The organism is Pseudomonas sp. GV105 (assembly GCF_003058185.1).
Classification (GTDB): Bacteria; Pseudomonadota; Gammaproteobacteria; order Pseudomonadales; family Pseudomonadaceae; genus Aquipseudomonas; species Aquipseudomonas veronii.
Window position 1 is genome coordinate 1 of the sequence record NZ_QBUF01000010.1, and the last position, 55,714, is coordinate 55,714.

Annotated in this window: 55 protein-coding genes (1 of these 55 cut by a window edge); 33 read left to right on the top strand and 22 right to left on the bottom strand. The window is 61.7% G+C overall.

Annotation, left to right across the window (positions count from 1 at the left end; genetic code table 11):
* Positions 1-197: 197 nt before the first annotated feature.
* Both C8K66_RS19770 and C8K66_RS19775 read right to left on the bottom strand, forming a co-directional pair.
* On the bottom strand, positions 198-1,418 hold the full coding sequence (locus C8K66_RS19770) for a CaiB/BaiF CoA-transferase family protein (protein WP_046381519.1): 1,221 nt from the start codon (positions 1,416-1,418) through the stop codon (positions 198-200).
* A gap of 13 nt (positions 1,419-1,431) precedes the next feature.
* Positions 1,432-2,613: an acyl-CoA dehydrogenase gene (locus C8K66_RS19775; RefSeq protein ID WP_017849059.1), complete on the bottom strand. Its 1,182-nt coding sequence runs from the start codon at positions 2,611-2,613 to the stop codon at positions 1,432-1,434.
* 156 nt (positions 2,614-2,769) lie between these two features.
* On the opposite strand from C8K66_RS19775, the gene C8K66_RS19780 reads away from it, so the two are divergent.
* From C8K66_RS19780 to C8K66_RS19875, 20 genes are all read left to right on the top strand, one after another.
* Positions 2,770-3,669, top strand: a complete 900-nt coding sequence (locus tag C8K66_RS19780; protein ID WP_057004954.1) for a LysR family transcriptional regulator — start codon at positions 2,770-2,772, stop codon at positions 3,667-3,669.
* A 452-nt stretch (positions 3,670-4,121) separates the two neighbouring features.
* Entirely contained in the window at positions 4,122-5,243 is a 1,122-nt protein-coding gene (locus C8K66_RS19785; RefSeq protein WP_046381520.1) for a Re/Si-specific NAD(P)(+) transhydrogenase subunit alpha, read from the top strand.
* A 15-nt stretch (positions 5,244-5,258) separates the two neighbouring features.
* Positions 5,259-5,579, top strand: a complete 321-nt coding sequence (locus C8K66_RS19790; protein WP_003187417.1) for an NAD(P) transhydrogenase subunit alpha — start codon at positions 5,259-5,261, stop codon at positions 5,577-5,579.
* A complete protein-coding gene (locus C8K66_RS19795; protein WP_017849056.1) occupies positions 5,579-7,015 on the top strand; it encodes an NAD(P)(+) transhydrogenase (Re/Si-specific) subunit beta in 1,437 nt (478 codons plus the stop codon). The genes C8K66_RS19790 and C8K66_RS19795 overlap by 1 nt, the downstream gene beginning before the upstream one ends.
* A 179-nt stretch (positions 7,016-7,194) precedes the next feature.
* Entirely contained in the window at positions 7,195-8,688 is a 1,494-nt protein-coding gene (locus C8K66_RS19800) for an acetyl-CoA hydrolase/transferase family protein (RefSeq protein ID WP_017849055.1), read from the top strand.
* Positions 8,689-9,004: 316 nt separating this feature from the next.
* Positions 9,005-9,220, top strand: coding sequence for a DUF1127 domain-containing protein (locus tag C8K66_RS19805; protein ID WP_017849054.1), 216 nt, complete (start codon positions 9,005-9,007; stop codon positions 9,218-9,220).
* Positions 9,221-9,485: 265 nt separating this feature from the next.
* Positions 9,486-9,668, top strand: a complete 183-nt coding sequence (locus C8K66_RS19810) for a DUF1127 domain-containing protein (protein ID WP_046381521.1) — start codon at positions 9,486-9,488, stop codon at positions 9,666-9,668.
* 159 nt (positions 9,669-9,827) lie between these two features.
* Positions 9,828-10,148, top strand: coding sequence for a DUF2388 domain-containing protein (locus C8K66_RS19815; RefSeq protein WP_017849052.1), 321 nt, complete (start codon positions 9,828-9,830; stop codon positions 10,146-10,148).
* Positions 10,149-10,254: 106 nt separating this feature from the next.
* A complete protein-coding gene (locus C8K66_RS19820) occupies positions 10,255-10,563 on the top strand; it encodes a DUF2388 domain-containing protein (protein WP_046381522.1) in 309 nt (102 codons plus the stop codon).
* Between the two features lie 26 nt (positions 10,564-10,589).
* On the top strand, positions 10,590-10,910 hold the full coding sequence (locus C8K66_RS19825) for a DUF2388 domain-containing protein (RefSeq protein WP_017849050.1): 321 nt from the start codon (positions 10,590-10,592) through the stop codon (positions 10,908-10,910).
* Positions 10,907-12,868, top strand: coding sequence for a DUF4105 domain-containing protein (locus C8K66_RS19830; protein ID WP_108525744.1), 1,962 nt, complete (start codon positions 10,907-10,909; stop codon positions 12,866-12,868). Before C8K66_RS19825 ends, C8K66_RS19830 begins: the two co-directional genes overlap by 4 nt.
* A 311-nt stretch (positions 12,869-13,179) precedes the next feature.
* Positions 13,180-14,487 (top strand): CitMHS family transporter, encoded by a 1,308-nt coding sequence (locus C8K66_RS19835; RefSeq protein ID WP_017849048.1) that lies wholly within the window; start codon positions 13,180-13,182, stop codon positions 14,485-14,487.
* A gap of 64 nt (positions 14,488-14,551) precedes the next feature.
* The gene (locus C8K66_RS19840; protein ID WP_017849047.1) at positions 14,552-15,319 is read left to right on the top strand and encodes a TerC family protein; all 768 of its coding nucleotides are present in this window, start codon (positions 14,552-14,554) and stop codon (positions 15,317-15,319) included.
* Between the two features lie 211 nt (positions 15,320-15,530).
* On the top strand, positions 15,531-17,189 hold the full coding sequence (locus C8K66_RS19845; RefSeq protein ID WP_046381524.1) for a Na/Pi cotransporter family protein: 1,659 nt from the start codon (positions 15,531-15,533) through the stop codon (positions 17,187-17,189).
* Positions 17,190-17,246: 57 nt separating this feature from the next.
* Complete coding sequence (locus C8K66_RS19850; protein WP_108525746.1) at positions 17,247-18,629, top strand: pitrilysin family protein; 1,383 nt, start codon at positions 17,247-17,249, stop codon at positions 18,627-18,629.
* 70 nt (positions 18,630-18,699) lie between these two features.
* Positions 18,700-19,731 carry a DUF5924 family protein gene (locus tag C8K66_RS19855; RefSeq protein ID WP_017849044.1) on the top strand — a complete coding sequence of 344 codons (1,032 nt, stop codon included), beginning with the start codon at positions 18,700-18,702 and terminating at the stop codon, positions 19,729-19,731.
* 54 nt (positions 19,732-19,785) lie between these two features.
* Positions 19,786-20,934 (top strand): ABC transporter permease, encoded by a 1,149-nt coding sequence (locus C8K66_RS19860; protein ID WP_046381527.1) that lies wholly within the window; start codon positions 19,786-19,788, stop codon positions 20,932-20,934.
* Complete coding sequence (locus C8K66_RS19865) at positions 20,931-21,734, top strand: ABC transporter ATP-binding protein (RefSeq protein ID WP_017849042.1); 804 nt, start codon at positions 20,931-20,933, stop codon at positions 21,732-21,734. The genes C8K66_RS19860 and C8K66_RS19865 overlap by 4 nt, the downstream gene beginning before the upstream one ends.
* A 1-nt stretch (position 21,735) precedes the next feature.
* Positions 21,736-22,674 carry an MlaD family protein gene (locus C8K66_RS19870; protein WP_046381529.1) on the top strand — a complete coding sequence of 313 codons (939 nt, stop codon included), beginning with the start codon at positions 21,736-21,738 and terminating at the stop codon, positions 22,672-22,674.
* On the top strand, positions 22,671-23,282 hold the full coding sequence (locus tag C8K66_RS19875; protein ID WP_057004949.1) for an ABC-type transport auxiliary lipoprotein family protein: 612 nt from the start codon (positions 22,671-22,673) through the stop codon (positions 23,280-23,282). Before C8K66_RS19870 ends, C8K66_RS19875 begins: the two co-directional genes overlap by 4 nt.
* A 103-nt stretch (positions 23,283-23,385) precedes the next feature.
* Here C8K66_RS19875 and C8K66_RS19880 read toward each other — a convergent pair whose 3' ends face one another.
* The 5 genes from C8K66_RS19880 to C8K66_RS19900 form a co-directional block, all read right to left on the bottom strand.
* Positions 23,386-24,615: a nucleoside recognition domain-containing protein gene (locus C8K66_RS19880; RefSeq protein ID WP_017849039.1), complete on the bottom strand. Its 1,230-nt coding sequence runs from the start codon at positions 24,613-24,615 to the stop codon at positions 23,386-23,388.
* Between the two features lie 95 nt (positions 24,616-24,710).
* Entirely contained in the window at positions 24,711-26,042 is a 1,332-nt protein-coding gene (gltP, locus tag C8K66_RS19885) for a glutamate/aspartate:proton symporter GltP (protein ID WP_046381531.1), read from the bottom strand.
* 728 nt (positions 26,043-26,770) lie between these two features.
* Positions 26,771-27,238, bottom strand: a complete 468-nt coding sequence (locus tag C8K66_RS19890) for an inhibitor of vertebrate lysozyme family protein (RefSeq protein WP_046381532.1) — start codon at positions 27,236-27,238, stop codon at positions 26,771-26,773.
* A 2-nt stretch (positions 27,239-27,240) separates the two neighbouring features.
* Positions 27,241-27,405 carry a DUF1328 domain-containing protein gene (locus C8K66_RS19895; RefSeq protein WP_003170804.1) on the bottom strand — a complete coding sequence of 55 codons (165 nt, stop codon included), beginning with the start codon at positions 27,403-27,405 and terminating at the stop codon, positions 27,241-27,243.
* A gap of 79 nt (positions 27,406-27,484) precedes the next feature.
* Positions 27,485-27,784 (bottom strand): hypothetical protein, encoded by a 300-nt coding sequence (locus C8K66_RS19900; protein ID WP_017849036.1) that lies wholly within the window; start codon positions 27,782-27,784, stop codon positions 27,485-27,487.
* A 376-nt stretch (positions 27,785-28,160) separates the two neighbouring features.
* Here C8K66_RS19900 and algB point away from each other — a divergent pair, with 376 nt between their 5' ends.
* Together algB and C8K66_RS19910 are read left to right on the top strand one after the other, a co-directional pair.
* Positions 28,161-29,507 (top strand): sigma-54-dependent response regulator transcription factor AlgB, encoded by a 1,347-nt coding sequence (algB, locus tag C8K66_RS19905; protein WP_017849035.1) that lies wholly within the window; start codon positions 28,161-28,163, stop codon positions 29,505-29,507.
* A gap of 10 nt (positions 29,508-29,517) precedes the next feature.
* Complete coding sequence (locus C8K66_RS19910) at positions 29,518-31,305, top strand: KinB sensor domain-containing domain (RefSeq protein ID WP_057004948.1); 1,788 nt, start codon at positions 29,518-29,520, stop codon at positions 31,303-31,305.
* A 3-nt stretch (positions 31,306-31,308) separates the two neighbouring features.
* Here the strand turns inward: C8K66_RS19910 and C8K66_RS19915 are convergent, their stop codons facing one another.
* The 6 genes from C8K66_RS19915 to C8K66_RS19940 all read right to left on the bottom strand — a co-directional run bounded on the left by C8K66_RS19915 (position 31,309) and on the right by C8K66_RS19940 (position 36,889).
* A complete protein-coding gene (locus tag C8K66_RS19915; RefSeq protein ID WP_046381535.1) occupies positions 31,309-32,085 on the bottom strand; it encodes an N-acetylmuramoyl-L-alanine amidase in 777 nt (258 codons plus the stop codon).
* Positions 32,086-32,173: 88 nt separating this feature from the next.
* Positions 32,174-34,258: a GGDEF domain-containing protein gene (locus tag C8K66_RS19920; RefSeq protein ID WP_108525748.1), complete on the bottom strand. Its 2,085-nt coding sequence runs from the start codon at positions 34,256-34,258 to the stop codon at positions 32,174-32,176.
* Positions 34,255-35,133 (bottom strand): endonuclease/exonuclease/phosphatase family protein, encoded by an 879-nt coding sequence (locus tag C8K66_RS19925; protein ID WP_104904180.1) that lies wholly within the window; start codon positions 35,131-35,133, stop codon positions 34,255-34,257. Before C8K66_RS19925 ends, C8K66_RS19920 begins: the two co-directional genes overlap by 4 nt.
* A gap of 10 nt (positions 35,134-35,143) precedes the next feature.
* Positions 35,144-35,779, bottom strand: a complete 636-nt coding sequence (gene dsbA, locus C8K66_RS19930) for a thiol:disulfide interchange protein DsbA (RefSeq protein ID WP_017849030.1) — start codon at positions 35,777-35,779, stop codon at positions 35,144-35,146.
* A gap of 167 nt (positions 35,780-35,946) precedes the next feature.
* Entirely contained in the window at positions 35,947-36,552 is a 606-nt protein-coding gene (locus C8K66_RS19935; RefSeq protein ID WP_017849029.1) for a cytochrome c, read from the bottom strand.
* Positions 36,553-36,589: 37 nt separating this feature from the next.
* Positions 36,590-36,889, bottom strand: a complete 300-nt coding sequence (locus C8K66_RS19940) for a cytochrome c5 family protein (RefSeq protein WP_017849028.1) — start codon at positions 36,887-36,889, stop codon at positions 36,590-36,592.
* Between the two features lie 192 nt (positions 36,890-37,081).
* Here C8K66_RS19940 and yihA point away from each other — a divergent pair, with 192 nt between their 5' ends.
* Positions 37,082-37,723, top strand: a complete 642-nt coding sequence (yihA, locus tag C8K66_RS19945) for a ribosome biogenesis GTP-binding protein YihA/YsxC (RefSeq protein ID WP_017849027.1) — start codon at positions 37,082-37,084, stop codon at positions 37,721-37,723.
* A gap of 269 nt (positions 37,724-37,992) precedes the next feature.
* Here yihA and polA read toward each other — a convergent pair whose 3' ends face one another.
* Positions 37,993-40,767 carry a DNA polymerase I gene (gene polA / locus C8K66_RS19950; RefSeq protein WP_017849026.1) on the bottom strand — a complete coding sequence of 925 codons (2,775 nt, stop codon included), beginning with the start codon at positions 40,765-40,767 and terminating at the stop codon, positions 37,993-37,995.
* Positions 40,768-40,841: 74 nt separating this feature from the next.
* Between polA and C8K66_RS19955 the strand changes: the two genes are divergently transcribed.
* Together C8K66_RS19955 and C8K66_RS19960 are read left to right on the top strand one after the other, a co-directional pair.
* On the top strand, positions 40,842-41,132 hold the full coding sequence (locus C8K66_RS19955; RefSeq protein ID WP_017849025.1) for a DUF2782 domain-containing protein: 291 nt from the start codon (positions 40,842-40,844) through the stop codon (positions 41,130-41,132).
* 56 nt (positions 41,133-41,188) lie between these two features.
* Positions 41,189-42,142, top strand: a complete 954-nt coding sequence (locus C8K66_RS19960; protein ID WP_017849024.1) for a homoserine kinase — start codon at positions 41,189-41,191, stop codon at positions 42,140-42,142.
* A gap of 51 nt (positions 42,143-42,193) precedes the next feature.
* Here the strand turns inward: C8K66_RS19960 and C8K66_RS19965 are convergent, their stop codons facing one another.
* On the bottom strand, positions 42,194-43,123 hold the full coding sequence (locus C8K66_RS19965) for a zinc ABC transporter substrate-binding protein (RefSeq protein ID WP_017849023.1): 930 nt from the start codon (positions 43,121-43,123) through the stop codon (positions 42,194-42,196).
* Between the two features lie 58 nt (positions 43,124-43,181).
* Between C8K66_RS19965 and zur the strand changes: the two genes are divergently transcribed.
* Genes zur through C8K66_RS19985 form a run of 4 tightly spaced genes read left to right on the top strand, consistent with a single transcriptional unit; the run spans position 43,182 to position 45,987 of the window.
* Positions 43,182-43,664 (top strand): zinc uptake transcriptional repressor Zur, encoded by a 483-nt coding sequence (gene zur / locus C8K66_RS19970; RefSeq protein ID WP_026140288.1) that lies wholly within the window; start codon positions 43,182-43,184, stop codon positions 43,662-43,664.
* Positions 43,664-44,449, top strand: coding sequence for a zinc ABC transporter ATP-binding protein ZnuC (gene znuC, locus C8K66_RS19975; RefSeq protein WP_017849021.1), 786 nt, complete (start codon positions 43,664-43,666; stop codon positions 44,447-44,449). Before zur ends, znuC begins: the two co-directional genes overlap by 1 nt.
* On the top strand, positions 44,442-45,230 hold the full coding sequence (znuB, locus tag C8K66_RS19980) for a zinc ABC transporter permease subunit ZnuB (protein ID WP_017849020.1): 789 nt from the start codon (positions 44,442-44,444) through the stop codon (positions 45,228-45,230). Before znuC ends, znuB begins: the two co-directional genes overlap by 8 nt.
* Before the next feature lie 37 nt (positions 45,231-45,267).
* A complete protein-coding gene (locus C8K66_RS19985; RefSeq protein WP_017849019.1) occupies positions 45,268-45,987 on the top strand; it encodes a PA5502 family lipoprotein in 720 nt (239 codons plus the stop codon).
* 117 nt (positions 45,988-46,104) lie between these two features.
* Here C8K66_RS19985 and katE read toward each other — a convergent pair whose 3' ends face one another.
* Entirely contained in the window at positions 46,105-48,267 is a 2,163-nt protein-coding gene (katE, locus tag C8K66_RS19990; protein ID WP_256591009.1) for a catalase HPII, read from the bottom strand.
* 244 nt (positions 48,268-48,511) lie between these two features.
* On the opposite strand from katE, the gene C8K66_RS19995 reads away from it, so the two are divergent.
* Genes C8K66_RS19995 through C8K66_RS20005 form a run of 3 tightly spaced genes read left to right on the top strand, consistent with a single transcriptional unit; the run spans position 48,512 to position 51,015 of the window.
* The gene (locus C8K66_RS19995; RefSeq protein WP_017849017.1) at positions 48,512-49,519 is read left to right on the top strand and encodes a methionine ABC transporter ATP-binding protein; all 1,008 of its coding nucleotides are present in this window, start codon (positions 48,512-48,514) and stop codon (positions 49,517-49,519) included.
* Positions 49,519-50,193: a methionine ABC transporter permease gene (locus C8K66_RS20000; protein WP_017849016.1), complete on the top strand. Its 675-nt coding sequence runs from the start codon at positions 49,519-49,521 to the stop codon at positions 50,191-50,193. The genes C8K66_RS19995 and C8K66_RS20000 overlap by 1 nt, the downstream gene beginning before the upstream one ends.
* 51 nt (positions 50,194-50,244) lie before the next feature.
* The gene (locus C8K66_RS20005; protein ID WP_017849015.1) at positions 50,245-51,015 is read left to right on the top strand and encodes a MetQ/NlpA family ABC transporter substrate-binding protein; all 771 of its coding nucleotides are present in this window, start codon (positions 50,245-50,247) and stop codon (positions 51,013-51,015) included.
* Between the two features lie 144 nt (positions 51,016-51,159).
* Here the strand turns inward: C8K66_RS20005 and C8K66_RS20010 are convergent, their stop codons facing one another.
* Genes C8K66_RS20010 through C8K66_RS20030 form a run of 5 tightly spaced genes read right to left on the bottom strand, consistent with a single transcriptional unit; the run spans position 51,160 to position 55,092 of the window.
* Positions 51,160-51,795: an SCO family protein gene (locus tag C8K66_RS20010; RefSeq protein ID WP_046381539.1), complete on the bottom strand. Its 636-nt coding sequence runs from the start codon at positions 51,793-51,795 to the stop codon at positions 51,160-51,162.
* On the bottom strand, positions 51,792-52,691 hold the full coding sequence (gene cyoE, locus C8K66_RS20015) for a heme o synthase (protein WP_046381540.1): 900 nt from the start codon (positions 52,689-52,691) through the stop codon (positions 51,792-51,794). Before cyoE ends, C8K66_RS20010 begins: the two co-directional genes overlap by 4 nt.
* Complete coding sequence (locus C8K66_RS20020; protein WP_017849012.1) at positions 52,679-53,758, bottom strand: heme A synthase; 1,080 nt, start codon at positions 53,756-53,758, stop codon at positions 52,679-52,681. The genes cyoE and C8K66_RS20020 overlap by 13 nt, the downstream gene beginning before the upstream one ends.
* A 10-nt stretch (positions 53,759-53,768) precedes the next feature.
* Positions 53,769-54,362: a hypothetical protein gene (locus tag C8K66_RS20025; RefSeq protein ID WP_057004956.1), complete on the bottom strand. Its 594-nt coding sequence runs from the start codon at positions 54,360-54,362 to the stop codon at positions 53,769-53,771.
* Positions 54,328-55,092 carry an SURF1 family protein gene (locus C8K66_RS20030; protein WP_046381542.1) on the bottom strand — a complete coding sequence of 255 codons (765 nt, stop codon included), beginning with the start codon at positions 55,090-55,092 and terminating at the stop codon, positions 54,328-54,330. Before C8K66_RS20030 ends, C8K66_RS20025 begins: the two co-directional genes overlap by 35 nt.
* A 32-nt stretch (positions 55,093-55,124) precedes the next feature.
* Between C8K66_RS20030 and C8K66_RS20035 the strand changes: the two genes are divergently transcribed.
* Positions 55,125-55,328: a twin transmembrane helix small protein gene (locus C8K66_RS20035; RefSeq protein WP_017849009.1), complete on the top strand. Its 204-nt coding sequence runs from the start codon at positions 55,125-55,127 to the stop codon at positions 55,326-55,328.
* Positions 55,329-55,334: 6 nt separating this feature from the next.
* Here the strand turns inward: C8K66_RS20035 and C8K66_RS20040 are convergent, their stop codons facing one another.
* Positions 55,335-55,714, bottom strand: the 3' end of a protein-coding gene (locus C8K66_RS20040; protein ID WP_017849008.1) for a cytochrome c oxidase subunit 3. 508 nt of this gene lie beyond the right edge of the window; the window shows 380 of its 888 coding nt (coding positions 509-888); its start codon lies beyond the right edge, outside the window; its stop codon occupies positions 55,335-55,337.

Sequence of the window (55,714 nt, forward strand, 5' to 3'; positions counted from 1 at the left end):
TCGAATCTTGCGTAACTCTTTGTTTACCAAGGAGTTTTCCGTTTCGACTGCGCCGGAAGTGGGGCGAATTATAGACGTCCAGGATTTGCCGTCAACCTTTAATTTCGCTTATCTATCCAATAGTTAGGATTGGCTAAAAAACAACCAACTTTCTTCTATATAGAGCCCTTAATGACGCTCTATATAGAAGAGATGACTCAGATAACCCCAGCTTCTTTTAAAGCAGCCACATTCGCCGGCATCAACCCCAGCACTTCCTGCAACACCCTGACCGTATGCTCACCCAATAAAGGAGGCGCGCTGCGGTATTCCACAGGGGTCTTGGATAACCGTATAGGACTGGCAACCTGAGGCACCATCCCCGCCAGTGCGTGAGGCAACTCAATCGCCAGCCCGCGCGCCTTGACCTGGGCATCCGCGAATACCTGCGCCAGATCATTGATCGGCCCGCACGGCACGCCGACTCGCTCCAGTTGCGACACCCATTCAGCCGTCGTCTTGAACACCGTCGCCTGGCGAATCAAGGGAATCAGTTCCGCGCGATTGGCCACCCGCACCTTGTTGGTCGCGAAACGCGGATCATCCGCCCACTGCGGCTGACCTGCCACCTGCGCAAACTTACGGAACTGCCCGTCATTCCCCACCGTCAGGATGAAGTCGCCATCGGCCGTGGGAAAATCCTGATAAGGCACGATATTCGGATGTGCATTGCCCAAGCGCTTTGGCGGCACGCCTGTCGTCAGGTAGTTCATCGCCTGGTTGGCCAGACAAGCCACCTGCACGTCCAGCAGCGCCATATCAATATGTTGCCCGCCGCCGTCACGCTCGCGATGAGCCAGCGCCGCCAGGATCGCCACCGTCGAATAGAGCCCCGTAAGGATGTCAGTCAACGCCACCCCCACTTTCACCGGGCCCGCCCCCTCATCACCCTCAGGCCGCCCCGTCAGGCTCATGAGTCCGCCCAACCCCTGGATCATGAAGTCGTAGCCCGCACGCGCCGCATAAGGCCCCGTCTGGCCAAACCCCGTGATCGAGCAATAGATCAACGCCGGGTTGACCTCCTTCAGCGAGGCATAGTCCAGCCCATACGCCGCCAGGCCGCCCACCTTGAAGTTCTCGATCAGGATGTCGGACTTGGCCGCCAGGTCACGCACCAGCTTCTGCCCCTCCGGCTGCGTGAAGTCGATGGTCACCGACTCTTTGTTGCGGTTGGCCGACAAGTAATACGCCGCTTCACTGGTGTTCTCGCCATACGCGTCCTTGAGGAAGGGAGGGCCCCAGGCACGCGTGTCGTCACCATTGCCCGGCCGCTCGACCTTGATCACTTCGGCCCCAAGGTCCGCGAGGATCTGCCCGGCCCAAGGGCCCGCCAGTACTCGCGACAAATCCAGTACCCGCAGATGCGAAAGCGCGCCCATGCCCGTGCTCCTATTAATAGAACGCCTGAAGACCGGTTTGCGCGCGCCCCAGAATCAAGGCGTGTACATCGTGGGTACCTTCATAGGTGTTCACCACTTCCAGGTTGACCAGGTGACGCGCCACCCCGAACTCGTCGGAGATACCGTTGCCGCCCAGCATATCCCGCGCCATGCGTGCGATATCCAGCGACTTGCCGCAGGAATTGCGCTTCATGATCGACGTGATTTCCACCGCCGCAGTGCCTTCATCCTTCATCCGCCCCAGGCGCAGGCAGCCTTGTAGGGCCAGAGTGATCTCGGTCTGCATGTCCGCGAGCTTCTTCTGGATAAGCTGGGTCGCCGCCAATGGCCGACCGAACTGATGCCGATCAAGGGTGTATTGGCGAGCGGTATGCCAGCAGAACTCGGCAGCTCCCAGCGCGCCCCAGGAGATCCCGTAACGAGCGGAGTTAAGGCAGGTGAAGGGGCCTTTCAAGCCACGCACATCCGGGAAGATGTTCTCGTCGGGCACGAACACGTTGTCCATGACGATCTCGCCGGTAATGGAAGCCCGCAGGCCGACCTTGCCGTGAATCGCCGGAGCGCTCAGACCTTTCCAGCCTTTCTCCAGGACAAAACCGCGGATATCGCCGGCATCGTCCTTGGCCCACACCACGAACACATCGGCGATCGGGCTGTTGGTGATCCACATCTTGGCGCCGGTCAGGCTGTAGCCGCCATCCACCTTGCGTGCCCGGGTAATCATCGCGCCCGGGTCGGAACCGTGGTTAGGCTCGGTCAGACCGAAGCAACCGATCCATTCACCCGACGCCAGTTTCGGCAGGTATTTCTGTTTTTGCGCTTCGGTGCCGAACTCATTGATCGGCACCATGACCAGTGACGACTGCACACTCATCATCGAGCGATAGCCGGAGTCGACTCGCTCGACCTCACGCGCAATCAACCCGTAGCTGACGTAATTCAGGCCACTGCCGCCGTACTGCTCGGGAATCATCGCGCCCAACAGGCCGGTTTCGCCCATCTCACGGAAGATCGCCGGGTCGGTCTTTTCATGGCGGAAGGCTTCGAGCACCCTTGGCGCCAACTTGTCCTGGGCGAATTGCTCAGCACTGTCGCGCACCATGCGCTCTTCTTCGGTGAGCTGTTGATCCAGCAGCAGTGGATCGATCCAGTTGAAGCTTGCCTTGCCAGCCATGAATAAGTCCTCGCAAAGAAATCAGAAGTCGTGGATGCAGACTAGGCTCGGCAAGCGCAGAGGGCAAACGAGGTTTTTGCATAGGCTTGTGCTAATTTCTCACTCCGTAACGGCCGAGAAGGGCGCAAACGCGCCTTATAAGTGAGAACAAGGTACATGCGCAGAAAAATCCCCAGCACCACCGCCCTTGTCAGCTTTGAAGCTGCAGCCCGCCACGAGAGCTTTACCAAGGCAGCACAGGAGCTTTCCATCACTCAGGGCGCCATTTGCCGACAGATCGCCAGCCTCGAGGAGTTTTTGAGTGTCGAACTGTTTCGACGCTCGCGGCGTGGGGTCAAGCTGACAGAAGCGGGCCTGTCGTATAGCCGTCGTGTCGCCACGCAATTGGACGCGGTGGAGCGCGACACCTTGTCCGTCATGGGACAGCAGGGCGCGAATGTCATCGAGCTGGCGGTGGTGCCAACCTTTGGCACCCAATGGCTGATCCCTCGCCTCAAGGACTTTCAGCGCCAGCACCCGGAAGTCACGGTCAACCTCACCAACCGCACGCGCCCCTTCCTGTTTGCCGACACCGAATTCGACGCCGCGATCTATTTCGGTGATGCCGACTGGTCCGGTACCGAATCCCACCGGCTGATGGGAGAAAACCCGGTCCCGGTGTGCAGCCCGCGCTTACTCGGCAGCCGCGCACACTTCAGCCCCCAGGAAATCGCAGAACTGCCGCTGCTGCAGCAGACCACGCGGCCCTATGCCTGGCGCCAGTGGTTCAACGCGCAACAACTGAACATACCCCGCGACATGACAGGCCCCCGCTACGAGCTATTCTCGATGTTGTCCCAGGCGGCCATGCATGACATGGGCATTGCGCTGATTCCACCGTTCCTCATCCAGCGCGAACTGAACGAGCACCAACTGGTGATCGCGAGCCCTGAAGCACTGAGCAGTTCGAAGGCGTATTACTTGATGATTCCTGACAGGAAAGTCGAATCGGCCTCCCTGCACGCCTTCAGGGACTGGCTGATCGACCAGTCCCAGCGCTATAGCCCAGTAATCTAAGGGCGGAGCGGCATTTGTTGACTATGTAGTCAGCTAAAATAGAATCCTACAGATATATATAAATGTCGCATTCCAGCAAACTGTACCTGTTCGGCGAAAATGAGGCTAAAAGCCATGATTCTCATGGTTTGTAGCAACTATTACCGGCTAATGCCCGACTATTCACAACGGCGAGGGCGAAACTACCAAAAAACCGAAATACACCTTTAACCACTTGTATTTAAATAAGTTATCTCAAGGCATTGCGACAATCAGTCACAGGGTGACTTGTAGTTAATTTTTCGTCACCCGTCATAATCCCTTGAAGGCCGTAAAGTTCGCCTGCAAAATGCCGCGCCCCGCTGTCATTTCAGCGGGATCGTGCTGATCGGCCGCCCCAGATGCGCCACTCACGGTGCGCTGGCCTTTTTACAATAAGATCAAAAGCAAAAAGATCATGCAGGAGATTTCACGTGCACATTGGTGTTCCTCTCGAAACCCAGACCGGTGAAACGCGGGTGGCTGCCACCCCGGAAACCATCAAGAAGCTGATCGGCCAGGGCCATAAGGTCACTGTACAAAGCGGGGCGGGCATTAAAGCCAGCATCGTCGACAGTGCCTATGAAACGGCAGGTGCAACCATTGGCAGCGCCAGCGATGCATTTGGCGCGGAGCTGATCCTTAAAGTGGTTGCCCCCAGCGACAGCGAACTGACACTGATCAAAAGCGGCACCGTGCTGGTGGGCATGCTCAATCCGTTCAGCAATGAAACCATCGCCAAGCTGGCCGAGCAGGGCATCACGGCCTTCGCGCTCGAAGCCGCGCCGCGGACTTCGCGGGCCCAGAGCCTGGACGTGCTGTCGTCCCAGGCCAACATCGCCGGTTACAAGGCCGTGTTGCTCGCCGCCCATCATTACCCACGCTTCATGCCGATGCTGATGACTGCCGCCGGTACGGTAAAAGCCGCCCGTGTGTTGATCCTCGGCGCTGGCGTCGCGGGCCTGCAGGCCATCGCCACGGCGAAACGCCTGGGTGCAGTGATCGAAGCGTCTGACGTGCGCCCGGCCGTGAAAGAGCAGATCGAATCCCTCGGCGCCAAGTTCGTCGACGTGCCTTATGAGACCGACGAAGAGCGTGAATGCGCCGTCGGCGTCGGCGGTTACGCACGCCCGATGCCGACCAGCTGGATGCAACGCCAGGCCCTGGCGGTCCACGAACGCGCCAAGCAGGCCGACATCGTCATCACCACCGCCCTGATCCCGGGCCGCAAGGCTCCGACCCTGCTCAGCGCCGACACGGTTGCCCAGATGAAGCCAGGCTCAGTGGTGATCGACCTTGCCGCAGCCCAGGGCGGCAACTGCCCGCTGACCGTCGCCGACCAGGTGGTGGTGGAAAACGGCGTGATCATTTGCGGCCCGACCAACCTGGCGGGTGCCGTCGCCGCCGACGCATCGGCCCTGTATGCGCGCAACCTGCTGGACTTCCTGAAGCTGGTCTTCAACAAGGAAGGGCAGTTTGAAATCAACCTCGAAGACGACATCGTCGCCGCGTGCCTGATGTGCCGCGACGGCCAAGTCATCCGCAAAAACGCCTAAGCAGGGATTCAGACGATGGAAGAGCTTATCTCCCCCGGTATCTACAACCTGATCATCTTCGTGCTGGCGATTTATGTCGGTTACCACGTGGTCTGGAACGTTACCCCCGCACTGCACACGCCGTTGATGGCGGTGACCAACGCAATCTCGGCGATCGTGATCGTCGGCGCCATGCTGGCCGCTGCGCTGACCGTGACTCCGCTGGGCAAGACCATGGGCACGCTGGCCGTGGCCCTGGCGGCCGTCAACGTGTTCGGCGGCTTCCTGGTGACTCGCAGGATGCTTGAGATGTTCAAGAAGAAAGCCCCGAAAGTAAAAGAAGAGGCGCCGAAGTAATGAGCATGAATCTTGTCACGACGCTCTATCTGATCGCGTCGATCTGTTTCATCCAGGCCCTCAAAGGCCTGTCGCATCCGACCACTTCGCGGCGCGGCAACCTGTTCGGCATGCTCGGCATGGCGCTGGCGGTGCTCACCACCGTGGGCCTCATCTATAAGCTGGGCGCTGAGCTTGCCACTGCCGGCATCGGCTACGTGATCGTGGGCCTGCTGATCGGCGGCACCGCCGGCTCGATCATGGCCAAGCGCGTGGAAATGACCAAGATGCCGGAACTGGTCGCCTTCATGCACAGCATGATCGGCCTGGCCGCGGTGTTTATCGCCATTGCCGCCGTGGTCGAACCGCAATCCCTGGGCATCGTCAAACACCTGGGCGATGCGATCCCGGCCGGTAACCGCCTGGAACTGTTCCTCGGTGCCGCCATCGGCGCCATCACCTTCTCCGGTTCGGTGATCGCCTTCGGCAAGCTGTCGGGCAAGTACAAGTTCCGCCTGTTCCAAGGCGCACCGGTACAGTTCGGCGGCCAGCACAAACTGAACCTGGTGCTCGGCCTGACTACATTGGGGCTCGGCCTGACCTTCATGTTCACCGGCAACCTCTCTGCCTTCGCGCTGATGCTGGCCCTGGCGTTCGTGCTGGGCGTGCTGATCATCATCCCGATCGGCGGCGCCGACATGCCGGTAGTGGTGTCGATGCTCAACAGCTACTCCGGCTGGGCTGCGGCAGGGATCGGCTTCTCGCTGAACAACTCGATGCTGATCATCGCCGGCTCGCTGGTGGGCTCCAGCGGTGCGATCCTGTCCTACATCATGTGCAAGGCGATGAACCGCTCCTTCTTCAACGTGCTGCTCGGCGGTTTCGGCAATGCGCCGGATGCCGGTGCGGCGGCCGGCTCGAAAGAAGCGCGCCCGGTGAAGTCCGGCTCGGCCGACGACGCCACGTTCCTGCTGACCAACGCCGATACCGTGATCATCGTGCCGGGCTATGGCCTGGCAGTGGCACGGGCACAGCATGCGCTGAAGGAACTGACCGAGAAGCTGACCCACCGTGGCGTGACCGTGAAGTACGCGATCCACCCGGTGGCCGGCCGCATGCCCGGACACATGAACGTATTGCTGGCCGAGGCCGAAGTGCCTTACGACCAGGTGTTCGAGATGGAAGACATCAACTCCGAATTCGGCCAGGCTGACGTAGTACTGGTGCTCGGCGCGAACGACGTGGTCAACCCGGCCGCCAAGAACGATCCGAACTCGCCGATTGCCGGCATGCCGATCCTCGAAGCGTTCAAGGCCAAGACCATCATCGTCAACAAGCGCTCGATGGCCAGCGGCTATGCCGGCCTGGACAACGAACTGTTCTACCTGGACAAAACCATGATGGTCTTCGGCGACGCCAAGAAGGTTATCGAAGACATGGTCAAGGCTGTCGAGTAACACTGCGCCAGCGCAATACCCGAAACCCTGGCCTGCAGTAGGCTAGGGTTTTTTATTGCAGCATGAAAACCGACCAAAGGCCCTAAATCGCTGCCCGGCATTCGACCATGGTAGCGGGCCGAAAACTTTTGAAATCACTAAACTGCGCACCTTGCCTCCGTATCTCGAGATAACAATCCATGTACCGTGATCGTATCCGCTTGCCTTCGCTGTTGAACAAGGTCATGAGCGCGGCTGATGCCGCCGCACTGATCGAGGACGGCATGACCGTCGGGATGAGCGGCTTTACCCGTGCGGGTGAAGCCAAAGCCGTCCCTCAAGCTCTGGCCGAACGTGCCAAGACGTCGCCGCTGAAAATCACCCTGATGACCGGCGCCAGCCTGGGCAACGATCTCGACAAGCAACTGACCGAAGCCGGCGTACTGTCGCGACGCATGCCGTTCCAGGTCGACAGCACCCTGCGCAAGGCGATCAATGCCGGCGAGGTGATGTTCATCGACCAGCATTTGTCGGAAACCGTCGAACAACTGCGCAACAACCAGCTCAAGCTGCCTGACATTGCCGTGATCGAAGCCGTTGCGATCACCGAACAAGGCCATATCGTGCCGACCACTTCCGTGGGCAACTCGGCCAGTTTCGCGATTTTCGCCAAGCAAGTGATCGTCGAGATCAACATGGCGCACAACCCGAACCTGGAAGGCCTGCACGACATCTACATCCCGACCTATCGGCCGACACGCACGCCGATCCCGCTGGTAAAAGTCGACGACCGCATTGGCAGCACCGCGATCCCGATTCCGCCGGAGAAGATCGTCGCCATCGTGATCACCAACAAGGCTGACTCGCCTTCCACAGTGACGCCGCCGGACGCCGACACCCAAGGCATCGCCAGCCACCTGATCAACTTCCTCAAGCAGGAAGTGGACGCCGGCCGCATGACCAACAAGCTCGGCCCGCTGCAGGCCGGGATCGGCAACATCGCCAACGCCGTGATGTGTGGCTTGATCGATTCGCCGTTCGAAGACCTGACCATGTATTCGGAAGTGCTGCAGGACTCGACGTTCGACCTGATTGACGCCGGCAAGCTGAGCTTCGCCTCCGGCAGTTCGATCACCTTGTCGGAGCGGCGCAACAGCAACGTGTTCGGCAACCTGGAGCACTACAAGGACAAACTGGTGCTGCGCCCGCAAGAAATTTCCAACCACCCTGAAGTGGTTCGTCGCCTGGGCATCATCGCGATCAACACCGCGCTGGAGTTCGACATCTACGGCAACGTCAACTCCACGCACGTGTGCGGGACGCGGATGATGAACGGGATCGGCGGCTCGGGCGACTTCGCGCGTAACGCGCACCTGGCAATCTTCGTGACCAAGTCGATTGCCAAGGCCGGGGCGATTTCCAGCGTGGTGCCGATGGTCAGCCACGTCGACCACACCGAGCACGACGTCGACATCCTGGTGACCGAAGTGGGCCTCGCCGACTTGCGTGGCCTGGCGCCACGGGAGCGCGCACGGGTGATCATCGACAACTGCGTGCATCCGGACTACCGCGATGCGTTGAACAAATACTTCAACGCCGCTTGCGCGATTGGTGGCCACACCCCTCACGTCCTGCGCGAAGCCCTGAGCTGGCACATTAACCTGGAAGAAACCGGGCACATGCTCAAGGATTGATCGATACACAACCGAGCTGATGCACACAGTTTCATCAGCTCGGTTGCACCACCCTCCTTTCTGTAAAAAACTGTACTGCTGTACCGGTCTTTTCCTACCGAAATATCCCACACCCTTCTTCTAAAATGCCATTTTTGCACTGTTTCAGTGCGGACAGGTACAGTTGCCCCATTTCCGTACAGTACAGCCGCTATAAACAGTTAACTGGCCCCTCACAATACAGGTGAACTGTATCTAGAGAGTCTTGCGCGGGAGGAGGATCATTGGCATCAGTTAAACCACTACCTAATCCCGCCACAAGCGGAAGGATGTCATCATGGAACGTACACTCAGTTCCGATCTGTTCTTTGAAGAAAAAGCTGTAAGCACCCAGGCTTCCCTGCCTCTGCGCGTTATCGCCAACCTGATGCTGTGGCAGCGCCGCATCTCCAGCCGCCATCAACTGGCTCGTCTGGATTCGCGTCTGCTGGCTGACGCAGGTATCAGCGAAGCACAACGCTACGAAGAGCTGAGCAAGCCGTTCTGGCGCTAATGAGCGCTCGCTGGCCCTGACCCACCGGGTCCCCAGCCAGCAACCTGATTCGTTAAGCAAAGCCCGCCCCGGGTCACCGGAGGCGGGCTTTGTTGTGTCTGGGCCCGGGTGTTTTCGGCCCCGAACAGATCGCTTGCAAAGCAACCAGTACAGTTAAACTATTATAACAATTAGGCAGTACAATTTAGCGCCGGTGTATCTGTATCGGTCGAAACGATCCGCTCAACATGGTCTTCCAAAAAAAAGACCCTGTAAGGCGCTCCCCATGCACCCACAAACCCCGCGCACCACGTTGTTACGCCGCACCGTCGCCACGCTCGCCAGGTGGCGGCAACAGGCCCGAGAACGACACCAACTGGCCCAGCTCGACCCGCGAGAGCTGTCCGACGCGGGTATCAGCCCCGGCGAGCGCCAGGTCGAGCTGTCCAAGCCGTTCTGGCGTGACTAGACAGTCAAGACGCTTTTCGAATGGACAGGCCGCGGCTTAATATCCGGTCACCACGTGGCGAACCGTGTAGAACGGGCGTCTGATGCTCAATGGCATCCACATCCGTTTCACAGTGGCCGCTGCGCGTGACCTTATTTGTTCATCTACAGGAGTAACCCCATGTCCCGTCTTCGCCTGCTGAGTGCCGCCGCCCTGTTGGCCCTCGCCGCCAACGCCCATGCGTCCAGCCTCATCGTGACGACCGACTCGATCGTCGGCGCATTGAAAGCCACCTCCGATGCCAGTTCCGATGCCACCTCCTCCCTGCGTGACAACAAGGTCGTGCGCGCCGCCCGTGACGACGCCGCCAGCTTCGTCGCCAGCCAAGGCGCCATTCGTGGGGTCAAACTGGAAAGCGCTCTGGCACAGATCCGCCAGCAAGCGCCACAACTGAGCGCTGCGACAGACGCACAACTGGCCCAGGCCATTCTGGCCATCTGAAAACCCGTCGGAACAAGGGAGCGCCAGCCGCTCCCGGATGCCTCGACGCTGGCTCTCGCCCGGGCATTGCGCTAGCCTTGGCGCTCGCTTTCAGTTGTCGAGTCCCATGGCTTTTTCATACCGCCTAGTGCTGGTTCCCGTGATGTTTGCTGCCGGCTGGTCGCCATTGGCTTCGGCCTTTGATCTGTCCACCCAGAGCACTGTGGTGAGCGCTTATGCCACCAGCAAAGTGACCTCCGCGCCGTTTGACCGAAAGTGGGTGCTGGCCGCCCAGGATGACGCTGCCGCATTCATTGCCACTGACGGCCGATGGCGGGGGGCTCGGCTGGAATCAGCGCTGGATCGTCTGCGCCGCAGCCAACCAAAACTTAACGCCAGCGACCTTGAACTGGCGCAAGCAATTCTCGTCCAATAATCATCTTTGTATTTCGGAGTCATTCCATGCGTAGCCCGCTGATCGCCGCCGCTCTCGGCCTGCTGTTGTTGACCGATGTCGCCCACGCGCAGACCTTGAAGGCCACCAGTAATATCATCGTCCGCGCCTCCGCGCGCACCATTGATTTCACCTCGGACACCACCACCTCCATCCGCGACTCCAAAATCGTGCGCGAAGCCCACGATGACGCCGCCAGCTTCGTCGCCAGCAACGGCGAGATCCGTGGCGCACAACTCGAAGCCGCCTTCGACACCCTGCGCACCCGCGTGCCGGAAGCCCGTGATGCCAGCGACCAGACCCTCGCCGAAGCCATTCTCGCGCTGTGAGGCGTCTCATCGCCTGGCTCCTGGCCGGGGCTGTGCTGTTGTGTGCCGGCGCAGCCCAGGCCAGCCTGCAACTGCGGCTCATTACCGAAGGTTTGAGCCCAGCCGAACAGCAGGCCAGCCAGGCGTTGCTCGATGAAGCGCTGCGCTCACTGCCGCCGCGCTTCATCGAACAGTTGGACCGGCGCATCGATGTCGGCTGGACCGACAAGATGCCCGCCAACGCCTACGGCCAGGCCTCCCTGGTGTCCGAGCTGGACCTCAACCGCAACCTGCTCGCCAGCCTGACCGACGGCAGCGCCGCCACCCGCAAGACCAACCGCCCCCACGGCACCGTGCGCCGGGAAATGCTCGCCACCGTGCTGCATGAACTGACCCACATCTACGACCGTGCGCGCCTGTGGCCCAGCGACGAGCGCGCGCTGATCCGACGCTGCAGCCGCCAGAACAACATCACCGGCCTGGTCGGACTGCCCGATCAATGCCGTGGCCAGAACGACCGCCGCTTCACCCTCAGCGACGACCCGCGCCTGCTCGACCTCGCCGGCTGGCCGCAATACGTCGGCCGCCGCGGTGAGCGCGAGCAGCACAACCGCCAGGTCGCGCGCAGCCCGGACCTCTACGAAACCAGCAGCCCGCTGGAGTTCGTCGCGGTCAATATGGAATATTTCCTCCTCGACCCGAGCTACGCCTGCCGCCGCCCCGCGCTGTTCCGCTATTACAAGGAACACTTTGGCTGGGCGCCGCCCGCGCAAGACACCTGCGCCAAGACCTACGCCTTCCTCAACGCCGGCAACGATTTCGCCAAGACGCCCCTGGGCCATGTCGACCCGGAACGGGTCTACGAAATCGATTACCTGCTCGCCGAAGCCAACCAGAACCTGGTCAGTCGCTGGGGCCACAGCATGTTGCGCCTGGTGATCTGCGCGCCGGGGCGCCCTCGCGGCCCGGACTGTCGGCTGGATCTGGACCAGCATCTGGTGTTGTCCTACCGCGCCTTTGTCGGTGACGTACAACTGTCGAGCTGGGACGGCCTGGTGGGCAAGTACCCGTCACGGCTGTTCGTGTTGCCGCTGGCCCAGGTCATCGACGAGTACACCAAGACCGAGTTGCGCGGCCTCGCCTCGGTGCCGCTGAAGCTGACGCGCCGGGAGATCGAGGACACCGTCGAACACGCGGCCGAAATGCACTGGAGCTACGACGGCAACTACTTCTTCCTGTCCAACAACTGCGCGGTCGAAGGCCTGAAACTGTTACGCAGCGGCAGCGCCAACCCGCAACTGACCGGTCTGGACAACATCACGCCCAACGGGCTGCTGGAGGTCCTGCAGGCGCGCGGCCTGGCCGATACCAGCGTGTTGAACGACAAGCGCGAGGCGCTGCGTCTGGGCTATCACTTCGACTCGTTCCGCGAGCGCTACCAAGCGATGTTCGACGTGCTGCGCAAGCGCCTGCCGATCCAACAGACCCAGGTCGAAGACTGGCTGTCCCTGAGCGCGCAAGAGCGCCGCCACTGGTTCGAGCAGGCCGACCTGCGCACCAGCGCCGCATTACTGCTGCTGGAACAGGCAAGCTTTCGCAAGCAATTGATGCTGGCCCAGGACGAAGTCAAACAACGCTACCTCGGCGCCCGCGAGCTGAAAAATGGCGGCATGGAGAAAGCCAACGCCACGCTGCAGCAGATTCTCGCCAACAGCGGCTTCCTCAGCCGCCCGGCAGAACTGCTGGGCAGCGGTGGCTACGGCTTGCCGCAACCTTCGGAGTCCAAGCGGCTGGAATCGGAAAGTGCCGAGCGCCAGAAACAGCTGCAATCCCTGACCGGCGAACTGGATAAAGAGGTGAGGGCGCTGCTGGACCCGTCCCGCGCCGCCGAGATTGCCGCGTGCGAAGCCAACCTCAAGCAGGTTGGCGAACATCTGCGCAAACTGCACAAAGCAGCGGGCGGCCTCGAATTGCCCTGAAAATTTGCGCATACACCAGCTGAATGTGGGAGCAAGCCCCCTCCCACATGTTGATCTGCGCAGGCCTGGAGACCGTGTGTCATTTCCACCTCACCTGTTTGATCAACGAAAGCTGGCTGAAAGCTTACGCGTCTAGGATCGCCCCCACTGCCGGCAACAGACCGGCTGTTAACAACAACAATGGTGATTCCCGATGTCCGCTCGCTCCCGCCTGTTCGCCCCAACTCCTCCCGTAAGCCTCGTGCCTCTCGTTCTGCGCTGACCCCACCCGGTTCGCCATTCCTTAGCCGCGCTACGCCTGGAGTATTCCTATGCTGACTTTCCTTGGCTTTGCCATGGTCATCACGTTCATGTTCCTGATCATGACCAAGCGCCTGTCCGCGCTGATCGCCCTGATCATCGTGCCGATTCTGTTCGCGCTGTTCGGCGGTTTTGCGCCGAAGATCGGCCCGATGATGCTCGAAGGCATCACCAAGCTCGCGCCGACCGGCGTGATGCTGATGTTCGCCATCCTCTACTTTGCCCTGATGATCGACTCCGGCCTGTTCGACCCGGCCGTGCGCAAGATCCTCAAGATGGTCAAGGGCGACCCGCTGAAAGTCTCGGTCGGCACCGCCGTGCTGGCCTTGGTGGTGTCCCTCGACGGTGACGGCGCCACCACCTACATGATCTGCGTGGCCGCGATGCTGCCGCTGTACCAGCGCATCGGCATGAGCCCGCGGATCATGGCCGGCCTGATCATCCTCGCCGGTGGCGTGATGAACATGACGCCCTGGGGCGGCCCGACCGCTCGCGCCGCGAGTGCGCTGCATGTGGACCCGTCAGACATCTTCGTCCCGATGATCCCGGCCATGGCCGCCGGCGTGGTCGCGATCCTGGTGATCGCTTACATGTACGGCAAGCGCGAACGTGCGCGCCTGGGTGAACTGCACCTGCAGGGCGACGAGATCGATCACAGCGAAATCAGCGTGTCGCAATACCCGGATGCCCGCCGTCCGAAGCTGATCTGGTTCAACGGCGTGCTGACCCTGGCGCTGATGTGTACGTTGATCGCCGGCCTGTTGCCACTGCCGGTGCTGTTCATGGTGGCGTTCAGTATCGCGATGATCGTCAACTACCCGTGCCTGCAACAGCAGAAAGACCGCGTCGCCGCCCATGCCGGCAGCGTACTGGCCGTGGTGGGGTTGATCTTCGCTGCAGGGATTTTCACCGGCATCCTGTCGGGCACCGGCATGGTCGACGCCATGTCCAAGAGCCTGCTGGCGGTCATTCCAGAAGCCCTGGGCCCTTACCTGGCGGTGATTACCGCGCTGGTGAGCATGCCGTTCACCTTCTTCATGTCCAACGATGCGTTCTACTATGGCGTACTGCCGGTGCTGGCCGAAGCCGCCAGTCACTATGGCATCACCGCCGTGGAAATGGCCCGCGCCTCCATCGTCGGCCAACCCGTACACTTGCTCAGCCCGTTGGTGCCATCGACTTACCTGCTGGTGGCCCTGGCCGGTATCGAATTCGGCGATCACCAGCGCTTCACCCTGAAGTGGGCAGTGCTGGTGTGCCTGTGCATAATGTTCGCGGCGTTGCTGATGGGGATTTTTCCGCTGTTCAGCACTCTATAATCGTACCGACTCACCGCGCGGCGCTGCAGCTGGCGCGGTTTAACACTCGCTTAAAGGAATACACATGGAATGGCTGACCAATCCGGAAATCTGGATTGCCTTCTTCACCCTGACGGCCCTCGAGATCGTCCTGGGCATCGATAACATCATCATGATTTCGATCCTGGTCAGCCGCATGCCCAAGCACATGCAGGCGCGTACCCGGATCTTCGGCCTGGCCCTGGCCATGGTCACGCGAATCCTGTTGCTGCTGTCCATCACTTGGGTCATGCGCCTGACCGACGACCTGTTCGTGGTCTTCGGCCAGGGCATTTCCGGGCGCGACCTGATCCTGTTCTTCGGTGGTTTGTTCCTGCTGTGGAAAAGCTCCCAGGAGATGTACCACGCCCTGGAAGGTGAAGACGAAACCCACGAAGAGCCCAAAGGCGCCGGTGGCAAGTTCATCTACACCATCATCCAGATCGCGATCATCGACATCGTGTTCTCCCTGGACTCGGTGATCACTGCCGTCGGCATGGTGTCCCACGTGCCGGTGATGATCGCGGCGATCGTGGTCGCGGTGCTGGTGATGATGGCAGCGGCCGGCACCATCAGTGACTTCATCGACAAGCACCCGTCGCTGAAGATGCTGGCGCTGTCGTTCCTGGTAGTGGTGGGTACCGTGCTGATCGCCGAATCCTTCGACGTGCATGTGCCTAAAGGCTACGTCTACTTCGCCATGGCGTTCTCGCTGGCGGTGGAAGCGGTGAACATCAAGATGCGTACCGCCATCGCGAAAAAGAAGAAACAGCAGGACCCTGTGAAACTGCGCAAGGACATTCCGGGTCAATAATCTTGATCCGCTGCTGAAATGGGGCGTTCGCGCCCCATTTTTTCATCTGCACAAAACTGACTTCATGACAGTTTTGTTTCAAACCCGACTTTAGCTATGCGATGCTGGCGCACAGCCCTTTCGCCAACTACAGCTTAAGTACAAGACGTAGAACGGCACGCGGCAATTCTCATTGGCTCCTGTTGGAGCCCACCCACACGGGGGGCCGAGCATGCTGACCTTGCTCAATCTGCTTTCCGCCGTGACCCTGCTGATCTGGGGCACGCATATCGTCCGTACCGGCATCCTGCGGGTCTACGGTTCCAACCTGCGCCACGTCATCGGGCAAAACATGTCCAAGCGCTGGCTGGCGTTCGTCGCCGGTATCCTGGTAACGGCCATGGTGCAGAGCAGCAACGCCACCGCCATGCTGGTCACATCGTTTGTCGGCCAGGGCCTGATGGGGCTGATGCCTGCCCTGGCGACCATGCTCGGCGCCGACGTCGGGACGGCACTGATGGCCCGGGTGCTCACCCTGGACCTGTCCTGGCTGTCGCCGCTGCTGATCTTTCTCGGGGTGATCTTCTTCCTCTCGCGCAAGCAGACACGGGCCGGGCAATTGGGTCGGGTCGGAATCGGCCTCGGGCTGATCATCCTCGCCCTGCAATTGATCGTCGAAGCCGCCGGGCCGATTACCCACGCACAGGGCGTGAAGGTGCTGTTCGCCTCACTGACCGGCGACATCCTGCTCGATGCGCTGGTCGGCGCGTTGTTCGCGATGATTTCCTACTCCAGCCTCGCCGCCGTACTGCTGACCGCCACCCTGGCCGGCGCCGGAGTGATCGGCTTGCACGTGGCCATCGGCCTGGTGATCGGCGCCAACATCGGCAGCGGCGTGCTGGCCTTCCTCAGCACCAACATGCAGAACGCCGCCGGACGCCAGGTGGCCCTGGGCAGCCTGTTGTACAAATTGATCGGCCTGTTGCTGATCATCCCGGTGCTCGACCCGCTCGTGTTGTGGATGGACAGCCTGGATTACAGCGCCCAAGGCATGGTCATCAGCTTCCACCTGCTCTACAACGTCAGTCGCTGCCTGATCCTGCTACCGAGCATCGGCCCGATGGCCCGGGTCTGCGCGTGGTTGCTGCCCGAACGGGAAGAGACCAACGGCAAGGCCACGCCGCGCCACCTGGACCTCGCCGCCCTGGCCACGCCAAGCCTGGCGCTGGCCAACGCGGTGCGGGAAACCCTGCGCCTGGGCGACCTGATCGACAACATGCTCACCGCAATGCTCGAAGTGCTGCGCGGCAAACAGACGGCCATCACCCAGGAAATGCGCAGCCTCAGCGACGACGTCGAGGCGCTCTACAGCGCGATCAAACTCTACCTGGCGCAAATGCCCCGCGAAGACCTCAGCGAACAGGACAACCGCCGCTGGGCCGAGATCATCGAGCTGTCGATCAACCTGAAACTGGCCGGCGACCTGATCGAACGCATGCTGCGCAAAGTCCAGCAGCAGAAAACGTCCCAGCGTCGCCAGTTCTCCGAAGTGGGCCTGGAAGAACTCACCGGCCTGCACAGCCAACTGATTGCCAACCTGCGCCTGGGCCTGTCGGTATTCCTCAGTGCCGACCCGGAAAGCGCACGCCAATTGCTGCGCGAGAAACGCCGCTTCCGCGCCCAGGAGCGGCGCCTGGCCCATGCCCACGTCAGTCGCCTGCAACGCAAGATCGTACAGAGCCTGGAGACCAGTTCCCTGCATTTGGAACTGATTGCCGACATGAAACGCTTGAACTCATTGTTTTGCAGCAGTGCTTATGTAGTCTTGGAAACGTCCGACACCGGCGCGCTGTCCGCCGAAGATATTGCCGACATCACACATTCGCCCTGAACGTAAGACGGCCGCTGAAGTCAGTTAACACTGACCTCACTCGCCAGGAAGCCAGTTATGCGTCGCCTGTTACTCGCCTGCCTGCTCATGGGCTCTGCACACGCCTTTGCCTTTGACCGCCTGCACGTCGAGGGTTACACCTTGCCCAACGGCCTGCAACTGCTGCTCAAACCGGGCACCGAACGCGGGCATGTGGCGATTCGCCTGGTGGTCGGCGTGGGCCTGGATGACTTCCGCTGCGAAGACAAGGAACTGCCGCACCTGCTCGAACACTTGTTGTTCAGCGGTATCGACGGCGGCGGCGAAGGCGACCTCGAAGAACGCATGCAAGCCCTGGGCGGCGAGTGGAACGCCTACACCAGCAACGCCGACACCACCTTCGTGATCGAGGCGCCCGCGCAAAACCAGCGCAAGGTCCTGGACCTGCTGCGGGCGATCCTCACCCGCACCGAACTGACCGACGCCCATATCAATGCCGCCAAGCAGGTGGTCGAGCGCGAAGACGGCGGCCATTACTCGCACCTGCAACGCCTGCTGGACCGCCAGGACCTGGGCCACACCGCCAGCAACCAATTGGCGGTCGAACTGGGCCTCAAGTGCGCCGAACGCGCCGAGGCCGGCCAGTTGACCCGCGACCAGTTGGAGCAACTGCGCAAAAACTGGTACGCCCCCAACAACATGACGCTGATCATCGTCGGCGACCTCGACAAACTGCTGCCGGCCTATCTGGAACGCACTTATGGCCAACTTGTCCCGGTCGAGCCCACCGAGCATCTGGCCCTGCCGGAAATCCAGCACGCCGCCGCCAACCGCCGCGATCTGATCCATGGCTGGGTCGGCAACGGCGCCAAACTGCACTGGTTGTTCCCCGAGCCGGTACTCGACGACCTGCATGACGAAACCTACAACCTGCTCAAGGACTACCTCGACTGGGCGCTGTATCGCCAACTGCGCCTCAAGCACGGTTTGTCCTACGGCCCGTGGAGCGAACGCGAAGTGCTCGGCGGCGTCGGTTTCCTCAGCCTGAATGCCGACCTCGAACGGGAAAACCTCGCCGAAGCCGAACAGGTGTTGCAAGACCTCACGGCCCAACTGCTCAAGGACGGCCTCGACCCGGCGGCATTCGCCCGCCTGCAAAACGCCGCCATCGCACGCCAGGCCTGGGCCGTGCAGGGCAACAGCGCGCTGGCCGACTATTACTGGAGCGCCTCGGGCGACTACGACAACGGTCACTTCAGCGACCCGGTCAAACGCATCAAGGCCGTGAGCCTGACGCAGACCAACCAGGCCATGCGCCAACTCTTCAAGCAGCCGGGCTACTGGCGCATCGAGAAACCGCTGCTGAGCTACGACATGCTGAACTGGATCGGCGCCGGTGTGCTCGGGCTGATCGCGATTGGAGTGATCGGCGTGCGCAGTTATCGCAAACGGATCGCGTAATGAGGCACCGCACCCAGGGCTAAGACGTTATTCTGTCTGGGATTTTTCCTACAAAGACTGTGACCGCCGAATGCCGAACCTGAACCACTACATCCAGCGCATCCTCGAACTGATGAAGCGCTACCCAGGGGTGATTGCACTCGGCGGTTTCATCTCGGGGGTGAGCAGCTTCATTCTGGTGGACCGCCAGCAGGGCATGGCCAGCTGGATCGCGGTGATCATGCTGGTGAGCTGGCTGTGGCTGATGCTGGAAAACAGCTTTACCCAGCTGTTCACCAAACTCTTCAAGCGCGAAATCCCCGAACCGCTGCTGCGTTACGCCACCCAGATGATCCACCAGGAAAGTCTGTTTTTCGTGCTGCCGTTCTTTTTCATCACCACCACCTGGAACAGCGGCCAATCGATCTTCACCGGGCTGCTCGGCGCGGCGGCGCTGGTGTCGATCACCGACCCGCTGTATTACAAGTGGCTGGCGCCCAAACGCTCGCTGTTCCTCGCCTTGCACACCTTGACCCTGTTCGCCGCGCTGCTCACCGCGCTGCCGATCATCCTGCACCTGACCACCGCCGAGAGTTACAAGCTGGCCCTCGGCGTGGCCATGGTCCTGTCGATCCCGAGCCTGGCCGTAAGCCTGCCGCTGCGCAGCGTCAAAGGCTGGGCGATGCTGCTCGGGGTCACGGCCGCGATTGGCTGTGCCGGATGGTTCCTACGCAGTTGGGTTCCACCGGCCACCTTGTGGATGACCGAAGTGGCGATCAGCACCCAGTTGCAAGACCGCACACCCGGCGACGATCTCAAAGAGGTCAGCGCCGCCCAACTGCGCAGCGGCGGGCTGTATGCCTATACCGCGATCAATGCCCCGCGCGGGCTGGATGAGCGGATCTACCATGTGTGGAAATTCAACGGCCAGGAAGTCGACCGCATCGCCCTGGATATCCACGGCGGGCGCAAGGAAGGCTACCGCGCCTGGACCCACAAGCAGAACTTCCCGGCCGACTCCGTGGGGCGCTGGCAAGTCCGGGTGCTGACCGAGGACGGGCAGGTGATCGGTGTGCTGCGCTTCAAAGTGACTGACACAGCACAAACGGACAACCCAAAGTAAGCTGTATCGTGCTATTACGTAGGCATTGTGGATAGCCAGACAAGCTCGGAGCTTATGACCACTCGTACCTCGGCCGGCACAGCCCACCTCGATACGTCCACCGCCCCCCCGTTACTCAGGATTACGGGGGACTGGACGCTTGCCCACTACACAAATCTGAAGAAGCTGTCGGACAAACTCGACGGCCAATACGACGCCGGCGCCCGCATCGACCTCAATGGCCTCGGTGCCCTCGACACAGCCGGCGCCTCACTGCTGGTGGAGCTGCTGGGCCCGGACCGCATCGAGCAATCTGCCGAGCAGACCGATTGCAGCCTGTCCGCCGCCGACCGCGCGCTGCTCAAGACCGTCTACCGCTCCCTGAACGATTTCTGCGTACCGGAAAAAGCGCCGGAAGAAGCCGCCGGCATCCAGTTGCTGGCGCGCATCGGTGCTGCGGTGGACACAGTGTGGCTGGACAGCAAGCAACTGCTGGGCTTTATCGGCCTGATCCTGGAAACCTTCGCCCGCAGCATTTTCCGGCCCAAGCGCTGGCGCGTGACGCCGATGGTTGCGCATATCGAACAGACCGGCCTCGACGCCGCGCCCATCGTCGCCTTGCTGACGTTTCTGGTGGGCGCCGTGGTGGCATTCCTTGGCGCCACGGTACTCAAGAGCTTTGGCGCGACGATTTTCACCGTGGACCTGGTGGCGTTCTCCTTCCTACGGGAATTCGGCGTCTTGCTCACCGCGATCCTGATCGCCGGCCGCACCGCCAGTGCCTTTACCGCACAGATCGGCTCGATGAAGGCCAACGAAGAAATCGACGCAATCCGCACCCTGGGCCTGGACCCGATGGAGTTGCTGGTATTGCCCCGGGTACTGGCACTGCTGGTGTCGCTGCCGATGCTGACGTTCCTGGCGATGCTCTCGGGGATTGTCGGCGGCGGGGTGGTGTGTGCGCTGACCCTGGATATTTCACCGGCGATGTTCCTCTCGCTGCTGCAGTCGGACATTGGCGTGAAGCATTTCCTGGTGGGCATGGTGAAAGCGCCGTTCTTCGCCTTCCTGATCGCCGCCATCGGTTGCCTGGAAGGCTTCAAGGTCAGCGGCAGCGCCGAGTCGGTCGGCGCCCATACCACCTCCAGCGTGGTGCAATCGATTTTTGTGGTGATCGTGCTGGATGCGGTCGCCGCGCTGTTCTTCATGGAGATGAGCTGGTGAGTCGCCGACCCCGAGCGCCCAGCGAGGCGGTGATCGAAGTCCGTGGGCTGTGCAATCGCTTTGGCAGCCAGAGCGTGCATGAAAACCTCGACCTGGATCTGTACAAGGGCGAAATCCTCGCCGTGGTCGGCGGTTCCGGCAGCGGCAAGTCGGTGCTGTTGCGCAGCATCGTCGGCCTGCGCCGGCCCAGCGCAGGCGAGGTACGGGTATTCGGCAAGGACTTGTCGAACCTGCCGGAGCATGAGCGCTCCCTGGTGGAACGACGCTTTGGCGTACTGTTCCAGAAGGGCGCGCTGTTTTCCTCGCTGACGGTGACCGAGAACGTCGCGCTGCCGCTGATCGAGCACGCCGGCCTGAGCCGCGCCGACGCCGAGCACCTGGCCGCAGTCAAATTGGCTTTGGCCGGGTTGCCGCTGTCGGCGGCCGACAAATACCCGGCGTCGCTGTCCGGCGGCATGATCAAGCGTGCAGCCCTGGCCCGCGCCCTGGCGCTGGACCCGGACATCCTGTTCCTCGACGAACCCACCGCCGGGCTCGACCCGATCGGCGCCGCGCAATTCGACCAACTGATCCTGACCCTGCGCGATGCGCTGGGCTTGAGTGTGTTCCTGGTCACCCATGACCTGGACACGCTGTACACCATCACCGACCGCGTGGCGGTGCTGGCGCAGAAGAAAGTGCTGGTGGCCGATGCCATCGATGTCGTCTCGGAAACCGACGACGCCTGGATTCACGAATATTTCCACGGCCCCCGGGGCCGCGCGGCATTGGATGCCGCTCAACCGCTCAACGAGGTATGACATGGAAACCCGAGCCCATCATGTGATGATCGGTCTGTTCAGCGTGATTGTGGTGGTCGGCGCGATGCTGTTCGGCCTGTGGCTGGCCAAGTCCAGCGTCGACACCGCGTTCCAGGATTACGAAGTGATTTTCAACGAGGCGGTCAGCGGCCTGTCCCAGGGCAGCTCGGTGCAGTACAGCGGGATCAAGGTGGGCGATGTCATCAGCCTGCGCCTGGACCCCAAAGACCCGCGCCGCGTGCTCGCGCGCATCCGCCTCTCCGGGCAGACGCCGATCAAGGAAGACACCCAGGCCAAACTGGCGCTGACCGGCATCACTGGCACATCGATCATCCAGCTCAGCGGCGGCACACCGCAAAGCCCGAAACTCAAGGGCAAGGACGGCAACCTGCCGGAGATCATTGCCTCGCCATCGCCAATCGCGCGGTTGCTGACCAACAGCAACGACCTGATGACCAGCATCAACCTGCTGCTGCACAACGCCAACGAAATGTTCTCCGCGCAGAATGTCGAGCGCATCAGCAACACCCTGGACCACCTGGAACAAACCACCGGCGCGATTGCCGAACAGCGCGGTGATATCAAGGTGGTGATGCAGCAACTGATGCAGGTCAGCAAGCAGGCCGGTGCCGCCCTGGAGCAGACCACTGCGCTGATGCGCAATGCCAACGGCCTGCTCAACGATCAAGGCAAGCAGGTCTTCGGCAGCGCCGAACAAGCGATGAAATCCCTTGAGCAAAGCACCGCGACCATCAATACCTTGCTGACCGATAACAAGGACTCGGTGAACAGCGGCATGCAGGGCCTCAACGAACTGGCGCCGGCCGTGCGCGAACTGCGCGAAACCCTCGGTTCGCTGCGCGCCATCTCCCGCCGCCTGGAAGCCAACCCCAGCGGTTACCTGCTGGGCAGCGACAAGAACAAGGAGTTCACGCCATGAAGCGTGCTTACCAACTGATCGCCCCCGTGGCCCTGGCGCTGGTCAGCGCGTGCTCGATCCTGCCCAGCCCCAACCCGTCCGACGTCTATCGCCTGGCCTCGGCCCCGGCGACCACCCAAGCGGCGCCGGTAGCCTGGTCGCTGCGCGTGACCAAGCCGCAGACCAGCGAGTTCCTCGACAGCTCGCGCATTGCCGTGGTGCCCCAGGGTGATCTGATCAGCAGCTACGCCAACTCACGCTGGAGCGACCCGGCGCCGGTGCTGCTGCGTAACCGCTTCATGGATGGCTTCCAGCGCGATGGCCGGGTGACACTGCTGAGCAGCGACGAGACCAACCTGCAGGCCGACTACGAGTTGGGCGGGCAATTGCAGGCGTTCCAGAGCGAATACCGCGGCAACGCAGTGGAGGTGGTGATCCGCCTGGATGCGCGGCTGGTGCGCGGCAGCGATCAGCGGATCATTGCCAGCCGCCGGTTTGAAGTGCGCCAGCCAGTCGGCGACAACAAAGTACCGGCGGTGGTGGCCGGGTTTGGGCTGGCGGGGGATCAGTTGAACAAGCAGGTGGTGGATTGGGTGGTGGCGCAGGGCAACACTGCGCCGAAGCGCTGAGGGCCTTATCGGGAGCAAGCTCCCTCCCACAGTTGACCGCGTTTCGTCAGGATGAATACGGTTGAGTGTGGGAGGGAGCTTGCTCCCGATAGCTATCCAAGCCTTAACCGAAAAACCAGTAGCACACCGCAATCGCCGCCACCACACCAGCAAACTCCGCGAGCAATGCACAACCCACCGCATGCCTTGCCCGCTGAATGCCCACCGAGCCGAAATACACCGCCAACACATAGAAGGTGGTCTCAGTACTGCCCTGAACCGTCGCCGCCACCAACGCCGGGAAGCTGTCGACGCCCTGGGTCTGCATGGTCTCGATCAACATCGCCCGTGCGGCACTGCCGGAGAACGGCTTGACCATCGCGGTCGGCAGCGCGTCGACGAAGCGCGTGTCCAGGCCGGTCCAGGCCACCACATGACGAATGCCTTCCAGGCCAAAGTCCAGCGCGCCGGACGCACGCAACACGCCCACCGCGCAAAGCATCGCCACCAGGTATGGCAGCAGGTTCTTGGCGACGTCGAAGCCCTCTTTGGCCCCTTCGACAAACGCCTCGTACACCTTCACCTTGCGCAACGCGCCGACCAGCAGGAACAGCATGATCAGACCAAACAGCGTCAGGTTGCCGAGGATCGACGACAGCCCGGCCAGCGCCGTGGCGGACAAGGTCGCCAGCAATGCCATGAAGCCGCCCAGCAGCAGTGCGCCCGGGATCAAATAGGCCAGCACCACCGGGTCCCACAGCCGCAGGCGCTGCATCACCGCCACCGAGAGCAAGCCCGTCAGGGTCGACGCGCTGGTGGCCAGCAGGATCGGCAGGAACACCAGCGTCGGGTCGGCCGCGCCTTGCTGGGCGCGGTACATGAAGATGGTCACCGGCAACAGCGTCAACGAGGACGCGTTGAGCACAAGGAACAGAATCTGCGCGTTACTCGCGGTATTGGGGATCGGGTTGAGTTCCTGCAACGCCTTCATGGCTTTCAGGCCGATGGGCGTGGCGGCGTTGTCCAGGCCCAGGCCGTTGGCGGCGAAGTTGAGGGTGATCAGGCCGATGGCCGGGTGGCCGGCCGGCACTTCCGGCATCAGCCGGCGGAACAGGGGGCCCAGGGCCTTGGCCAACCAATTGACGATCCCGGCCTTTTCGGCGATGCGCAAAAACCCCAGCCATAACGTCAGGGTGCCGAACAGCAACACCATGACCTCCACCGACAATTTGGCCATGGCGAAAATGCTTTCCACCATCGCCGCAAAAATCCCAGCGTTACCGCCCACCAGCCATTGCGCCAGTGCTGACACCATTGCCACGACAAAGAAGCCAAGCCACAGGCCATTGAGCATCAGTTGAATCCCCCGAAAGATGGGGCGAATGATAGCGGGGCTGGCAGAAACGACAAACCCCGGATTTCCCGGGGTTTGTTCGCATCAGGCTGGCCTCAGCCGCGGCTGGTCTCGCCGACCGGCAGCACTTGCTTGGTGCGCCAGTGCGGCAGGGAGTTCCAGTAGCGCTCGCCCTTGGCATCGTCGTACATGCCTTCCCAACGGGAGATAACCAGTACCGCCAGGGCGTTGCCGATCACGTTGAGCGCGGTACGCGCCATGTCCATGATTCGGTCGACGCCGGCAATGAACGCCAGGCCTTCCAACGGAATGCCCACGCTGCCCAGCGTCGCCAGCAACACCACGAAGGACACACCCGGCACACCGGCGATGCCCTTGGAGGTGACCATCAGCGTCAACACCAGCATCAGTTGCTGGCCGACCGACAAATCAATGCCATACAGCTGCGCGATAAAGATCGCCGCGATGCTCTGGTACAGGGTCGAACCATCGAGGTTGAACGAATAACCGGTCGGCACCACGAAGCTGCAGATCGCCTTCGGCGCGCCGTAGGCTTCCATCTTCTCGATCACACGCGGCAGCACGGTTTCCGAACTGGCGGTGGAGTAGGCCAGCACCAGCTCATCCTTGAAGATACGCATCAGCTTGATCACCGAGAAGCCGAACAGGCGTGCGATCAGGCCCAGGACCACAAAGGCGAAGAACAGGATGGCGACGTAAACCAGAATCACCAGCTTGGCCAGTGGCAGCAGGGAAGCGAAGCCGAAGTTGGCGACGGTCACCGCGATCAGCGCGAACACACCGATAGGCGCGTACTTCATGATCATGTGGGTGACTTTGAACATGCTCTCGGACACGCCCTGGAACATCGTCACCAACGGTTCGCGCAGCTCAGGCTTGAGGCTCGACAGGCCCAGGCCGAACAGCACGGAGAAGAAGATGATCGGCAGCATCTCGCCACGCGCGACGGCGGCAAAGATGTTCGACGGGATCAGGTTGAGGATGGTCTGGACGAACGCATGCTCATGCTGCACTTCCGCTGCGGTCGCCTGGTACTTGGAGATGTCCACGGTACCCAGGGTACTCATGTCGATGCCCGTACCGGGGTGGAACAGGTTGGCCAGCAACAGGCCGACCACGATGGCGATGGTGGTGACGATTTCGAAGTAAAGGATGGTTTTGACACCGATGCGCCCGAGCTTTTTCGCGTCACCGACACCGGCAATGCCGACGATCAGCGAGGAAATCACAATCGGGATCACGATCATCTTGATCAGGCGGATAAAGATATCGCCCGCTGGCTGCAGCACATTGCTGATCCACCAGGCCTTTTCAGCACTGAAATGGTTGAGCACGGCACCGATTGCGATACCCAGCACCAAACCGATGAGGATCTGCCAGGCGAGGCTTAGCTTTGCCTTCTTCATGTCATTACCCTTACTTCAAGTGAACTTAAGGCAAATGCGCCAGCTGCAACGCTCGGAAGCGAAAAAGTGTGTGCATCTGCCTCCGTAGAAAGTCATCGCCGCATGGCCGAAATGGCTTACTGGCAGGCGAAAAAAGGCGCAACTATTCCCATGCAAGGGGGCGACGTCTAATGCCGTAAACGCCTACCCCATGCCGAATCGGCATGGCTTTTTTTAAGAATAACTGTCCGAACGGTCAGTTCAAATGCGACATGTTGCCCGGTGAATATGCCGTGAACCGGTCAAATCAGGCTCGCTCAGAGATTCAGGAGACCTCAGGGCATTCGCGAAAATGCCTGTGTATTCAGGGGCCTGTTGTCTGAAATGTCCTATAGCGCAGGCAAAATTTTCTCGATAGATGGTCGCCCCGACATACCCAGTAATGATTGGGCTCGGGCGAAAAGAAGACTCTCGGCTATGAGCGGCATAAGAAGCGGGGATGAACGTCATAAGCGCGCCGCAAATCCAGCAAGCTCGAAAGCGGGTGGACTTGCGGCGCAGCTTTTCACCTGACCCGGCCCTTGCGCAGGCACTCCCTGTCCCCGTAGGTCGCGCCGATCGCGAAGGATCAGAGCAACCCGGCCCCCTGGTCATGCATCACCCTTGGCGAGCGATGCAAACAGAAAGAAGCGCACAGGCTTCTTTCTATGGACGCCAGTCCCGTAGACGACAAATGCATCAGACGGAACCTAGTACCAATTCGGATCTTTCTTAAGCTGCTCCATCAGCAGTTTTTGCATGCCTGCGTCCGGCTTACCGATAAACCGGTAATCGGCGTGCCGGGTCGGGGACTTGTCCGCCGGCAGGCCGGCCGGGACTTCCACCAACATGGCGTAGGCATCTTCCTTGTCGTAACTGAAGGCGACGATCAGGCGCTTGTTTCGGCAGGTGTCTGCGGTTTCGCAGAGCGGCCCGACCAAGTACTTGTCGCCACCTTCTTCGACGGCATTCATTTGCTCGGCGGCGCCAGACAGGTTCATGACCCATTCTGGCAGGCGCTCTTCTTTCTTCACCACGCTTTGCCAGGTTTCACGGTACTGCGGGTCCGCGCCGAGCAATTCGTTGGCGCGGCTCTGGCCGTCGTGAGCGGCCATCGCCAAGCCGCTGCCGCCCAGGAGCAGGACGGCAGCCATGGTTTTGAGGGACAAACGGGTCATATTCAGCCTCGGCCACGACGACCAAAGAAGAACGAAGCGATGAACATCACCAGGAAGACCACAAACAGGATCTTGGCGATACCCGTGGCGGTGCCCGCGATACCACCGAAGCCCAGGACTGCAGCCACAATGGCGATGATCAGAAATGTGATTGCCCAACTCAACATGGTGATTCTCCTTACGCTTTTATAGGGGGTGACAGCGGTACTGCCGTGCAATCGCTCAACTCAAGCGACCTTTTATTGCCTAGAACACCCAACGTTCCTGGGATGGCAGTTCATTCAGGGCAGACGCCTGGTCAACCATCCGCAGTTGGGGAACGGTTACATCGGCAGAAACGCTGCCAACGGAACGGCTATCAATGGAACGAAAGTGGGTCTGGGTCATCGCCGGACGTTCGAAATGCGGGGTTTGCTGCTGACTCTGCTGCCAATGCTGCAGCTGCTGGCCGCCAATCAACGTGACCATCAAGGCCAGGCTGGCAAACAGGCCTTGTTGCAAGCGCAGTGGCGATACATGCAGTGAGCTGAGGCTTGGGCGAGTCATGCTGCTTTCTCCCGCATTTTGATTATTCGTTAGGAGAGCTATTGCAGAGCGCATGCCAGTTTTTTTACAAAATAATATTCAACTAAATCAATCAGTTAGATATATGCGACCGGAGCAAAGCCCAGCATCCTGCACGATGGCCGCCTGGGCGCCGTGCGAAATGCACGATCGCCAGCGGTCGGATCGACGGATAGAAAACCCATCGCGCGTTGCCGAAGTGGCAAGAAGGCATGAAAACGCCATTGGGCGCAGGCTTTGTAGGAATGCAGGCAGATAGCTGCACGACGTTGCGTTTTATCGATCAGAATGAACCATGCAACTTGCCCGATTATTCCGGGACTAAACACCATCATTCATATTAAGGAGCGCGGGACAGATGGAATCAGCCAAGGAACTTCAAGGCCGCATTCTTTTGGTGGACGACGAATCCGCAATCCTTCGTACCTTCCGTTATTGCCTGGAAGATGAGGGCTACACCGTAGCCACCGCCAACAGCGCCGCCCAGGCCGATGCCTTGATGCAACGCCAGGTGTTCGACCTATGCTTCCTCGACCTGCGCCTGGGCGAGGACAACGGTCTGGATGTGTTGGCGCAGATGCGTATCCAGGCGCCGTGGATGCGCGTGGTGATTGTGACCGCGCATTCCGCCGTCGACACCGCGGTGGATGCCATCCAGGCCGGCGCGGCTGATTATCTGGTCAAACCGTGCAGCCCCGACCAGCTGCGCCTGGCCACCGCCAAACAGCTGGAAGTGCGCCAGCTCTCCGCGCGCCTGGAAGCACTGGAAGGCGAAGTGCGCCAACCGAAAGACGGTCTCGACTCCCACAGCCCGGCGATGATGGCGGTGCTGGAAACTGCGCGCCAAGTGGCCGGGACTGACGCCAACATCCTCATCCTCGGCGAGTCCGGCACCGGTAAAGGCGAGCTGGCGCGGGCCATTCATGGCTGGAGCAAGCGCTCGAAGAAATCCTGCGTCACCATCAACTGCCCGTCGCTGACGGCGGAGCTGATGGAAAGCGAACTGTTCGGCCATAGCCGCGGAGCCTTTACCGGCGCCAGCGAAAGCACCTTGGGCCGGGTCAACCAGGCGGATGGCGGCACGCTGTTTCTCGACGAGATCGGCGACTTTCCCCTCACTCTGCAACCCAAGTTGCTGCGTTTTATCCAGGACAAGGAATACGAGCGTGTGGGCGACCCGGTCACCCGGCGCGCCGATGTACGCATCCTCGCGGCCACCAACCTGAATCTCGAAGACATGGTGCGCGACGGCCGCTTCCGCGAAGACTTGCTGTACCGCCTCAACGTCATCACCTTGCACCTGCCGCCGTTGCGCGAACGCAGCGAAGACATCCTGGCCTTGGCCGACCGCTTCCTCGCCCGCTTCGTCAAGGAATACGCCCGCCCGGCGCGGGGCTTCAGCGATGAGGCACGCGAAGCGCTGCTCAACTATCGCTGGCCGGGCAATATCCGCGAGCTGCGCAACGTGGTCGAGCGCGCGAGCATTATCTGCCCGCAGGAAAAAGTCGAAATCAGCCACCTCGGGATGGCCGAACAGCCGACCAACAATGCCCCCCGTATCGGTGCAGCGTTGAGCCTGGACGAGCTGGAAAAAGCGCATATCGGCGCGGTACTTGCCACCAGCGACACCCTGGATCAGGCAGCCCGCACCCTGGGCATCGACGCGTCGACGCTGTACCGCAAACGCAAACAGTACAACCTGTGAGCGGCACCCTATGAAGTTAGCGATGACATTGCGCACTCGGTTATTCCTGAGTATCTCAGCGCTGATCACCGTCGCCCTGCTGGGGTTGATCCTGGGCCTGGTCAGCGTGATGCAGATGGCCAAGACCCAGGAGTCGTCGATCCGCAGCAACTTCATCACCCTCGACCTGGGACTCAAACTGCGCCAGAGCCTGGGCGATCAGTTGATGATGATGCTCGAACAGCGCCCCAATCCCGAGGCGCTGCAAGCGTCCGAACAGCGTTACTTCGAGCTGCTCGACCAAGGCATTGCGCATGAACAGCGCGACGGGAACAGCGGCGGTTTCAGCCGGGCCCGGGCCGACTATCAGCGCTTCCTGGCGGCTTTTGACGAGTCTCAACAAGCGTCCCCACCGCCCGGCAGCAAAGAGAAAATCACCGAAACCTTCAATGTCCTGCGCAACGGCCTGATCGCCGAGCACAAGCAGGCCTTGGAAAACATCAGCGCCAGCGAACATAAATCCCGCGAGCGCGCCTTGTTGATCGCCGGGCTGCTGGGGTTGGTTGGCCTCGCGGTGTTGATCATCGGTTTTGTTACCGCCCATGGCATCGCCCGACGGTTTGGCGCGCCGATCGAAGCACTGGCCAAGGCCGCCGACAAGATCGGGCAAGGCGATTTCGAAGTGACCCTGCCCATTTCTTCGGCAGCGGAAATGAACCAACTGACCCGGCGCTTCGGCATCATGGCCGAAGCCTTGCGCCAGCATCAGGCAACCAATATCGATGAGTTGCTCGCCGGCCAGCAGCGCCTGCAGGCGGTACTCGACAGTATCGACGACGGCCTGTTGATGATTGACCGGCAAGGCCGCCTGGAGCACCTCAACCCAGTGGCACAGCGCCAGTTGGGCTGGGACGAGGAACGTCTCGGCCAGGGCCTGGGCGAGGCGCTGGGTCGCCCGGAAATGGACGATCAGCTGCAACTGGTGCTGCGCGGCGGCAGCCTGGAGCGCGCGCCGGACGACCTGGAAGTGGAAGTCGAGGGCGAACTGCGCCTGCTGACCTACAGCCTGACGCCGGTGAGCCACACCCAGGGGCATATCCTCGGTGCCGTGATGGTGCTGCATGACGTCACCGAACAGCGCGCCTTTGAACGGGTACGCAGCGAGTTCGTGTTGCGCGCCTCCCACGAACTGCGCACGCCGGTGACCGGTATGCACATGGCCTTCGGTTTGTTCCGCGAACGCGCGAAGTTTCCTGCGGAGTCCCGTGAAGCGGACCTGCTGGATACGGTCAATGAAGAAATGCAGCGCCTGATGCAACTGATCAACGACTTGCTCAACTTTTCGCGCTACCAGAACGGCCTGCAGAAACTCACCCTGGCCCCGTGCGATGTCACCGACCTGCTGGAGCATGCACGGGCGCGCTTTGCCGAGCCGGCGAATGCACAACACATCGAACTGCTGGTAGAAGCCCAGCCCGACCTGCCTCGGCTGTATGCCGACCAGGCGCAACTGGAACGCGTGCTCGACAACCTGTTGGGCAACGCCCTGCGCCATACCGCCGAGGGCGGGCAGATCCGTCTGCAGGCACGACGCCATGGCGAGCGGGTGATCATCAGCGTCGAGGACAACGGCGAAGGTATCGCCTATGGCCAACAAGGGCGCATCTTCGAACCCTTCGTGCAGGTGGGCCGCAAGAAAGGCGGCGCCGGCCTGGGGCTGGCGCTGTGCAAGGAGATCGTGCAACTGCACGGCGGCCGCATGGGCGTGTATTCGCGGCCGGGGCAGGGCACGCAGTTCTACATGGCGTTGCCGCTGTAGCGATTAACGCCGGTCGAGGGCACGCAGGATCGCGGCACTCTCGGCGTCCGGCGTGCCATCGAACAGCGCAGGGCGAAAGTGCATCTGGAACGCGGCGAGCACATGGCGCGTGGCGACGTCCAGCTCACCGGTCTGCGGCGTCTGGTAGCCCAGGTGCGCCAACGCTTCCTGGAACCAGGTGATGCTCGGCAGGTCCGTGGCGTACTGCGCCTGGAAGCGTGCCACCGCCTGCGCGTCGGGCCAGATGCCCAGGCCTTTCTCGGCCAGGCGCTTCCATGGGAACAACGGCCCCGGGTCCAGCTTGCGCAGCGGCGCGATGTCGCTGTGACCGATGATGTTTCGGGGGTCGATGCCGTTGCGCGTGCTGATGTCCTTGAGCAACACCTCCAGGGATTTCACCTGCGCTTCGGAATACGGGTACCACACGCGGCCCGTCGGCGTGTCGCGGAACCCCGGGTTGACGATCTCGATCCCGATGGAGCTGGAGTTCAGCCAGGTGCGGCCCATCCACTCGCTTTCCCCGGCATGCCAGGCGCGCTGGCTTTCATCCACCAGCTTGTAGATGGTGCCCGAAGCGTCGTCGCCGATCAGGTAATGGCTGCTGACCTGACCATGGGTCAGCAGCGCCAGGGAGCGTTCGAGGTTGGTCGAGGTGTAATGGACGACCACGAACTGCACGCGGTTGTCATGGTTGACCGAAGGGTGGCTGGTATCCAGGCGCGGGCCGCTGGCGCAGCCGCTGAGCAGGAGGAACACAAAGGCGAAGTACACGGATTTCATGGCGGATAACGTTACGCTGAAGACGATAATGCAACAGTGTAACGTACCGTTTGTGGCCCGAACGTCAAATTACAAAATGGAACATCTTTTAGGCCGCCTGCACCCGGTTACGTCCCGCTGCCTTGGCCCGGTACAACGCCTCGTCGGCGCGCTTGAGCGCCAGGTCGCTGCGCTCGCCGGGCTGGAACTGCGCCACGCCCATCGACACCGTGATCGTCACCGGCTCGCCCTTGAAGTGGAACGGGCAGACTTCAATCGCCGCGCGCAGCACTTCGCCAGCGCTCAGGGCATTCGCCAGGGGTGAGTCGGGCATCAGCAACACAAACTCTTCGCCGCCGAAGCGCGCAATGAAGTCGCCGGGGCGCAGGCGCTTGCGCAGCACGCTGGCAATGATTTTCAGCACTTTGTCGCCGGCCAGGTGCCCGTAACCGTCGTTGATACGCTTGAAGTGATCGAGGTCCAGCATCGCCAGCGACAGGCTGTTGCCGCGCTGATGCCAGAGGTTGACCTCATGGTCCAGGCGCTCGCTCCACGCGGCACGGTTGGGCAAGCCGGTAAGCGGATCGACCAGCGCTTTCTGGCGCTGCACTTCGAGGTGATCGCGATAACCCTGGGCCTCCTGCTCCATATTGGCGACGCGTTCGGCGAGCCCTTTCAAGCGCTCCGCCACTTCCTGCTCGCGCAGGTCACGCTGCTGCTGGTGCTGGTCCATGGTGCCGAGCAGGCCTTCAAGGTGGCTTTCCAATACCTGCTTGAGGCTGTCCAGGTCGGCGGCGCCCTGCACACTGTTTTGCAGGCCGTCGACCTGTTCGCGGATTTGCGTGTCCAGCTCACGGGCGGCCGAGCGACTGTCGGCATAGCCTTCGCTGGCCGTCTGCAGATGGCCCTGGAACGCTTCGAGGCGTTCGTTGAGCTGCTTGAGGTAGGCCTCGAACTCATGCTGGCCACTGTCGGTGATCGCCAGCATCAGCGTGGCCAGGTCATCGAGGATCGGCAGCAGTTCGTACCAGTTCAAACCATGGGCCAGGCGCTCGCGCATGGCTTCGGCCTGGGGCCGGTGGCGCTCGGGCAGGGACAGGTCTTCCAGCAGGCCAAGCAAGGTGTCTTCAATGTGTTTGGCCACGGAGCTGTAGGACGGCTCCGGCGAATCGGGCAGGGCGTAGATTGCGTCCGCCAGCAGCTCGTCCGGGTCCGGCGCGTCCAGCACCGGCGGCAGTGACAGGCTGCCGATGACGGTTTGTTGCGGTGCATCGACCTGAACCGGCGGTGGTTCGATAAGCGCGGCGAGTGCGCTTTCGGCGCCAGGTTCTGGCGCCGCTGCTGGAAGCGCGGCAGGCGCCGCCACTTCGACGGGCCGGGCGATCGGCACGGGCTGGGGCGCGGCTTCGGGGGCGACGACCGGGCTCACGACCTCGGCCACCGTGGCCGCCTTGGCTGCCGCCACCGGTTCCGGCGGTTCCGGCGGGGGCGGGGCCGAGCCTTGCGGCAACGGCGCGAACGCCCGCAGGGCCTGGGCCAACTCGTCGGACTGGGGCGGCGGTGCCGCCTCGGCGACGGGTTCGGGCACCGGCCTGGCGGCGGCGGGCGCAGAGGGCGCAGAAGGCGGCGGCGCGGGCTCGCCGGTCGGCGCCTCACTCGCAACTTCCTTGGCGCCAAACAGACGTTGCAGCAGGCCGGGACCGGGGCGTGGGGTTTCGCCGTCCGGTTCCAGGTTATTCAACGCCTGCCCTTGCAGGTTGCTCAACTCACTGAGCAACAGCGGGATCTCGCGCGCCTGGCCCACGCGGCTATCCAGCTGCTTGGCGAAGGTTTTCAACGGGCGGGCCACCTCGCGGGGCAGCGGCAGTTTCTGCAACTGCGCAACCAGGGCCGTGAGCGCGGCGCTCATCTGGTCAATCCGGGTTTCGCGACGCTGCTCCGAATCCAGTACGGCTTTTTCCAGGCGCGGCAGCAATGCGGCGAGGGCGGCATCCATGTCGTCGCTGCGCACCACGTCGCGCATTTCCTTCATGCATTGATCGACCGCGCGGTCGGTGCCTTCAGCGGCCAACGTACTGCGCACCAAGCCTCGGCGCAGCAGGTCGAGGCGGGCGGCCCAGCGGCGTTCGAGTTTGTCTTGTTGATCGATGCTTTTAAGGTATTTCTCTTTCCAGCGCTGGGCTTCGTCGCTCATGCAAGGGGTCCGCGAGGGCCGGGGCTCAACGCGGGCAATGCATCCACCGTGAGCGAACCCGGCAGACGAATCTCTACCGCGACCGGCAGGTGATCGGAGATGGGCTGCGCCAGCACCTGCACACTTTCAAGCGTGAGGGTCGGACTGAGCAGGATGTGGTCAAGACAGCGTTGCGGGCGCCAGCTGGGGAACGTGGCTTCGACTTGCGGCGCCAGCAACCCAAGGTCACGCAACGGGGAATTCTGCAGCAGGTCGGTGGCATGGGTGTTCATGTCCCCCATCAACACCTGATGCTTGTAGCCGCCAATCAACTCACGCACGTAGGCCAACTGCAGGTTGCGGGTCCGCCCCCCGAGCGCCAGGTGCATCATCACCACCACCAGGGCTTCCGAACCTTCGCCAAAACGCACGAGGATCGCGCCACGACCCTTGGGGCCCGGCAATGGGTGATCTTCGATGGCCGATGGCTTCAGGCGGCTGAGCACGCCGTTGCTGTGCTGCGCCAGACGCCCGAGGTTGCGATTGAGTTGCTGATACCAGTAGGGAAATGCACCCAACTGGGCCAGGTGTTCCACCTGGTTGATGTAGCCGGAGCGAATGCTGCCGCCGTCGGCTTCCTGCAGGGCGACCAGGTCGAAGTCGCCCAACAGGTCGCCGATCTTCTGCAGGTTGCCGGCCCGCCCGTTGTGGGGCAGCAAGTGCTGCCAGCCACGGGTGAGGTAGTGCCGGTACTTCTCGGTACTGATACCCACCTGGATATTGAAGCTGAGCAGCCGCAGGCGGCTGTCCGCCGGCAGGCCCGTGGATTCCAGGTGAGCTTCGTTGACCTGCGGGTCATGCAGACCGACAACGCGTTCGGTACCCCAGCGACGCATGGCAGGCCCCTTACTTGGCGGCGCGTTCTTTGGCGATCAACTGGTCGGCCACATTGAGGGTCGCTTCAGGACCGCCGGTGGTGCCCAGGTCGAAACGGTACTTGCCGTTGACGATCATGGTCGGAACGCCTTGCACGCCATAAGCCACGGCGAGTTTCTTGGCGGCTTCGATCTGGCCCTTGATGGCGAAGGAATTGAAGGTGGCCAGGAACTTGTCCTTGTCGACACCTTGGGTCGCGACGAAGTCAGCCATGTCCTCAGGCTTGGTCAGGCGCTTGCCTTGTTTCTGGATCGCCTCGAAGACAGCGTTGTGAACCTTGTGCTCGACACCCATGGCTTCCAGGGTCAGGAACAGTTGGCCGTGGGCATCCCAGGGGCCGCCGAACATGGCAGGGATGCGTTTGAAGTTCACGTCCTTGGGCAGTTTCTCAACCCATGGGTTGATGGTTGGCTCGAAGGCGTAGCAATGCGGGCAGCCGTACCAGAACAGCTCCACCACTTCGATCTTGCCCGGCACCGAAACCGGCACGGGGTTGGCCAATTCCACGTAGGTTTTACCGGCTTCAAGCGGCACGTCGGCGGCTTGTGCGGTCATGCCGAAGAGGCTGGCGGTGACGAGAGCGGCGCTGAGGATCAGATTACGCATGCTTTACTCCTGGACAAATAAAGTCGCCTCACGCGACCTTTGTTGTGACAGGTCTGCGCGGGCATGAGTTCGTTAGTGTAACGGCACCGGCCACAAAAAAGGGCGGCCTAGGCCACCCTTTTTATGCTTGCATCAACGGATTAATCGAGCGTTAACGCAGCCCTCGATCAGTGCAGCCCCTGAATGTATTGGGAAACCGCTTCGATGTCCTTGTTGCTCAGCTTGGCGGCAATGCTCTGCATGATTTTGGTATCGCCGTCGTTGGTGCGATTACCTTCACGGAAGTCCGTCAGTTGCTTGGCGACGTACTGCGCATGCTGGCCACCCACATGCGGGAAGCCCGCAGCGGCGTTGCCCACGCCGTTAGGCGAGTGGCAACCGATGCAGGAAGGCATGCCTTTGTCGAGGTTGCCGCCACGGAACAGTTCTTCGCCACGGGCCACTTGCTTCGGATCAGCAGCTCCCACACTGCCTTTCTGGCTGGAAAAATAGGCCGCGATATCGGCCAGGTCCTGATCGCTGAGGTTAGTCAGCAAGCCGGTCATTTCCAGGACCGTGCGCTTGCCGTCCTTGATGTCGTGCATCTGCTTGGTCAGGTAACGCTCACCCTGGCCGGCCAGTTTAGGGAAGTTCGGCGCCGGGCTATTACCATCCGGTCCATGGCAAGCACCACACACGGCGGCTTTCGCCTGACCCGCAGCAGCGTCGCCTGCAGCATGGGCAACACCGGTGATGCCCAAGGTCAACAGCAGACTCACGATCAGTTTGTTCATCAGCTAATCCAACTACGGCTAAGGGTTTAAGAGTTATCTAACCGGGTTTACTCACCATCCACTCAATGATGGCCTGGTAATCCTCGGTACTGCAGTCCATGCACAAACCACGCGGCGGCATTGCCTTGAAACCCTGGGTCACGTGTTGCACCAGCGTGTCCATGCCTTGCGCCAGTCTGGGCGCCCAGGCTGCCTGGTCACCCCGCTTCGGGGCGTTCGGCAGTTGGCCGGCATGGCAAGCCACGCAAACTCGGTTGTACACCGCTTCCGGTTCCTGTGTAGCCTGAGCGCCGTAAAGCGGCATCAAGACACCGACAGCAAGCAACCATCTGGTCATACATCGACCTTTTCAGGGTTTGGGAGCGTTTTGCGTTCTAATGCGCAATAAAGGTCTATCGCTCCCGTGAACTTCATCCTTCGCTGGGACAAAGCACACACAAAATCTGCGGCATTATATACTGGCGCTACTGAAACGGAAACGACACCGCTTGCCGCACCCTTTTTCGGCACCGCCCATATCGGAAATCTCATGCAACTCAAGAACCCCATCCTCGGCCTGTGCCAACAGTCCACCTTCATGCTCAGCGCCGCCAAAGTGGACCAATGCCCCGATGACGAGGGCTTTGAAGTCGCCTTTGCCGGCCGTTCCAACGCGGGCAAATCCAGCGCCCTGAACACCTTGACCCATGCCAGCCTGGCGCGCACCTCGAAAACCCCGGGCCGCACGCAGTTGCTCAACTTCTTCAAGCTAGACGATGATCGGCGTCTGGTCGACCTTCCGGGCTACGGTTATGCAAAAGTACCTATCCCGCTGAAGCTGCACTGGCAGCGTCACCTCGAGGCTTACCTGGGTGGCCGGGAGAGTTTGAAGGGTTTGATTCTGATGATGGACATCCGTCATCCAATGACCGACTTCGACCTGCTGATGCTCGACTGGGCAGTCGCCAGCGGCATGCCGATGCATATCCTGCTGACCAAAGCCGACAAACTGACCTATGGCGCCGCCAAGAACACGCTGTTGAAGGTGCAGGCGGAAATCCGCAAAGGTTGGGGTGACACCATCACCATCCAGCTGTTCTCGGCGCCAAAGCGTCTGGGCCTGGAAGAAGCCTACACCGTGCTGGCCGACTGGATGGAATTGGCCGACAAGGGCGCAGAAACCGCGGAGTGACTTTTGCGCAGGCAAAAAAAACCCCGGACTTCGTATGGGGAGGGGAAGTTCGGGGTTCAAGCTCCGGACCGCTAGGGCGGGGTCCAGATATCTGCCAACACTTAACACAACATAGGAGCATTGAAGGGCTTCACCGCCCATTCAGTAACTCTGAGTGGCATTTCATGAGTTAAGTTCCGGCAGGTACAAAAAACTATTTGCAATAAGCGACGGCGTTTTCGGATCTAAAGCGTTCTGCCACCACCCTCGGCGGTGGCAGAACCGCGCTATCAGTGCGCTTCGTCCCAGTTATCACCCACGCCCACTTCCACCAGCAGCGGCACATCCAGCGTCGCCGCGTGGCTCATGTGCTGGCGGATCTCGTCACGCACTTGATCGACCAGATCCTCGCGAACCTCCAGCACCAGCTCATCGTGTACCTGCAGGATGACTTTGGCATCCAGGCCTGACGCGGTCAGCCAGTTATCCACCGCCACCATGGCTTTCTTGATGATATCCGCCGCGGTGCCCTGCATCGGCGCGTTGATCGCCGTGCGCTCGGCGCCTTTGCGCAGCGCCGGGTTCTTCGCGTTGATGTCCGGCAGGTACAGGCGGCGACCGAAGATCGTCTCGACATAACCCTGCTCGGCCGCCTGGGCGCGGGTGCGCTCCATATAGGCCAGCACGCCCGGATAGCGGGCGAAATAACGGTCGATATAGGCCTGGGACTGTTTACGATCGACACCGATCTGCTTGGCCAGGCCAAACGCGCTCATGCCGTAGATCAGGCCGAAGTTGATCGCCTTGGCGCTGCGACGCTGATCGGTGGTGACCGCGCCCAGCTCCACGCCAAATACTTCGGCGGCGGTGGCCTTGTGTACGTCCAGGTCATTGCGGAAGGCGTGCAGCAAGCCTTCGTCCTTGGCCAGGTGCGCCATGATCCGCAGCTCGATCTGCGAGTAGTCCGCCGCCAGCAGCTTGTAGCCTTTTGGCGCGACGAACGCCTGACGAATCCGCCGGCCTTCAGCGGTGCGGATCGGAATGTTCTGCAGGTTCGGATCACTCGACGACAAACGCCCAGTGGCCGCTACCGCCTGGTGATACGAGGTATGGATGCGCCCGGTGCGCGGGTTGATCTGCTCAGGCAAGCGGTCGGTGTAGGTGCTTTTCAGCTTGCTCATGGAGCGGTACTGCATCAGCACCTTGGGCAGCGGGAAATCCTGCTCGGCCAGTTCGGCAAGCACCGCTTCGGCGGTCGACGCCTGGCCCTTGGCGGTCTTGCTGAGAACCGGGTGGCCGAGTTTTTCGTAGAGGATCGCGCCCAATTGCTTGGGCGAGCCGAGGTTGAATTCCTCACCGGCGATGGCAAATGCCTCACGCTCCAGTTCGACCATCTTCTCGCCGAGCTCAACGCTCTGCACGCCGAGCAACTTGGCATCCACCAGTGCGCCCTGGCGCTCGATACGCGCCAGTACCGGCACCAGCGGCATCTCGATATCGGTCAGCACGCTGACCAGGCTCGGGATCGCCTGGAGTTTTTCGAACAAGGTCTGGTGCAGGCGCAGGGTGACGTCGGCATCTTCAGCCGCGTAAGGGCCGGCCTGTTCGAGGGAGATCTGGTCAAAGGTCAGCTGTTTGGCGCCTTTACCCGCAATATCCTGGAAGCTCACCGTGGTGTGACCCAGGTATTTCTGAGCCAGGCTGTCCATGTCATGCCGTGTGGCGGTGGAGTCGAGGACGTAGGATTCGAGCATGGTGTCGTAGGCAATGCCCTGCACCGTGATGCCACAATTCTGATCGCCACCGATGGCACAGTTGGCCAGGATATTCATATCGAACTTGGCGTGCTGGCCCACCTTGAGCTTGCTCGGGTCTTCGAGGATCGGCTTGAGCGCGCGCAGCACCGTGTCGCGGTCCAGCTGCTCCGGCACGCCCATGTAGGAATGGGTCAGCGGGATGTAGGCCGCTTCGTAGGGCTGCACCGCGAACGACAACCCAACCAGCTGCGCTTGCTGTGCATCGATGCCGGTGGTCTCGGTATCGAAGGCGAACAGCTTGGCCTCGCCGAGCTTCTTCAGCCACACATCGAAACGCGCCTGATCGAGGATGGTCTCGTACTTGAGCTCGGTGCTGACGACCGGCGCATTCTCGGCGACCGGAGCCGCCACCTCCAAGCCGGTGCGCTTGGCGTCGCGCTGCACTTCCTCGAACCAGCTTTTGAACTCCAGGAGGGTGTACAGCTCCAGGAGTTTTTCGCGATCCGGCTCGATCAGGTGCAGATCATCCAGGCCCACGTCCAGCGGCACGTCGATCTTGATCGTCGCCAGTTGATAGGAGAGGAAGGCCATGTCCTTATGCTCTTGCAGCTTGGCCGGCAGGGTCTTGGCCCCACGGATAGGCAGGCTCGGCACAATATCCAGATTTTCATACAGCTCTTTCAGGCCGCCATTGACGCCCACCAGCAAGCCAGAAGCGGTCTTCGGACCAATGCCCGGAACGCCAGGGATGTTGTCGGACGAATCGCCCATCAACGCCAGATAGTCGATAATCTGCTCCGGAGCGACGCCAAATTTCTCCTTTACGCCCTCCACATCCATGGCGCTACCGGTCATGGTGTTGACCAAGGTAATGTGCCCGTCCACCAGCTGCGCCATGTCTTTGTCGCCGGTCGAGATCACCACCGGGCGGTCCGCGGCTGCGCTGCTGCGGGCCAGGGTGCCGATCACGTCATCGGCTTCGACGCCTTCGACGCACAACAGCGGGAAACCCAGGGCAATCACGCTCTGGTGCAGGGGCTCGATCTGCAGGCGCATGTCGTCGGGCATGCTTGGGCGGTTGGCCTTGTATTCGGCGTACATTTCGTCGCGAAAGGTCCCACCCTTGGCGTCGAACACGACCGCGAACGGGCTGTCCGGGTACTGCTTGCGCAGGCTCTTGAGCATGTTCAACACGCCCTTGACCGCACCGGTCGGCAGGCCTTTGGAAGTGGTCAGCGGTGGCAGCGCGTGGAAGGCGCGGTACAGATATGAAGAACCGTCCACCAGGACGAGGGGGGCTTGGCTCATGAGCAGGATCAACCTTTTCGGCGGGTCAGGCGCTAGAATAGCCGGACCACAGACAACAAAGGGACAAGGTTATCATGCGCTCATTCAATCGCCTGCTGTTGACCGGCTTGTTTGCATTCGCTCCGATGGTTGCCATGGCGGCCGACAGTGCGCCTTCGGGTGATCCGGAAGTTACCATTCGCACAGAGGGCGACAGAACCATTCAGGAGTACCGTCAAAACGGTTTCCTGTACGCAATCAAGATAACGAAGAAAGGCTTCCCACCGTATTTCCTGGTGCGCGCGGACGGAACCGATGCGAATTTCATCCGCTCTGACCAACCGGATATGCTGATCCCGTCATGGAAGATCTTCGAATGGAAATGATTTCTTAACTTCAATTGGCGCCGCACACCGCGGCGCCCGTACTGGCAGTTTTAACCATGTCTGTGTTCACCCCCCTGGCTCGGCCCGAGCTGGAAACCTTTCTTGCCCCTTACGGGCTCGGCCGCCTGCTTGATTTCCAGGGGATCGCCGCGGGTAGCGAAAACACCAATTTCTTCATCAGCCTGGAACAGGGTGAGTTCGTCCTGACCCTGGTCGAGCGCGGCCCGGTGCAGGAAATGCCGTTCTTCATCGAACTGCTCGACGTGCTCCACGACGCCGACTTGCCGGTGCCTTACGCCCTGCGCACCACCGACGGCGTGGCCCTGCGCGAATTGGCCGGCAAACCGGCGCTGCTGCAACCGCGCCTGGCCGGCAAGCACATCAAGGACGCCAATGCCCAGCACTGCGCCCAGGTCGGCGACCTGCTTGGCCATCTGCACCTGGCGACCCAGGGCGACAAGGTGCTGGAGCGCAAGACCGATCGCGGGCTGGACTGGATGCTCAGCGAAGGAGCGCAGTTGATTTCGCACCTGGACGCAGCGCCGCAACGCCTGCTGCGCGACGCACTGGATGAGATCGAGGCCCACAAGGCGCAGATCCTCGCCCTGCCGCGCGCGAATATTCACGCGGATCTGTTTCGCGACAACGCGATGTTTGAAGGCACGCACCTGACGGGCTTGATCGACTTTTACAACGCCTGCTCGGGCCCGATGCTGTACGACGTGGCGATCGCCCTGAATGACTGGTGCTCGGACGCCGACGGCGTACTCGACGGCCAGCGCGCCCGCGCACTGCTCGGGGCTTATGCGGGGTTGCGCCCGTTTACCGCGAAAGAAGCCGAGTTGTGGCCGACGATGTTGCGCGTGGCGTGCGTGCGGTTCTGGTTGTCACGCCTGATCGCGGCGGAGTCGTTTGCCGGGCAGGATGTGTTGATTCATGACCCGGCGGAGTTCGAGCATCGGCTGGCGCAGCGCCAGCAGGTCGCGATCCAGCTGCCGTTCGCGCTCTAAAATGCGGGAGGGGGCTTCTTGCTCCCTCCTACAGACGTTATGCCTGGGCTTTCAGAGCGACTCCAGGCAGCCCGCCAAGTCATTGCCCAGCTTGTCCAGCACCTGTTCGTAACCTTGAGCGGAAGCCGGGGTGTACCCCCCCAACGCATCCAGCTCCGCCAATTTCACCGGCAAACCGGCCACCAGCGTTTCCGCCAGGCGCGGACGCAGCGGCGGCTCACTGAACACGCAGGTCTTGCCGACTTCCTGCAAACGTGTACGCATCGCCGCCACATGCTGGGCACCGGGCTGCACTTCGGCGGCCACGCTGAACACACCGGCGTGCTTGAGGCCGTAGGCCTCTTCGAAATAATCAAAGGCTTCGTGGAACACAAAGTAAGGCTTGTCGTGGATGCCGGCCATCCGCGCTTTCAAGCGTGCGTCCAACGCATCCAGTCGGCTCACGAACGCCTTCACGTTGAGCTGGTAGCGCTCGGCATTGGCCGGGTCCGCGGCGCTGAGGTCGGCGCCCATGCGTGCGGCAATCACCCGGGCGTTGAGCGTCGACAACCACAGATGTGCATCCAAAGTGCCTGGGCGATGATCGTGGTCATGTTCGTCGGCATCGTCGGCGTGGGAATGGCTATCTTCGGCGAAACGACGGAGTTTCATGCCCGGAAGATCCTGCACGGCCACCGTCGGCAGGCTGCGCCCCTTGAGGACGCGGGGCAGGAAGCCTTCCATGTCCGGGCCGATCCAATACAGCAAGTCCACCGACTGCACGCGCCGCACGTCGGATGGGCGCAACGCATAGTTATGCGGCGAGGCCCCCGGCGGCAACAACACCTCGGGAACCGCCACGCCGTCCTGCACAGCCGCAGCAATCAACTGCAGCGGCTTGATGCTGGTCAGCACCTTGACCTCCGCCTGAGCGGCACCCGCGGTGAGCAAACTGGCGACAAATACGACAAAAACGGGAAAAAGTCGGGACACGATGACCACTCAATGGCGTAGGAACGGGTAACATAATAACGTCTCTATCAAATATCTGTCGCCGCTCATGCCTATAACACCGCTTGCCAGCCGTCCCCACGACCACTCTCACTGCGTGCATACCGCGCTGTCGGAGGCCGACACCCTCTGCGCACGGCAGGGTCTGCGCCTGACCGCCCTGCGTCGGCGCGTGCTGGAACTGGTCTGGCAGAGCCACAAGCCGCTGGGCGCCTACGACATCCTCGGCGTGCTCAGCGAGCAGGACGGTCGCCGCGCCGCGCCGCCCACGGTGTACCGCGCGCTGGATTTCCTGCTGGACAACGGCCTGGTACACCGCATCGCGTCACTCAACGCCTTCGTCGGCTGCAACCACCCGGAACACGCGCACCAGGGGCAGTTCCTGATCTGTCGCAAGTGCCACGCCGCCATTGAGCTTGAGCAAAGCAGCATCAGCGACGCCATCATCCAGAGCGCCGCCGACGTCGGCTTCAAGGTGGAAGGGCAAACCGTCGAAGTCGTCGGGCTCTGCGCCGGTTGCCAGGGGGCTTGATGAGCAACGCGTTAATCCGCCTGGAGCAGGTCGGGGTCACGTTCGCTGGGCAAAACGTGCTGGATAACATCGCGCTGAGCGTCGAACCGGGGCAGATCGTCACGCTGATCGGCCCCAATGGCGCCGGCAAGACCACCCTGGTGCGCGCCGTACTCGGCCTGCTCAAGCCCGACACCGGCAGTGTGTGGCGCAAGCCCAAGCTGCGTGTCGGCTATATGCCGCAAAAACTCTTCGTGGACCCGACGCTGCCCTTGTCGGTGCTGCGCTTCCTGCGCCTGGTGCCGGGCGTGGACCGCGCCCGCGCGCAAGCCGCGCTCAAGGAGGTCGGTGCCGAACAGGTCATCGACAGCCCGGTGCAAAGCATCTCCGGCGGTGAAATGCAGCGCGTGTTGCTGGCCCGCGCCCTGTTGCGCGAGCCGGAACTGCTGGTGCTCGACGAACCGGTGCAGGGCGTCGACGTCGCCGGCCAGGCCGAGTTGTACAGCTTGATCACCCGCCTGCGCGACCGCCTTGGCTGCGGCGTGCTGATGGTCTCCCACGACCTGCACCTGGTGATGAGCACCACCGACCAAGTGGTGTGCCTCAACCGCCACGTGTGCTGCTCCGGCCATCCGGAGCAAGTCAGCGGCGACCCGGCGTTCGTCGAGCTGTTCGGCAAGAACGCGCAGAGCCTGGCGATTTATCACCACCATCACGACCACGCCCATGACCTGCATGGCGCCGTGGTCGACGATCCCGCCACACCCCACACTCACGTTCATGGAGATAGCTGCAAGCATGGCTGATTTTCTGCTCTACGCCCTGCTGGCAGGCTTGGCTCTGGCGCTGGTGGCGGGCCCGCTGGGCTCGTTCGTGGTCTGGCGGCGCATGGCCTATTTCGGCGACACCTTATCCCACGCCGCATTGCTGGGCGTGGCCCTGGGCTTTCTGCTGGATGTGAGCCCGGCCATCGCCGTGACCGTCGGCTGCCTGCTGCTGGCGGTGCTGCTGGTGACCCTGCAACAGCGCCAGCCGCTGGCCTCCGACACGTTGCTGGGCATCCTGGCGCCCAGCACCCTGTCCCTGGGCCTGGTGGTGCTGAGCTTCATGCATGAAGTACGCATCGACCTGATGGCTTACCTGTTCGGCGACCTGCTGGCGATCAGCCCCACGGACCTTGCGTGGATTCTCGGCGGCAGCGCAGCCGTGCTGGTGCTGCTGGTGACGCTGTGGCGCCCGCTGCTGGCAATCACCGTGCATGAAGAACTGGCCACGGTGGAAGGCTTGCCCGTGCCCGCGCTGCGCATGACCTTGATGTTGTTGATCGCCGTGGTGATCGCTGTCGCGATGAAGATTGTCGGCGTATTGTTGATCACGTCACTGCTGATCATTCCCGCCGCCGCCGCCCAGCGCCACGCCCGCTCGCCGGAACAGATGGCGATCGGCGCCAGCGTACTGGGGATGCTGGCAGTGTGTGGGGGCCTGGCGCTGTCCTGGTTCAAGGACACGCCGGCAGGGCCGTCGATTGTGGTCACGGCGGCCGCCCTGTTTCTGCTGAGTTTTGTCCTGCCCCGTCGAGGGGTGTAGACTTGCTCGCTTTTTGCGCAAATAGAGAGTCGCAGGAATGAAGCCGTTCACCTCCCGTTATCTGCTCCTTGCCGCATTTTCCCTGCTGCTGGGCGCTTGTCAAAGTACCCCGCCCGCCGCCCCCGAGGCCCCGGATGCACGCGCTGTCGCCATCGCGCAACTGGAGCAAAACCTGGCCAGCAGCGAGCTGGCCACCGCCGAAGACCAACTGGCCGCGCTGCAAGCCCAGTCGCCCAACGATCCGGCGCTCGAGGCTTACCAGCGTCAACTGGCCGAGGCCTACCTGCAACGCAGTCAGATCGTGTTGCAAAAAGGTGATGTCAACGCCGCCGCTACCGCCCTCAGCCGCGCCCGCGCATTGATGCCCAAGGCTCCGGCGCTGACCGGTGGCGTCAACAGCGCCATCACCCACGCGCGCAAAGCCGAGCTGGACAAAGCCGAGGCCGCCCTCAAGGCCGCCGAAACCAAGCCCGTCGCCAAGGTCATCGACCCGGCCGCGCAGAGCACCACCGTGGCGCTGAACCTCACAGACATCGAAGAGCTGCGCCATCAGCTGGATGCCATCGCCACCGACGTGGTGAATTACCAGTGCGATGTGACCATCCAGGCACCGCGCACCCAGGATTACCCGTGGCTGGCGACCTTGCTGAGCAAACGGGTCAAGCGCATTGATTCGGGCTACGACCTGACGATTCACCGGCAGATCCTGAAGACTATTCCGGCGCAGGTTGTGCTGATTCCGCGCAAGGCGGAATAAAGCCATCGGGGGCAAGCCCCCTCCCACATTTTGAACGGTGAATACATTCAAAGTGTGGGAGGGGCGGTGCGACGATTCGACTTGCCCCCGATGGCGATCTAACCAACAACAGATGACTTAAGCCGGAACCGCCTTGGCCTTCGGCTCACGATCCCAGACCCGATGCTGGGCAATCGCTTTAAAGAACGCCTTGAACGCCTTGGCATCCGCCCCCACGATCAACCCCGCATCCGCCTCGAGCTTGAGCAGATCGAGCAAGGGCTGCGCGTCACTGGCCACGGCAATCGCCTTCAGGTGCTTGTAGGCCTCCAGCAGGTAGTGCAACGCCACGCCGTCCCCACTCAACGCCTTGATCGACGCCTTACCGCCGGGCACGAACACCGCATCAAACGCAATCGAGGGCAGGCCTGCCATCGACGCATCCACCGCCAGATGCTTGCCATCGGCCGTGGTGACCGGCGCCGAGGTCGGCCCGAGCAACTTGGCGTGTGCGCCCTCGGCTTGCAGCGCTTTCTTCAATGCAGCAATTGCCGCGCCGTCGACACCATCGGCCGCCAGAATCGCCACTTTGCGCGTTTTGATATCGCCCGACAGCAGGTTCACCTGGCTCAACGCCGGCGACGCTTTCACCGACGCCTTGCGCGGCGGCACCGTGCCTTTGGTCGGTGCGGGCAGACCCAGGTTCTGTGCAACGCGCCTGGCCAGTTCCAGGTCGATGTTGGCCAGAATTTCATTGACCTGACGGGCACGGATAACCTCGCGCTCCACCTTGCCCAACTCAAAACTGTAGGCCGCAATGATGTGCTCTTTCTCATGGTGGCTCATGCTGTTAAAAAACAGCGTGGCCTGGGAGAAGTGATCGCCAAACGACTCACTGCGCTCGCGCACCTTGTTGGCATCGACGCGCTCGTAATAGGTTTCGAAACCACCCTCCTGAGCCGCGGGCGGCGTTTCTTTCGGCCAACCGCCATCGATCGAATTCGGCTCATACGCAGCCCGGCCCTTATCGATCACAGTGCGATGCTGGGCATCCCGCTGACCATTATGGAAAGGCACTACAGGCCGATTGATCGGCAGCTCATGAAAGTTCGGCCCACCGAGTCGGCTGATCTGGGTATCCGTGTAGGAAAACAGGCGGCCTTGCAGTAGCGGGTCGTTGGTGAAGTCGATACCCGGCACGATATGGCCAGGGCAAAAGGCGACTTGCTCGACTTCGGCAAAGAAGTTGTCGGGGTTGCGGTTAAGCACCATCTTGCCCAGCGGCGTAATCGGCACCAACTCTTCGGGGATGATCTTGGTCGGATCGAGCAGGTCGAAGTCGAACTTATGCTCGTCTTCTTGCGCAACGATCTGTACACCCAACTCCCACTCAGGGTAGTCACCGCCCTCAATCGCTTCCCACAGGTCGCGACGGTGGTAATCGGTATCTTTACCGGCAAGCTTTTGCGCTTCGTCCCACACCAGGGAACAGGTGCCGACTGTTGGATGCCAGTGGAATTTCACGAAGCTCGATTTACCTTCGGTATTGATCAAGCGAAAGGTGTGAATACCGAACCCCTGCATGGCACGCAGGCTTTTCGGAATAGCCCGGTCAGACATGGCCCAGATCACCATGTGCGCCGATTCCGGCTGCAGCGAGACAAAATCCCAGAACGTATCGTGAGCCGAGCCACCGGTAGGCATTTCATTGTGCGGCTCAGGCTTTACCGCATGCACAAAGTCGGGAAACTTGATCGCATCCTGAATGAAAAATACCGGCATGTTGTTGCCCACCAGGTCGAAGTTGCCTTCCTCGGTGAAGAACTTCACGGCAAAACCGCGCACGTCGCGCACCGTATCGCCCGAACCACGCGGGCCTTGCACGGTGGAAAAACGCACGAACACCGGGGTTTTATGCTCGGGGTTACGCAGGAAACCGGCCTTGCTCAGCGCCGAATGGTTCTCATAGGTCTGAAAATAGCCATGCGCGCCCGTACCGCGCGCATGCACGATGCGCTCCGGGATACGTTCATGGTCAAAATGCGTGATTTTTTCACGCATGATGAAGTCTTCCAGCAGCGAGGGGCCGCGGGCACCGACTTTCAAGGTGTTCTGGTTATCGGAAATCTTCACGCCTTGGTTGGTACGCAGCGCCTGGCCGGTCGCGTCGCTACGGAATGCCTCCAGGGCCTGCAGCTTGGCGTTGGTGTTGCCACGGTCCAGGGTATCGGTGCCCGCCAGTTCACTCTTCGGCGGGATGGCTGGCTTGTGGGTACTCATCAGACAAAACTCCTTATTCAAAGTGGCCAGAGCGGTCCCCGGCTCGTTTGAGCAAAACCCCAGGCACGGCACCCGGGAAATCGAGTTGCTGAAGTAGTGACTGACACGAATTTGCACCGTTCCTTTTTTATGACCTTTGATCGCGTTATTGCCAAATCACTGGTTGAATGCGAAATAAATGCTAAGAACCGCTATACGGACAGGCTAAAATGCGCGCCCGGCTAACCGCTGATCCCTTTTCCATGCGCCCCACAAGGTTCGCTACGTGATCGAGTTTCATAACGTCCATAAAACCTACCGCGTCGCCGGTAAGGAAATCCCCGCGCTTCACCCCACCAACCTGCGCGTCGAGAACGGCCAGGTGTTTGGTCTGATTGGCCACTCCGGTGCGGGAAAAAGTACCTTGTTGCGCCTGATCAATCGCCTCGAGCAACCCAGCGGCGGGCAGATCAACGTCGATGGCGAAGAAGTCACGGCCCTGGATGCCAACGGCCTGCGCCGTTTCCGCCAGCAGGTCGGGATGATTTTCCAGCACTTCAACCTGCTGGCCTCCAAGACCGTCGCCGACAACGTGGCGCTGCCGCTGACACTGGCCGGCGAATTGTCGCGCAAGGCCATCGACCAGCGCGTCGCCGAACTGCTGGCGCGCGTCGGCCTGTCGGACCACGCCAAGAAGTACCCGGCGCAACTGTCCGGCGGCCAGAAGCAGCGCGTCGGCATTGCCCGCGCCCTGGCGACCAAGCCGAAAATCCTGCTGTGCGACGAAGCCACCAGCGCCCTTGACCCGCAGACCACCGCCTCGGTGTTGCAACTGCTGGCCGAGATCAACCGCGAGTTGAAGCTCACCATCGTACTGATCACCCACGAAATGGACGTGATCCGCCGCGTATGCGACCAGGTGGCCGTGATGGATGCCGGCGTGATCGTCGAGCAAGGCTCGGTGGCCGACGTGTTCCTGCACCCCAAGCACCCGACCACCAAGCGCTTTGTCCAGGAAGCCGATCAGGTCGACGAAAGCGAGCAGCGCGATGACTTCGCCCATGTACCGGGCCGCATCGTGCGCCTGACGTTCCAGGGCGAAGCGACCTACGCACCGCTGTTGGGTAACATCGCCCGCGAAACGGGTGTGGACTACAGCATCCTCGCCGGGCGTATCGACCGCATCAAAGACATCCCCTACGGGCAACTGACCCTCGCCATCACCGGCGGTGACATGGAAGCGGCCTTTGCCCGCTTCACCGCCGCCGACGTCCACATGGAGGTGCTGCGCTAATGGAAGTCCTGATGAGTTTCTTCGCCAATATCGACTGGTCCGAAATCTGGCTCGCCACCGGCGACACCATGACCATGCTGTTCGGTTCGCTGTTCTTCACCGTGCTGCTCGGCCTGCCCTTGGGCGTGCTGCTGTTTCTGTGCAGCCCGCGCCAGCTGTTCGAGCAAAAAGGCCTGTACGCGTTGCTGTCGCTGAGCGTGAACATCCTGCGCTCGCTGCCGTTCATCATCCTGTTGATCGTGATGATCCCGTTCACCGTGCTGATCACCGGCACCTCGCTGGGCGTGGCCGGTGCGATTCCGCCGCTGGTCGTGGGCGCAACGCCGTTCTTTGCGCGCCTGGTGGAAACCGCGCTGCGTGAAGTGGACCGCGGCATCATCGAAGCCACCCAGTCCATGGGGGCCAGCACGCGCCAGATCATCACCCATGCTTTATTGCCTGAGGCCCGCCCCGGCATTTTCGCGGCGATTACGGTGACGGCAATTACACTGGTGTCCTACACCGCCATGGCCGGCGTCGTCGGCGCCGGCGGCCTGGGCGACCTGGCCATCCGTTTCGGCTACCAGCGCTTCCAGACCGATGTGATGGTCGTCACGGTGGTGCTGTTGTTGATCCTGGTGCAAATTCTGCAAACCGTCGGCGACAAGCTGGTGGTGCATTTTTCTCGAAAATAACGACTATTGCCGGCTATACGCCGATAAATGCCCGAACAAGGAGCTTGCTGGATGAAAAAACTACTGGTTGCTTTCGCCGCCGTCGCCGCGTTTTCGGCCCACGCCGAGACCATCACGGTTGCCGCCTCGCCGGTGCCCCACGCGGAAATCCTCGAATTCGTGAAGCCGGCACTCGCCAAAGAGGGCGTGGACTTGCAGGTCAAAGTCTTCACCGACTACGTGCAGCCCAACGTACAAGTGGCCGAAAAGCGCCTGGACGCCAACTTCTTCCAGCACCAGCCGTACCTAGATGAGTTCAACAAAGCCAAGGGCACGCACCTGGTGAGCGTCGGCGCGGTCCACCTCGAGCCCCTGGGCGCTTACTCCAGCAAGTACAAGACCCTGGCCGACCTGCCTGACGGCGCCAACGTCGTGATCCCGAACGACGCCACCAACGGCGGCCGTGCGCTGTTGCTGCTGGCCAAGCACAACCTGATCACCCTGAAGGACCCGACCAACATCCTGTCGACCATCAAGGACATCACCGCCAACCCGAAAAAACTCAAGTTCCGCGAACTGGAAGCCGCCACGTTGCCGCGCGTGCTGACCCAGGTCGACCTGGCGCTGATCAACACCAACTACGCGCTGGAAGCCAAACTGGACCCGTCCAAGGACGCTCTGGTCATCGAAGGCAGCGACTCGCCTTACGTGAACATCCTGGTGACCCGCGAAGACAACAAAGACTCGGACGCCGTGAAGAAGCTGGTCGCAGCCCTGCACACGCCTGAAGTGAAGAAGTTCATCGAAGAGAAGTACAAAGGCGCGATCAAGCCAGCGTTCTGATCCGACTCGCTCCCCAACACACCGCAGATCAAACAATGTGGGAGGGGGCTTGCTCCCGATAGCGGCAGTTCAGTCGATGCATACGTTGACTGACCCACCGCTATCGGGAGCAAGCCCCCTCCCACCTGTGTTTTGTGTTGCCTGTTATTTGCGCTGCAACAGCCCTGGCAACTGCGCCACCAGCTTCTGGTTGTTCAGCGGCGCACGAACGAACCCACGCTGGGTGCCATCCGGACCGATCAGCGCGAGGTTGCCGCTGTGGTCGACCGTGTAGTTCGGCTTGGTCGTGTCCGCCGGAATGAACGGGATGCTCACCGCGTTCGACACCTTCTGCACATCGTCCACATTCGCGCCGGTCAGGCCTTCGAATTGCGGGTCGAAATAGCCCAGGTATTGCTTGAGCTGAGTCGGCGTGTCGCGGTTCGGGTCGACGCTGACCAGGATCACCTGCAACTTATCCACAGCCTCTTTGGGCAACTCGCTCTTGATCTGGCGCAGTTGGGCGAGGGTGGTGGGGCAGATGTCCGGGCAGAAGGTGTAGCCGAAGAACAGCAGGCTCCACTTACCCTTCAACTCGTTGACCAGCACCGGCTGGCCGTCCTGGTTGGTCATGGTCACCGGCGGCAATTGGCGGCTTTGCGGCAGCAGGATGATGCCGGCATCGATCAAGGCGGTCGGGTCGCCCTGGCCCTTGCCCGAGAGCACTTTGTTGACGGTCAGGCCCATGATCAACGCGACAATGGCCACCAGAATGAAGACAGTTTTTTGGGTTCGGGTCATAGGTTCAACAGTAAGTAGTGGTCTACAAGCAGGGCGATAAACAGCAGGAACAGGTACCAGATAGAGTACTTGAACGTGTTGATCGCCGCGTGCGGCTGAGCGCCACGGTACAGCACCCAGGCCCATTGCAGAAAGCGTGCACCCAACACCAGCGCAGATCCGAGGTACAGCAGGCCGCTCATATGGATGACGTAGGGCATCAGGCTCACCGCCAGCAGGACGCAGGTGTAGAGCAGGATATGCACCTTGGTGTAGTGCTCGCCATGAGTGACCGGCAGCATCGGAATATCGGCCTTGGCGTATTCCTCCTTGCGGTGAATGGCCAGGGCCCAGAAGTGCGGCGGGGTCCAGGCGAAGATGATCAGCACCAGCAGCAGCGGCTCGGCGCTGACATGCCCGGTGACCGCAACCCAGCCCAACAGCGGCGGCGCCGCGCCGGCCAGGCCACCGATGACGATGTTCTGCGGCGTCGCGCGCTTGAGAAAGCCGGTGTAGATCACCGCATAACCGAGCAACGAGGCCAGCGTCAGCCAGGCCGCCAGCGGGTTGGTGAACGCCAGCAGCAGCGCCAACCCGGCAACAGCCAGAAACAAAGCAAAGGCCAGCGCCGCTCCGGGCGACACACGCCCCTGGGCGATCGGGCGCTTTTGCGTGCGTGCCATCAGCGTATCGATGCGCCGATCGACGACATGGTTGACCACCGCCGCGCCACCGGCACACAGGGCGATCCCCAGGTTGCCGAAGATCAGCACCGCCCACGGCACCCCGGCGCGGGTGGCGAGGAACATGCCCACCAGCGAGGTGATGAGCATCAGCACCACCACTTTCGGCTTGGTCAGCTCCAGGTAGTCACGCCAGATCGCCTGGCCGTGACGCGCGCCGATCAAGGTCGCCATGGCATCTCTCCTTTGAGGGTGATAAGGCCCGATACGTGTTTACGCGGGCTGAAGCGCCAGCCGAACGGCATCTGGCGGCGCACCCGGACCAGGCTGGTACGGGCGTGATAATTGACCAGTACCAGGGTCAGCAACAAGGCTGCGCCACCGGCGTTGTGACCGACCGCCACCGGCAGCGGCAGGTGGAAATACACGTTGCTCAGGCCGAGGCCGATCTGTGCCGCCAGGGCGATCAGCAGCAGGCCCGCGAGCCGGGTCATGCCCACCGCGCGCAGCTGCCAGGCCAGGCCCAGCAATACCAGGGTGACCAGCAGCGCGCCGATGCGGTGGGTCAGGTGAATGGCCGTGCGCGCGTCGCTGTCGAGCTGGCCGCCGAGGTAATTGGGGCCGATGTGCTGGGTCAGGTGGAAGCCATTGGCAAAGTCCGCCGCCGGCCACCACTGGCCATGGCAGGTGGGCAAATCGATACAGGCCACCGCCGCGTAGTTGGAACTCACCCAGCCGCCCAGTGCGATCTGGCCGATCACCAGCACCAGGCCGGCGGTGGCCCAATATTGCAGGCGCTTGGGCACGATCAGCGCGGGCAGCACGCCGGACAGGCGCAGGGTCAGCAGAAACAACAGGCTCAAGGTCGCAAAGCCGCCCAACAGATGCCCGGTCACTACTTGCGGCCAGAGCTTGAGCGTCACCGTCCACATACCGAACGCCGCCTGGGCGAACACCACCGCCAACAGGAACAGCGGCAACTTCACCGGCTGGCCGGGGTCGCGCCGATGCCGCCACGAGCGCGCCGCCAGCAGCACGATCAGCAGGCCCAGGGTGCCGGCAAAGTAACGATGGACCATCTCGCTCCAGCCTTTGTCGGCCTCCACCGGCGTGTCCGGGAAATGCAGCTCGGCATGGGCCAACTGGGCGTCGCTTTGCGGCACGCTGATAAAACCGTAGCAGCCCGGCCAATCCGGACAACCCAGGCCGGCGTGGGTCAGGCGCGTATAGGCGCCGAGCAATACGACAATCAGCGCCAGCAAGGTGGCAAACAGCGCGAGGCGAAATCCAGGTTTGGCCATAACGATGCCCTTATCCGATGTTCGACAGTTTCAACAACTGGCGCAGGTCGTTGAGCAAGTCCTTGCCCTTGACCGTCGTGTCGTAGCGCAGCACCAGGTTGCCGTGGGGATCGACGATCCACAGTTGCGCCTCGCCCGGTGCGGCAGCGGCTTTGCCGAAGGTCGTCAGGTCCAGCGGGTAGCGTTGCAATTGCGGGTATTCGGCCTTGAGCCTGGCCTCGTAATCGGCGCCGACCGGCTGTGCACTGGCCAGGGCATGACTGGCCCGGGACGCATCGCGGCCGAGGCCGATCTGCAGCTGCCGCGCCAGGTACACCAGTTGCCGGCACTCGGCGGCGCAGGCGCTGGGCGCGGTGACGAGCAACTGCCAGCGCTGTTCGTCCGCCTGCACGCCGATATCGGCGCGGGTCTGGCCGTTGCCGATCAGTTCGCCGTGGTAACTGCGACTGTCCGGCACCCAGAACTGCAGCTTGTACATAAAGGTGGCGAGCGCCATCGGGCCGATCACCATCAGCAGGATCAGGATCAGTTGCCAGCGGCCTTTGCGCCGGTCGGGCGTCGCTGGCGCATCAGACATGTTGAGTGGATTCATGGCCGCTCCCATGGTGCTTCTCCTTTGCGTTGTGCCATCCGAGGTAGAGGTAAAGGCTGAGCAGCGCCAGCGCCATGGCGAACCATTGCACCGCATAGGCCAGGTGTTTTTCCGGGCCCATGGCAACGATGGGCCAGGTGGTTTCGTAGGTGCCGGGGCCGGCTTCGGCGCGCAGTTCGTAGGCAAAACCGCTGCGCCCCAGCTCGGCCCACAGCGTGGCCGGATGCAGCGCGGTGAGCAGGCGCGGCCAGTGCGTGGTCGCCGGGTCGGCGTGCAACTGGAAGGTTTCGCCGGGCGCGACATACACCCAGGCGTCAAGATTCACCGGCTGTTCCGGCGTGCTGAAGACGGGCGGCGCGCGCCGATCCGGCCAGGGCAACCAGCCGCGATTGAGCAGCAGCCACAAGCCGCTGGCCTGGTCGTGAAACGGTTGCAGCAGCTCGACGCCGGCCTTGCCATTACGCATGCGGTTGTCGAGCAACACACTGTGCTCGCCGTCGAATTGGCCGCGCAGATGCACGCGACGGAAGGCCGGATCAGCCATGCTGTCGAGTTGGGCACTGCCCACCGGCTCAGCGGCGCGGCGCTCGGCATAGCTGTCCACCATCAGCTGTTTTTCATGGCCGCGCGACAGTTGCCAGAACCCCAGGCCCACCATCAGCGGCAGCAACACGAGCACCACCAGCGTCGGCGCGATACCGGGGCGAAAGCGCTGGATGGCACTGGCTATACTGGATTTCATCGCCCCTCCCCTATAAGCCCTGGAGCCAGACCATGCTCAAAGCCGCCATTGCCCTGATGCTGATCGCGACCGTCGCGAGCCTGTTCAGTGGCTTGTTCTTTCTGGTCAAGGACGAGGGCCACTCCAACCGCCTCGTCACCGCCTTGACCGTGCGTGTCGTACTGGCCGTGATCACCGTGGCGTTGATCGCCTGGGGCTTTTTCAGCGGCCAGTTGGTGTCGCATGCGCCTTGGTAGCGCGCCTCACAGCACATACACGAAGAAAAACAGGCCGATCCAGACCACATCCACAAAGTGCCAATACCAACTGGCCGCCTCGAAACCGAACTGGTGCTCGGCATTGAAGTGCCCGCGCAAGATACGCATCAGCATCACGAACAAAATAATCGTGCCGATGGTCACGTGGGCCCCGTGAAAACCGGTGAGCATGAAGAAGGTCGCGCCGTACACGCCGGAGCCCAACGTCAGGCCCAGCTCTTTGTAGGCGTGGATGTATTCCTCGGCCTGGAACCCAAGAAACCCCAGGCCCAGCAGCACCGTGATCGCCAGCCAGAGCTTCAGCGCACCGCGATGGCCTTTGCGCAGCGCATGGTGGGCGATGGTGATGGTCACGCTGGAACTCA

What these genes read in the sequence shown, in the direction of transcription:
- C8K66_RS19770 (WP_046381519.1), bottom strand. Translation starts at nt 1,418, where the DNA reads ATGGGCGCGCTTTCGCATCTGCGGGTACTGGATTTGTCGCGAGTACTG.
- C8K66_RS19775 (WP_017849059.1), bottom strand. Translation starts at nt 2,613, where the DNA reads ATGGCTGGCAAGGCAAGCTTCAACTGGATCGATCCACTGCTGCTGGAT.
- C8K66_RS19780 (WP_057004954.1), top strand. Translation starts at nt 2,770, where the DNA reads ATGCGCAGAAAAATCCCCAGCACCACCGCCCTTGTCAGCTTTGAAGCT.
- C8K66_RS19790 (WP_003187417.1), top strand. Translation starts at nt 5,259, where the DNA reads ATGGAAGAGCTTATCTCCCCCGGTATCTACAACCTGATCATCTTCGTG.
- C8K66_RS19795 (WP_017849056.1), top strand. Translation starts at nt 5,579, where the DNA reads ATGAGCATGAATCTTGTCACGACGCTCTATCTGATCGCGTCGATCTGT.
- C8K66_RS19800 (WP_017849055.1), top strand. Translation starts at nt 7,195, where the DNA reads ATGTACCGTGATCGTATCCGCTTGCCTTCGCTGTTGAACAAGGTCATG.
- C8K66_RS19805 (WP_017849054.1), top strand. Translation starts at nt 9,005, where the DNA reads ATGGAACGTACACTCAGTTCCGATCTGTTCTTTGAAGAAAAAGCTGTA.
- C8K66_RS19810 (WP_046381521.1), top strand. Translation starts at nt 9,486, where the DNA reads ATGCACCCACAAACCCCGCGCACCACGTTGTTACGCCGCACCGTCGCC.
- C8K66_RS19815 (WP_017849052.1), top strand. Translation starts at nt 9,828, where the DNA reads ATGTCCCGTCTTCGCCTGCTGAGTGCCGCCGCCCTGTTGGCCCTCGCC.
- C8K66_RS19820 (WP_046381522.1), top strand. Translation starts at nt 10,255, where the DNA reads ATGGCTTTTTCATACCGCCTAGTGCTGGTTCCCGTGATGTTTGCTGCC.
- C8K66_RS19825 (WP_017849050.1), top strand. Translation starts at nt 10,590, where the DNA reads ATGCGTAGCCCGCTGATCGCCGCCGCTCTCGGCCTGCTGTTGTTGACC.
- C8K66_RS19835 (WP_017849048.1), top strand. Translation starts at nt 13,180, where the DNA reads ATGCTGACTTTCCTTGGCTTTGCCATGGTCATCACGTTCATGTTCCTG.
- C8K66_RS19840 (WP_017849047.1), top strand. Translation starts at nt 14,552, where the DNA reads ATGGAATGGCTGACCAATCCGGAAATCTGGATTGCCTTCTTCACCCTG.
- C8K66_RS19845 (WP_046381524.1), top strand. Translation starts at nt 15,531, where the DNA reads ATGCTGACCTTGCTCAATCTGCTTTCCGCCGTGACCCTGCTGATCTGG.
- C8K66_RS19850 (WP_108525746.1), top strand. Translation starts at nt 17,247, where the DNA reads ATGCGTCGCCTGTTACTCGCCTGCCTGCTCATGGGCTCTGCACACGCC.
- C8K66_RS19855 (WP_017849044.1), top strand. Translation starts at nt 18,700, where the DNA reads ATGCCGAACCTGAACCACTACATCCAGCGCATCCTCGAACTGATGAAG.
- C8K66_RS19860 (WP_046381527.1), top strand. Translation starts at nt 19,786, where the DNA reads ATGACCACTCGTACCTCGGCCGGCACAGCCCACCTCGATACGTCCACC.
- C8K66_RS19870 (WP_046381529.1), top strand. Translation starts at nt 21,736, where the DNA reads ATGGAAACCCGAGCCCATCATGTGATGATCGGTCTGTTCAGCGTGATT.
- C8K66_RS19875 (WP_057004949.1), top strand. Translation starts at nt 22,671, where the DNA reads ATGAAGCGTGCTTACCAACTGATCGCCCCCGTGGCCCTGGCGCTGGTC.
- C8K66_RS19880 (WP_017849039.1), bottom strand. Translation starts at nt 24,615, where the DNA reads ATGCTCAATGGCCTGTGGCTTGGCTTCTTTGTCGTGGCAATGGTGTCA.
- gltP (WP_046381531.1), bottom strand. Translation starts at nt 26,042, where the DNA reads ATGAAGAAGGCAAAGCTAAGCCTCGCCTGGCAGATCCTCATCGGTTTG.
- C8K66_RS19890 (WP_046381532.1), bottom strand. Translation starts at nt 27,238, where the DNA reads ATGACCCGTTTGTCCCTCAAAACCATGGCTGCCGTCCTGCTCCTGGGC.
- C8K66_RS19895 (WP_003170804.1), bottom strand. Translation starts at nt 27,405, where the DNA reads ATGTTGAGTTGGGCAATCACATTTCTGATCATCGCCATTGTGGCTGCA.
- C8K66_RS19900 (WP_017849036.1), bottom strand. Translation starts at nt 27,784, where the DNA reads ATGACTCGCCCAAGCCTCAGCTCACTGCATGTATCGCCACTGCGCTTG.
- algB (WP_017849035.1), top strand. Translation starts at nt 28,161, where the DNA reads ATGGAATCAGCCAAGGAACTTCAAGGCCGCATTCTTTTGGTGGACGAC.
- C8K66_RS19910 (WP_057004948.1), top strand. Translation starts at nt 29,518, where the DNA reads ATGAAGTTAGCGATGACATTGCGCACTCGGTTATTCCTGAGTATCTCA.
- C8K66_RS19915 (WP_046381535.1), bottom strand. Translation starts at nt 32,085, where the DNA reads ATGAAATCCGTGTACTTCGCCTTTGTGTTCCTCCTGCTCAGCGGCTGC.
- C8K66_RS19920 (WP_108525748.1), bottom strand. Translation starts at nt 34,258, where the DNA reads ATGAGCGACGAAGCCCAGCGCTGGAAAGAGAAATACCTTAAAAGCATC.
- C8K66_RS19925 (WP_104904180.1), bottom strand. Translation starts at nt 35,133, where the DNA reads ATGCGTCGCTGGGGTACCGAACGCGTTGTCGGTCTGCATGACCCGCAG.
- dsbA (WP_017849030.1), bottom strand. Translation starts at nt 35,779, where the DNA reads ATGCGTAATCTGATCCTCAGCGCCGCTCTCGTCACCGCCAGCCTCTTC.
- C8K66_RS19935 (WP_017849029.1), bottom strand. Translation starts at nt 36,552, where the DNA reads ATGAACAAACTGATCGTGAGTCTGCTGTTGACCTTGGGCATCACCGGT.
- C8K66_RS19940 (WP_017849028.1), bottom strand. Translation starts at nt 36,889, where the DNA reads ATGACCAGATGGTTGCTTGCTGTCGGTGTCTTGATGCCGCTTTACGGC.
- yihA (WP_017849027.1), top strand. Translation starts at nt 37,082, where the DNA reads ATGCAACTCAAGAACCCCATCCTCGGCCTGTGCCAACAGTCCACCTTC.
- polA (WP_017849026.1), bottom strand. Translation starts at nt 40,767, where the DNA reads ATGAGCCAAGCCCCCCTCGTCCTGGTGGACGGTTCTTCATATCTGTAC.
- C8K66_RS19955 (WP_017849025.1), top strand. Translation starts at nt 40,842, where the DNA reads ATGCGCTCATTCAATCGCCTGCTGTTGACCGGCTTGTTTGCATTCGCT.
- C8K66_RS19960 (WP_017849024.1), top strand. Translation starts at nt 41,189, where the DNA reads ATGTCTGTGTTCACCCCCCTGGCTCGGCCCGAGCTGGAAACCTTTCTT.
- zur (WP_026140288.1), top strand. Translation starts at nt 43,182, where the DNA reads ATGCCTATAACACCGCTTGCCAGCCGTCCCCACGACCACTCTCACTGC.
- znuC (WP_017849021.1), top strand. Translation starts at nt 43,664, where the DNA reads ATGAGCAACGCGTTAATCCGCCTGGAGCAGGTCGGGGTCACGTTCGCT.
- znuB (WP_017849020.1), top strand. Translation starts at nt 44,442, where the DNA reads ATGGCTGATTTTCTGCTCTACGCCCTGCTGGCAGGCTTGGCTCTGGCG.
- C8K66_RS19985 (WP_017849019.1), top strand. Translation starts at nt 45,268, where the DNA reads ATGAAGCCGTTCACCTCCCGTTATCTGCTCCTTGCCGCATTTTCCCTG.
- C8K66_RS20000 (WP_017849016.1), top strand. Translation starts at nt 49,519, where the DNA reads ATGGAAGTCCTGATGAGTTTCTTCGCCAATATCGACTGGTCCGAAATC.
- C8K66_RS20005 (WP_017849015.1), top strand. Translation starts at nt 50,245, where the DNA reads ATGAAAAAACTACTGGTTGCTTTCGCCGCCGTCGCCGCGTTTTCGGCC.
- C8K66_RS20010 (WP_046381539.1), bottom strand. Translation starts at nt 51,795, where the DNA reads ATGACCCGAACCCAAAAAACTGTCTTCATTCTGGTGGCCATTGTCGCG.
- cyoE (WP_046381540.1), bottom strand. Translation starts at nt 52,691, where the DNA reads ATGGCGACCTTGATCGGCGCGCGTCACGGCCAGGCGATCTGGCGTGAC.
- C8K66_RS20020 (WP_017849012.1), bottom strand. Translation starts at nt 53,758, where the DNA reads ATGGCCAAACCTGGATTTCGCCTCGCGCTGTTTGCCACCTTGCTGGCG.
- C8K66_RS20025 (WP_057004956.1), bottom strand. Translation starts at nt 54,362, where the DNA reads ATGGGAGCGGCCATGAATCCACTCAACATGTCTGATGCGCCAGCGACG.
- C8K66_RS20030 (WP_046381542.1), bottom strand. Translation starts at nt 55,092, where the DNA reads ATGAAATCCAGTATAGCCAGTGCCATCCAGCGCTTTCGCCCCGGTATC.
- C8K66_RS20035 (WP_017849009.1), top strand. Translation starts at nt 55,125, where the DNA reads ATGCTCAAAGCCGCCATTGCCCTGATGCTGATCGCGACCGTCGCGAGC.